Here is a 55,052-nt window from a genome sequence, read left to right on the forward strand (position 1 = left end):
GGCATCAAGCACAGCAGGACTCACCCAATGGGCTCCGACCAAGGGGCGATGCTCAGCAGTCAGCGTGACCGTGAAATCCATGAGTGCAGATTCTTGCCAAGCAGGTGCTCCCTGCGGCCACAGATGGGCGTATTGGCGCACCATGGCATCAAACGTTGGGCGATTGCCCCCCAAGCGGTACAAATCGAGCAAAGCCGCTGCCCAATTGACGGCCGTAGCCGAGGACACACCTGGCTTATCCAGCGCAGCACGCAGCACATTGGCTGCACCTTGATCGTCGCCATTGGCAAAGCGTATAGCGGCTTCTTCCAATTCGGGGTCACTGGCCAAGACTGGCCCATGCAGGGTGAGCAAATCGGTAGACGAAAAGTCCACCTTGAATGCAGAAGCAGCCGCAATCGGTGGGCGGTTCGATGGAGGATTCGCTGAAGGAGATGCGGCCACTTCCACCGATAGCGTGGGCGGCGACAGCACCGTGGGCGCATAGCTGGCGGCATCCTCGTGCGTTTTGGCTATTTGTATCGGCTCGGTCGGGGCAAAGGAAGCCGCCTGTGGATGCATATCCATTTGCCGGGTTGGCTCCAGCGCTGGAGGCAAAGTGGGCGTCAGATTGGTGTCCGGGCTTGGCCGGGTGGGGCCGGCATCGGGCTGTCCGCGCCACCATTGCTTGGACATTTGGGCTTCGATTTCATCGATTTTTTTGATCGTATCGGCCCGATAGCCAGACTCGTGCTGGCTGGCCAAGAAAGACGACACTGGTGGTTGGCGCGAACCACTGGTGACCGATGTGTGGTTGCGCAATTTACGCAAGTAATCGAACTCGCGCTTGCGGATCAGGTCGTTTTGGCGCTTGCGCTCGATCATGGCTTTGAGCATCTGCTTGTCGTAAGCAGAGTCTTCAGGCAAACGCGATGCCCCGTCATCAGAAGGCCAATCCTTGCTCGGATTGCGAACGAACTGCGCGACTTTGCTCAGCAACCCGGGACGTTCGTCTTGATCAGCCATATCGAGCGTTAATCAAAAGTAGTGGCTTAATCGCCAAACATTTTTTGCTTGAGTTCACGGCGCTGCTGCGCTTCCAGCGACAGCGTTGCCGTGGGGCGTGCCAACAAGCGGCCCACACCAATGGGCTCACCGGTTTCGTCGCAGTAGCCATAGTCACCTGCATCGATACGGGCAATGGATTGCTCAATCTTTTTGAGCAATTTGCGCTCACGGTCACGCGTGCGCAATTCCAAAGCGTGCTCCTCCTCAATAGTGGCTCGGTCTGCTGGATCGGGCACCACCACCGTGTCTTCGCGCAAGTGTTCGGTGGTTTCGCCTGCATTGCTCAGGATGCCTTCCTTGAGCACCACCAAACGGTGGCGGAACGCGGCCAATTGCGCCTCATTCATGTATTCGGAATCTGGCATGGACAGCAGCTCAGCATCCGTGAGTTCGTTGGCTGGCTTGGTCTTCCAGTTGTTGGCTAGCTTGGTGTCTTTTTTGATCACGGCGGGTGTCGGTGAAACAGGGGCAATGGGCAAGGTAGAGGTGTAGCTCGCCTTGGGCTTGTTCTCTACAACCGGGGCAGCAGATGCTCCCGGGGCGGCGATTCTAGCGGAGGAGGCAGCAGCGGTTTTTGCTGGTGTTTTGGCAACAGTTTTACTGGCGGCCTTGGCAGGCGCCTTGCTAGAAGGCGCTTTGCTAGCAGCAGTACTGGTTTTGCCTGCGGACGTTTTCACGCGAAGTCTCCCGGCAGCTTAGGCTGCGCACGTTATTTAGGGGGTGGTAAACCACTTGGTACGGAATGCACAAAGCATACCACCCTGCTGTTGCAAATCAGGTCACACAAGACACTGTTCCAAGCCTTGTAGCAAAATGTCCCGTGGTAGGTCAATACCGATGAAGACCATTTTGCTGATCTTCTCCTCCGCATTGGCCCATTCTGGCCCCAAATCGCTGCCCATGAGTTGGTGCACGCCTTGGAAGATGACCTTGCGGTCTGTGCCCTTCATATACAGCACGCCCTTGTAGCGCAGCATGCGGGGGCCGTACACATTGACGATGGCCCCCAAGAAGTCTTCCAACTTGGCGGGATCGAAAGGGCGCGTGGACTTGTACACAAAGCTCTTCACATCGTCGTCCACATGGTGGTGATGGCCGTGACCATGGTCGTGTTCACAATGCCCGTGGTCATGGTCGCAATCGGCGTGATCGTGGTCATGACCGTGCTCCTCGGCTTCCAAGAAGTCGGGATCGATGTCCAATTTGGCGTTGAGATTAAAGCCGCGCAGATCAAAAACCTCGCTCAACGCCACTTCTCCGAAGTGCACTACCTTTTGCTGTGCACGGGGGTTCATGTGCTTGAGGCGGTGTTGCAAATGCGCCAACTCATCGGCCTGCACCAAGTCGGCCTTGCTGATGAACAGGTAGTCGGCAAAGCCCACTTGGCGACGCGCCTCTTGGCGGTCGTTGAGCTGCTGCTCAGCATGCTTGGCATCCACCAAGGTGAGGATGGAGTCCAGCATGTAGCTCTCAGCCACCTCATCGTCCATGAAAAAGGTTTGCACGACAGGGCCGGGGTCGGCCACGCCGGTGGTCTCAATCACCACACGGTCAAATTGCAGCTCGCCTTTGCGGCGCTTGGCCGCTAAATCGCGCAAGGTGGCGCGCAGGTCTTCGCGGATGGTGCAGCACACGCAGCCATTGCTCATCTGGATGATTTGCTCTTGCGTGTCGCTCACCAAAATGTCGCTGTCGATGTTTTCTTCGCCAAACTCGTTCTCGATGACGGCAATTTTTTGCCCATGCGCCTCGGTCAGCACACGTTTGAGCAAGGTGGTTTTGCCCGCGCCCAGAAAGCCGGTGAGGATGGTGGTAGAGATCAGTCCCATGGTGTGTCGTCCTTAAAACTTTTCAGTGTAGAGAAGCTGTCAAGCCCCCCGCCGCATGACCACCAGCCCCTTGAGGTACTCCCCTTCTGGGAAAGTGAGTGTCATGGGGTGATCGGGTGCTGCGCCCATGCGCTCCACGATGTAGCCATCGACGCCCGCATCACACCCGGCGGAGGCCACAATTTTGTGGAACAAGTCTTCGCTGATGCCGCCTGAGCAGCTATAGGTAAAAAGCAATCCACCGGGTTCGAGCAATTGCAGCCCCAAGCGGTTGATGTCTTTGTAAGCACGCGCTGCGCGTTCGGCGTGCGCCACGGTGGGGGCCAGCTTGGGTGGATCGAGCACGATGGCGTCGAAACGGCGGCCCTCCTGCAAGAAACGGCGCAGAGAAGCGTTGACGTCGGCATCCAGAAATTCGGTGTGGCTGGCGTCAAACCCATTGAGCGCCACGTTGGCACGCGCCTTCTCCAGCGCCGGGCCACTCGAATCGATAGACAACACCTGCTGCGCACCACCTGCCAACGCCGCAACGCTGAAGCCCCCCGTGTAGCAGTAGCAGTTGAGCACCCGCTGTAAGCCCAAGCGACGCACCGTCTGGGCAAAACGCTGGCGGTTGTCGCGCTGGTCGAGGTAAAAGCCCGTCTTATGGCCTTCGGCCACGTCCAACGCCAGCTTCCAGTCGTGCTCTTGCAGCACCACCGCCGTTGCACCATCGCCACGCAACCACCCCGTGGCTTCGGGCAAGCCTTCGAGCTTGCGGCTGCTGCTGTCGGAGCGCTCGTACAGGCGCGTCAGACCGGTTTGGGCCAACACCGCATCCACGATGACCGACTTCCAACGCTCGGCACCGGCGCTGGTGAACTGGCCCACCAAGGTGTCGCCGTAACGGTCCACCACCACACCGGGCAAACCATCGGACTCGCCATGGATCAAGCGCACGCCATTGCTTTGAATGGCAAATCGGCTTCTAGCGCTTACTGCACGCGCTACTGCCGCTACAAAAAAAGGAGCATCTATGCGTTGCGTCTCGTCAAAGCTCCACACCCGTGCGCGGATTTTGGACTGTGGACTGAATGAGGCCCAGGCCAGAAAGGCACCTTCTGCAGATTCGATGCGCACGGTCTCGCCCGCGTCGCCACCGCCTTTGGCGATGGCCGATTCAAAAATCCAAGGGTGGTGGCGAAGCAATGAGCGTTCTTTGCCAGGACGTAAACGGATGTTTTTCATGCTGCGAATTGTCGCTCTTCCAGCCACAAGGCATGCGACTGCCATATAACCTAGGTCGACAATCCACGCTTGGAGACAATATGCAAATGAGATTTAGCCAGCTATTGGCAGCATTGGTAGGTTTGGCGATTGTGACGGTCTGCGTCATTGCAGGTTTTTCGGTACACGCTTTATTCAAAACCAGTGCATCACAGCAAAAGCTGTTCGAGACAGAGATCACCCCGATACGCATTACCGGCACTGCATCGTGGCAAGCGGCCAACCACTTTCGCCGCATGTACCCCTACATCCTCAAACCCGATGAAGCCAGCCGCAAAGAAACCCGCGAGTTAGAAGCGAAGGGTGAAAAAGAAGTTCTCAAGGCGGTGGAGTTGCTAGAGAGCAGTGACGATGCCGCCTTGCGCAAAGCCGGGCAAGACCTGCGCGCCCTGTGGGTGAACTACATCGAGTCGGTGAACAAACTGTTTGGCTTGGCAGATGCGGGTGATGCCGAAGGCGCCATGAACGAACTCAAGGCCAATACCGACCCGCGCTACGTGAAGATCCGCAACCAACTGGTCGAAGCAGGAAAACTGCAAGAACAATTGGTGAAGGACAACATCGACGACTTGGCCAACCGCGTGCGCGCCCAAGCGATCACCGTCACGGTACTGCTGGGCATTGGAGCGGTGTTGTTGGCTGGGCTGGGCTACCGCATCATCCGCTCGGTCAAACAACAACTGGGGGCAGACCCCAGCGAAGTACTGCAGTTTTCGCAGCACATTGCCAGTGGCCATTTGTACAGCTCGCCGACCATCCGCAGCAGCATGGGTGAGCATGCCAACAGCGTGTGGGCCCATTTGCAAGAGTTGCAAAGCCAGTTGCAAACCATGATTCGCCAAGTGCAAGGTACAGCCGACTTTGTGGCGGACTCGTCGGCCGAAATCGCCTCTGGCACGCAAGATTTGTCCCAGCGCACCGAGATGCAGGCCGCCGCCATCGAAGAAACCAGTGCCAGCATGCGCGAACTGGGTGAGCAAGTGAACCGCAACGCAGAGAGCGCAGCCCACGCCGACCAACTGGCGCAAAACGCCAGCACAGTGGCCAACCAAGGCCGCACGGTGGTGGGTGAGGTGGTTAGTACGATGAACGACATCAACACCAGCAGCCAGCGCATTGCGGAAATCATCTCGGTGATCGATGGCATCGCCTTCCAAACCAACATCTTGGCGTTGAACGCAGCCGTGGAAGCAGCCCGCGCTGGCGAGCAAGGCCGCGGCTTTGCCGTGGTAGCGGCCGAAGTACGCAGCTTGGCCCAGCGCAGTGCAACGGCAGCCAAAGACATCAGCGCCCTGATCAGCAGCAACGTGGATCGCGTAGGCCAAGGCCACCAACTGGTAGAGCGTGCAGGCGTGACCATGGGGCAAGTGGTGCAAGCCATTGAACAGGTGAAGAACTTGGTGACCGAGATCAGCACCTCCAGCGCCAGCCAAGCCGATGGCGTACGCCAAGTGGTGGAAGCGGTAGGGCAGATGGATGGCATCACCCAACAAAACGCGGCCTTGGTCGAAGAGACCGCCGCCGCTACGGCCAACTTGCGCCAGCGCTCGCGCGAGCTGGTAGATGGCGTATCGAGCTTCAAGCTCAGCGCTTAAGACCCAGGGCAGGCCACACACCGACCTGCTCTGCTTTAGTCCTTCTTGGGTGGTAAGCCTTTGACTTTGGCCCGTGGGTGGGCTTGGTCGTACACACGCGCCAAGTGCTGGAAGTCGAGCCGGGTGTAGACCTGTGTGGTGGTGATGCTGGCGTGCCCCAACAGTTCTTGCACGGCGCGCAAATCCCCACTGCTTTGCAGCACATGGCTGGCAAACGAATGGCGCAGCATGTGCGGGTGGACGGGAACTGGCAAGCCCGCTTGCAAGCTGCGCTGGCGCAAACGCTGCCACACGCTCTGCGGGGTCAGGCGGGTGCCGTAGCGACCTATGAATAAGGGTTGCCCCCCCGCCTGTCCATTCTGCCCCTGCCCGCTCATCCCTGCCGCCGCACTGGCTCGCACACTGGCACGCAAAGCCAACCAACGCTGCAGGGCGGCCAAGGCTTCTTTGCCTACCGGCACGGTGCGCGGCTTGGAGCCTTTGCCCAGCACATGGACTTCGGCCGCCTCCATGTCCACCCAGCCTTTGGCGCTGGTGCTGGCGTGCACGTCCAGCCCCACCAGCTCGCCCACGCGCAAGCCGCTGCTGTAGAGCAGTTCGGTCATAGCCGCATCACGCGCTTCCAGCCACGGGTCATCGTCGGTGCGGGTGAAGTCGGCCAAGGCCACGGCATCGTCCACCGGCAAGGCTTTGGGCAGAGGCTTGGGCGCTTTGGGCGAGCGCACGTCTTGCACCGGGTTTGTTGCCACCAAGCCTTGGCGGCCTAACCAGGTGTAAAACCCGCGCCAACCGGAGAGGATGAGCGCAATGCCCCGCGCACTGCGTCCACCGCTGTGCATGTGCGCCACCCAGCGGCGCATGTGGTGGTTTTGCACCTGCAGCAAACCCACGCCCGCTTGGGTGGCGTAGTCCTGCAGGCGTTGCAAATCGAGGGTGTAGAGGGTGACGGTGCGCTGTGCCAGCCGCTTTTCGGCCCGCACGTAGTCTAGGTAGCGCGCTATCAGGCTGGCATCGTCACCCGCAGTTCCCATGGCTTAACGCAAGCGCAGCAGCGCTGAGCTAGCGATCTCGCCGATGTGGGCCAAAAAGTCGGTGCCCAAACCGGAGTTAAAACGCTGGGCATCGCTGGAAGCCAGCACCAACAAGCCAAAGGTGTTGGAGGCAGGATTGGCATCGGGCACGCACAGCGGCACCATGGCCAAGGAAGCCACGCTGTGTGGCTCGGCCAACCAATCCACCGCTTCGTAACCCGTGTTCAGGCTGCAAAAGGGTTCGGTCAACGAAGCGGCAAACACCTGCACGTCTTCGCTCACGCCTTGGGTGCACGGCAGTTGGTCGTACGCGCTGGAAAGAGTCCATAAGCGCACGCCCACTTGGGGCACGGCAAAGCGGGTTTTCAGGTCGTTGACGATGACATTGGGCATGTCCTCGGGCAACTCCACGCTGAGCAGATGCGCTGCCCAGCTGAGAATTTTGTTGGACAAGATGACGTTCTCATTGCCATGACGAATGAGATCCATGATGCGGTGCTCCAGCATCTTGATCTTCTCGCGCAGCATCTCGGCTTGGCGCTCTTGCAAGCTCACGGCGCGGTGGCTGTGCGGGCTGGTAAAGCGCACGGTGGCCAGCAATTCGGCGTGGCGGGCAAAAAAGTCCGGCGTGTTGACAAGGTAGTTGGCGATGTCGTCTTCGGTAATCGGGTGGTTGACGTCCACGGTTGGCGCTTGGCTCATGGTCTGCTTTGTTGCGTTGAATGGTTGTTAATCGGTGCTAGGGCTGGACACGGGCTCAGGCCAAATCGGCGGGAAACTCCAGCTCCCCCTCAAATACAGAGACTGCAGGGCCCGTCATGTAGACCGGCTGACCTGGGCCTGCCCAAGCGATGGTGAGCACGCCACCACGGGTGTGCACATCCACTTGGCCATCGAGCAGCCCCAAGCGAATGCCCGACACCACAGCAGCGCATGCCCCCGTGCCGCAGGCCAAGGTTTCCCCCACGCCGCGTTCGTACACGCGCAAGCGCACTTGCTGGCGCGACATCACTTGCATGAAACCCACGTTCACCCCTTGAGGAAAGCGCGGGCTGGCCTGTACGGCCGGACCTTGGCTAGCCACTGGGGCGGTATCGACATCGTCCACCAGCAGCACGGCGTGCGGGTTCCCCATGGAGGCAACTGCTACAAAAACTATAGCACTTCCAGTATACCCAGCAAGCTCTAGCGGCCATTTTTCCCCTGAACCTTGGAGCTGCGCTGACAGGTCTTGGGTGATGAATGGCACCTGCGCAGGCTCGAGCACGGGAGCCCCCATGTCCACCGTGACGCGCCCATCAGGTGTCAGGCGCGGTTCGATCACGCCCTTCATCGTCTGCACTCGCAGATGGTCTTTGCTGGTGAGGCCTTTGTCTCGCACATAACGCGCAAAGCAGCGCGAGCCATTGCCGCACTGCTCCACTTGGGCACCATCGGCGTTGTGGATGACGTACTCAAAATCCAAGCCCGGCGCGGGCGCTGGGCGGACGGTGAGAATCTGATCCGCTCCGACCCCGAAGTGGCGGTTGCCCAAATAGCGGTAGTGGGCAGCCGTCAGGCCCAGTGGGCCACGGGTTTCGTCCAGCACCACAAAGTCGTTGCCGGCGCCATGCATTTTGGTGAAGGAAATTCGCATGCCTGCATTATCTGCCTCTATGCTCACGCCATGCTGTTTTCTCCTATCCAAACTGCTGTGCCACAGCAGTTGCACCCCCTTGTCTGGCGCTTGACTGCGCCCAACCCCGGCCTGATGACGGGGCCAGGTACCAACAGCTATGTCGTGGGTGTACCGGGGCAAGACTGTGTGGTGGTGGATCCGGGCCCAGCTGATGTGGGCCATGTGCACCGACTTTGGGACTTGGCAACACAATGGGGGGCTGCACCACAGGCTATCCGGGCCATCGTGTGCACGCATTCACATCCGGACCATGCGCCGGGGGCTTGGCTGCTGCAGCAAAGGTATCAAGAGTTCGCAAACTCGCAGCCCCAGCATGCCACTACGCCCCCTGTGTTGGGGCTTCCCAGTGGCCCCAATGCTCGCGCAGATAGCCAATTCACCCCCAATGTAGTGCTATCCAATAAGGAGCTGGTTCAACTCACCCGATGCACGCTGCAGGCCATTCACACCCCTGGCCATGCCAGCAATCACCTGTGTCTTCACGTGCTGGGAGAGGGGCTATTGCTCACTGGCGATCATGTACTGCACGGCAGCACCACGGTGGTGGCTCCCCCAGATGGAGATATGACGGCTTATCTCCACTCGCTGCGGACAGTACTGGCCTTGTGTGACAGCGAAAACAGGCCTATCGGCCCCGGCACCGTACACACCCTGCTGCCCGCCCATGGCCCCGCCATTGCTGCAGCCGCCGAATATCTGACTACGCTATTGGCCCATAGGCTGGGCCGTGAAGCCAAGGTGGCAGCGGCCATGCGTGCCCTGCCACACGGGGGGCTAGATGATTGGTTGCCCTTGGTCTATGACGATGTTCCCCCAGGACTCTGGCCGATTGCGCGTTTGTCCCTTCACGCCCATGTGCTGCGCCTCCAATCGCAAACTTGATTGGGGGCAATCAGCCAGCGATGTATGTCTGCAAATGCTGAATCGTGTCCTCGCGCTCTTGCAAGATTTCATCCATAAGGTCACGGATGGAAACCATGCCCATAACCCGGGTTCCATCCACTATGGGCAGATGTCGGATTTTGCGCTGGCTCATCAGCGCCATGCATTCGTCCGTGCTGGTGCTAGGAGCGACGCTGATGACCTGGGTCGTCATGATGTCTTGCACCTTGAGCTCACGTGAATTTTTTCCCGCCAATGCCACTTTGCGCGTGTAGTCTCGCTCGGAAAAAACGCCGACCAAGCGTCCTGCATCCATCACCATCAAGGCACCAACATTGTGGTCGGCCAACGTTTTGAGGGCAGCAAACACCGTCTCCTGCGGATGCAGGCTCCAAATGCCATGGTGTTTTTGCAACAAGTCGGATATAGGGCGCATAGTCAGTGTCCTCCTTTTTTGGCAGAGTACATGGGCAGCCTCCCATCAACCACAGGGTTTGCCCTTGCCTTTTTTGCTATAACGGCAACCTCTCGTTGTTTTTGTAATTTTTTGCTGCAAATGTGGATTTACGCTCCACACTTCGCATGCCCCATCTGTCGCCAGTCCTCTTTCATGAAAATTTCTGCTCGTTGGCCCACCGTTGTGCAGCGCATAAACCAAGCTTTGGGCCACCATGCCAGTGTCGTTGGACTGCTTACAGGTATTGCTGCGGGGCTTGTGCTGGCGTCTGCCCTTAGCCTTGTGGCCTTGCTTAGCAAAGTAAAGGACATAGACGCTGGACACAAACAAATTTTGTCCAGTCTGAGCCGAAGGCAAAGTGATGTAGATGCACTGCTCACTGAACTCAATGCCAGCAAACAAGCCACCTGTACACCAGAGAACTTACGCCTGCTGCGTGCTTTGATTTTTCCCCACCCCTATGCACTGGAAGTTGGTTTACTGGACAAAACGGGCATGCTTTATTGCAGCACCAGCGCAGGGGCATTGCGCAAGCCTAGCGCGTTTTCTGAGCGCTATATCGACGGCAAGGTAGGGCGCTACTACCTTAAAGTACCCTTGCACCGCTACAACCCCGATGCGCCAGACACCATTTACACCACAGTCGTCGAGCGGGGGCCTTTTCAGGTAATCATTGCTGGCGAAAAAGACGAGCAGGTAATACCCCAGTATTCGGACGCCGTTTGGGCAGGCGGTGCATCACAGCGTACACGCATATTTGCCAGCCCAAACGCCCACCTCTTAGACACAGTCGCCAACACCGACACCCCGCATGTGCGCATCGTATGGACTGGTTTTTATTTTTTAATTACCAACTCTGTTCCTGGTGTCAGCCCTATCAGCGTGCAGTCGCTCTTGCTTCCAAGCACCCTCTACAGCAGCAGCTCTTTGCTACTTTGGGGCAGCATCATGCTGTGCATTGTTTTAGGCGCACTGACACGCTTGGTAGTCATCTCCCACTGTCACACGCTCCTCTCCATTGACAAGCGCATCGCCTATTTATGTGCCGAGCACAATATCGTCTGCCACTACCAACCGATACTGTCATTGACCACTGGCAAGATCATTGGCTGCGAAGTGCTAGCGCGCTTGCGTGAGGGCGATAAGCTGGTGTATCCCGATGAATTCATTCCCTCCTTGGCACAACGGCAACTCACTTGGGAGTTTGACTCTGCCGTTTGCCGTGTCGCATTGCGTGAATTAGCGACCCTTTTGCCTGTGCAAGCTGATCCATTCACAGTGGCGCTCAATCTCTTTCCACGCAACCTCTCGCATGACCTCTTGCATGCTTGCCTAAAACAATGCCTCAAAGACTATGGACGCAGTGATTTGCGCATCAACTTGGAAGTCACTGAGTACGAATTCTCAGCCGATGCCTTGCCTGAGCTCAAACGCCTGCAAGCCGATGGATACGCGATTTCTATTGATGACTTTGGCACCGGCTATTCCAACCTTGGCATTCTCAAACGCATGGCTCCTGACTGCCTGAAAATTGACAAGTCATTCGTGTTTGAAATGGAAGATGCAACCTTGCGATCCAGCTTGATACCGGAAATATTGGCCATTGCAAACGCCATCGGCTGTGAAGTGGTTGCAGAGGGAATCGAAACAGCCGAGCAATCCAAACGACTGCGGGCTTTGGGTGTTCAGTATGGCCAAGGCTATTTCTTCTCTCGACCAGTACCTCTTTCGCTGTTGCTCTCACTGATGGAGCGCGGTGAGGGCACAATCCCCTTGGCCTAGCGTAGTAGCGACGCAAGAAAAGTGAAGCTTGCCTGTACGCCGGATTCTGTGCGCAAAGTCACCTCTGCGTGATCACCATTACTCTGGGCCACAAGTCACCTTGATGGCTCGATGCTACCTACCCGCCAACTCCGGGGGCCCCGTCAACGTTGGCCTACTTGGTATTGCTGCGCGTAGAGATTGCCCGTTTCACCTCTGAAGTGCGTGCAGCTTGCGCTGGCAAACACTCAGAACTCGTCTCTGTTGCTCTAATCCTCACCTTAGGGTACTGCAGCATGCTGCAGCACTGGTCAGTGGACAGCTGTTAGCTGCTACGCTGCCCTGTGCAGTCCGGACGTTCCTCCAGTGCCTTGTTTCCAAGATTGCACCAGCGGTGATCCAGCAAGCTTCCCCCCCATTATCGTTGCAGTGCAGGCATATCGATATGAAAAATCTGTTGTTTTAGCTTCTCAAAGCTGGCAGCAGAATGCTGACTCCTATTGGAGACTAGTATGCCTTTCAACAACGTTTTGGCCACCATTGGCAATACACCACACATCCGTATCAACCGCTTATTTGGTAACCAGCATACGGTTTACGTGAAGAACGAGCGCACGAATCCCGGTGGCTCTATTAAAGACCGGATCGCACTGGCGATGATCGAAGATGCTGAAAACCGTGGCTTGCTCAAACCCGGAGCAACAATTATTGAACCAACATCTGGGAACACGGGTGTAGGTTTGGCATTGGTTGCCGCCGTCAAAGGCTATAAATTGATTCTGGTCATGCCTGAAAGCATGTCGATTGAACGCCGTCGTCTGATGCTGGCATATGGGGCTAGTTTCGACCTAACACCACGCGAGAAGGGTATGAAAGGCGCGATTGCTCGTGCCCAAGAGCTGGCTGAGCAAACCCCCAACGCATGGATTCCCCAACAGTTTGAAAATGCTGCCAACGTGGATGTTCATGCCAAAACCACTGCACAGGAGATTTTGACTGACTTTCCCAACGGATTAGATTACCTAATTACTGGCGTGGGTACTGGCGGGCACATTTCTGGTGTCGCGAAAGTCCTCAAAGCTGCATGGCCTGCATTGAAGGTATTCGCTGTCGAACCCAGTGCATCGCCTGTCATTTCTGGTGGCCAACCATCGCCGCACCCAATTCAGGGAATAGGAGCCGGATTCATCCCCAAGAATCTCGACACATCCTTGCTTGACGGTGTAATACAAGTCGATGCCGAATCGGCCAAAGAATATGGTCGTCGCTCCGCGCGCGAGGAAGGCTTGTTAGTAGGTATTTCCAGTGGCGCTACATTGGCGGCCATCGCGCAAAAGCTGCCAGAAATCCCTGCACAAAGCACAATTCTCGGCTTCAACTACGATACAGGCGAGCGCTACCTTTCGGTCGACGGATATTTGCCGAACTGATAGCTGATAGCCGGAAGCCATACCTGATCTCATTAAGGTATGGCAATGGATTGGGCAATAAAAAAGCGCTAACCGAAGTTAGCGCTTTAAATATGGTTGCGGGGGCTAGATTTGAACTAACGACCTTTGGGTTATGAGCCCAACGAGCTACCAGGCTGCTCCACCCCGCGTCAATCCATGTATTATAGCAGGTTTATTCTGCTACTGCGGCCTCGCCAGAAGTTTCTTCTGCGCGATCCACCAATTCTACATAGGCCATAGGCGCATTGTCGCCCACACGGAAACCCATCTTGAGAATGCGTGTGTAACCACCTGGACGTGTCTTGAAGCGTGGGCCCAGCTCATTGAAAAGCTTGGTTACGCTGTCACGATCACGCAGTCGATCAAATGCCAAACGGCGGTTTGCCAATGTAGGTTCTTTAGCCAAAGTGATCATAGGCTCAATCACACGGCGCAATTCTTTAGCCTTGGGCACGGTCGTTTTAATAGCTTCGTGCTCGATCAAAGAATTCATCATGTTGCGCAACATCGCCAAACGGTGTGACGAGGTGCGGTTAAGTTTGCGAAGACCATGTCCGTGACGCATTTTTCACTCCTTGTGTTGTATGCGGGAAGCCGTATCAGGTACTCCCCGTTGCGTTCAATTAACGTTTTTCCAAAGAAGCTGGTGGCCAGTTTTCCAACTTCATGCCCAAAGTCAGACCACGTGAAGCCAAGACTTCTTTGATCTCATTGAGGGATTTACGGCCCAAGTTAGGCGTTTTCAACAACTCATTTTCAGTGCGTTGAATCAAATCACCAATGTAGTAAATGTTTTCCGCCTTCAAGCAATTTGCAGAGCGAACAGTCAATTCTAATTCATCGACAGGACGCAACAAAATCGGATCAAACTGGGTTGAACCACGAGGTGCTGGATTTTGGAAAGCATCCAACTCACTACCTTCAAGCTGCGCAAATACAGCCAACTGTTCAACCAAAATTTTGGCAGCAGAGCGTACTGCCTCTTCAGCAGTGATCGCACCATTGGTTTCAATGTCCACCACCAGTTTGTCCAAGTCTGTACGCTGTTCCACGCGTGCGCTTTCAACAGCATAACTCACGCGCTTAATAGGAGAGAACGATGCGTCCAGAACAATACGGCCAATTGCTTTGCTTGGCTCATCGTTGTAGCGGCGCATAGTGCCAGGGACATAGCCACGGCCTTTTTCCACTTTAATCTGGATATCTAACTTGCCGCCTTGTGACAGGTTTGCAATAACATGATCGGGGTTAATAATTTCCACATCATGCGGAGTTTGGATATCCGATGCCTTGACAACGCCCTCGCTGTCTTTGCGCAAACTCAAAGTCACTTCTTCACGGTTGTGCAGTTTGAAAACCACACCCTTGAGATTCAACAAAATGTTGACAACATCTTCTTGAACACCATCGATAGAAGAATACTCGTGCAAAACACCAGCAATTGTGACTTCTGTTGGTGCAAAGCCCGCCATTGAGGACAGCAGCACGCGACGCAGAGCATTGCCAAGGGTATGACCATACCCACGCTCAAACGGTTCAAGCGTGACTTTTGCTTGATTGTGACCAACCTGCTCAACGCTAATAGATTTGGGCTTTAACAAGCTGTTTTGCATTCAAATTTCCTCGTAAGACTCCCAACGCATTGGTCGGTACGGCCTAACAACATCCCCACGTGAATACATGGGGATCCGTTACAGAAACTATTAACGAGAATACAACTCGACAATCAACGATTCGTTGATGTCTGAGCCGAATTGGTCGCGGTCAGGAACGTTCTTGAAAACACCCTCAACCTTGGAAGCATTCACTTCCACCCATGCAGGAATACCTGTTTGCTGTGCCAACTGCAGGGCCTCAACAATACGGGCTTGGGTTTTGGATTTCTCGCGAACTGCAACAACATCACCAGCCTTAACCATGTAAGAAGGAATGTTCACTGCTTGACCATTAACCAGAATCGCTTTGTGGGACACCAATTGGCGCGCTTCCGCACGTGTTGAACCAAAGCCCATGCGATACACCACGTTGTCTAAACGCGATTCAAGCAAAGACATGAGGTTTGCACCAGTATTGCCTTTACGGCGGTCAGCCTCAGCAAAGTAGCGGCGGAACTGACGTTCCAGAATGCCATACATGCGTTTTACTTTTTGCTTTTCACGCAACTGCGCGCCGTAGTCAGAGGTACGGGCACCAGATGTACGGCCATGTTGGCCAGGTTTACTATCAAACTTTGCCTTGTCTCCGATCGAGCGTCGTGCACTCTTCAAAAACAGGTCTGTGCCTTCGCGGCGGGCGAGTTTCGCCTTGGGTCCGAGATAACGTGCCACTTGTATTTCCTTTATTCAACTGCTGCACAAAATGCAGGAGCCATCAGTAGCGCAAAGCTACTGATGGCGGTGGTCTTAAGTTTAATTAGATACGACGACGCTTTTGAGGGCGGCAGCCGTTATGCGGAACAGGTGTAACGTCCGCGATCAAATTGATGCGAATACCCAGCGCAGCCAAGGCACGCACAGAGGACTCACGACCAGGACCAGGGCCTTTGATCTCTACATCAAGATTCTTGATACCTTGCTCAATAGCTGCACGCCCAGCTACTTCCGATGCTACCTGGGCAGCAAAAGGAGTTGACTTGCGCGAACCCTTGAACCCCTGACCACCAGAGGAAGCCCACGAAAGGGCATTACCTTGACGATCAGTAATAGTGATAATGGTGTTGTTGAAAGAGGCATGCACATGTGCAATACCGTCTGCAACGTTCTTACGAACTTTTTTGCGCACACGCTGAGCTGCGCTATTAGATGGTGCTTTTGCCATATTTTTTCAAACAGCTAATTATTTCTTCAACGCAGCGGCACCCTTGCGAGGGCCTTTGCGCGTGCGAGCATTCGTGCGTGTACGTTGACCACGGAGTGGCAAACCACGACGATGACGGAAGCCTCTGTAGCAACCGATGTCCATCAAGCGCTTGATGTTCATAGTTGTTTCACGGCGCAAATCACCTTCAATAGTGAAGGCTGCGATTTGATCGCGAATTTTTTCCAGATCTGCATCCGACAAATCTTTAATTTTCTTGTCGTAAGCAATGCCCGACGCTTCGCAAATCTTGCGTGCGCGTGTGCGGCCGATGCCATAAATAGCAGTCAAACCGATTTCAGCATGCTGATGAGGTGGTATGTTGATACCAGCAATACGTGCCATAACTTCCTCTTAACCTTCTGCGATTAACCCTGACGCTGCTTGTGACGTGGATCTGCGCAGATAACACGCACCACACCCTTGCGACGAATGATCTTGCAGTTGCGGCAAATTTTCTTAACCGAAGCCGAAACTTTCATCTCTCTCTCCTAAAAACCTGCTTATCCAACTGGTACGCTGACTAGCGACCTTTGAAACTTGCTTTTTTCAACAGCGACTCATACTGCTGAGAAATTAGATAGTTTTGTACTTGTGCCATAAAGTCCATTGTCACGACCACAATGATCAGCAACGATGTGCCACCAAAGTAGAAAGGCACGTTGTACTTTAGTATCAAGAACTCTGGCAACAAGCACACGAATGTGATGTAAACCGCACCAGCCAAAGTCAAACGAAGCAAAATTTTGTCGATATACCGAGCAGTATGCTCACCAGGACGAATTCCCGGGACAAATGCACCGCTTTTCTTCAGATTATCCGCTGTTTCTTTGCTGTTAAACACAAGAGCCGTGTAGAAAAAGCAGAAGAAAACAATCGCTGCGGCATACAGCAGCACATAAATTGGCTGCCCGGGACTGAGCAAAGACGATATATCTTTCAACCAACGCAACGATTCACTGGAACCGAACCAATTTGCAACCGTAGCAGGCAACAAAATAATCGAAGATGCAAAGATTGGTGGGATCACACCAGCCATGTTGATTTTAAGCGGCAAATGCGAGGATTGCCCCCCATACACCTTCGAACCAACTTGACGTCGTGCGTAATTCACCAAAATCTTACGCTGCCCGCGTTCTACAAACACAACCAAGTAGGTTACCGCAGCCACGACCACAATCACAACCAGTGCAACAAAAACACTCATTGAGCCTGTACGAACCAATTCCAGCAACCCACCTATCGCGTTTGGCAAACCAGCAGCAATACCAGCAAAGATCAGTATGGAAATGCCATTGCCAAGACCGCGTTCAGTGATTTGTTCACCCAACCACATCAAAAACAATGTTCCGGCCGTCAAACTGACAACCGTTGTCATTCGGAAGACAAAACCAGGCGAAAGAACCAGTCCTGCAGAGCTTTCTAGAGCAATTGCAATACCCAAAGACTGAAACAACGCCAAACCCAAAGTTGCATAGCGCGTGTATTGGGTTATTTTTCGACGACCGGCCTCACCGTCTTTCTTCAACTGTTCAAATGCTGGCAACACATAGGTTAGCAGCTGGAGAACAATAGAAGCAGATATATAGGGCATGATCCCCAGAGCAAACACCGTGAAACGCGATAGCGCACCACCAGAGAACATATTGAACAAATTCAATATGCCACCTTGCTGCCCTTTAAAAAGCTGCTGCAATTGTGTCGGATCAATCCCGGGAACAGGGATATGTGCCCCAACACGATACACAAGCAAAGCCAGCAATAAGAACACCAAGCGACGTGTTAAGTCGCCATATTTGTTCTCACCACCAGTGCTGACAGGAGATCTTGCCACTACTGCACCTTATTAGGCCAACGTACCACCAGCAGCTTCAATAGCCGCTTTGGCACCTGCTGTTGCACCAATACCTACCAGCTTAACTGCCTTGGACAGTTCGCCGGACTTGATAACTTTGACGTTCTTAATTTGATCGCCGATCAAGCCAGCTTGCTTCAAAACGAGCAAGTCAACTTGTTCCAGACCCAAGATGTCCAAGTTGCTCAAAGTAATCTCTGCATTGAATTGCAAAAGATGCGATTTGAAACCACGCTTTGGCAAGCGACGATGCATAGGCATTTGACCGCCTTCAAAGCCAACTTTGTGGTAGCCACCAGAGCGAGACTTTTGCCCTTTGTGACCGCGGCCTGCAGTTTTACCCAAACCAGAACCGATACCACGGCCTACGCGGCGCTTGGCATGCTTGGCACCAGCTGCGGGCTTGATGTCATTCAATTGCATGTTGAATCCTTACAGAACCTTCACCAGATAGGCGATCTTATTGATCATGCCGCGAACTGCAGGAGTGTCTTGCAATTCACTAACGCTACCCAATTTACGCAAACCCAAACCACGCACTGTTGCACGGTGGGATTCCTTGGTACCAATGGGGCTACGCACCAATTGGACTTTCACTGTTTGTTGTGTGCTCATAGATCCACCTTACGCAGCAAAGAGGTCTTCCACAGACTTGCCACGCTTGGCGGCAACTTCTGCAGGAGTTGTAGACTTTGCCAAAGCATCCAAAGTAGCACGTACCATGTTGTAAGGATTAGTAGAACCATGGCTCTTGGCCACGATGTCAGTTACACCAATCACTTCGAACACAGCGCGCATAGGACCACCAGCAATAATGCCGGTACCCTTGGGGGCTGGCGCCATCATGACAGTAGATGCACCATGACGACCTACCACCTTGTGGTGGATAGAGCCATTCTTCAATGCAGCCTTGAACATGTTGCGGCGGGCTTCTTCCATGGCTTTTTGCACGGCCGAGGGAACTTCTTTCGACTTTCCTTTGCCCATGCCGATACGGCCATCACCATCACCTACAACAGTCAGTGCGGCGAAACCGAGAATACGACCACCTTTGACCACTTTGGTCACGCGGTTGATCGCAATCATTTTCTCCCGCAGACCGTCCTCTGGACCGTCAACTTTGCCCGCTGTTTTTGCTTGAACTTTAGACATTTTTACTTCCGATCTGCTTAGAACTGCAGGCCAGCTTCACGCGCTGCCTCTGCCAATGCTTTAACACGGCCATGGTATGCAAAGCCAGAGCGATCAAACGCTACTTTCTCCACACCCGCAGCCTTGGCTTTTTCAGCCACGCGCTTGCCGATCAGCACTGCTGCAGCGACGTTGCCGCCTTTGCCAGTAGTACCCAAAGTGGCACGCACATCTTTTTCTGCAGTCGATGCAGCAGCCAGAACCTTGCTACCGTCACCAGAGATAACGCTTGCATAGATATGCAAGTTGGTGCGTGTAACTGTCAGACGCGCTACGCCTTGGGAGGCGATACGAATGCGAGTTTGGCGTGCACGACGGAGACGTTGCTCTTTTTTAGTCAGCATGATTACGACCCTTATTTCTTCTTGGTTTCTTTGATCGTTACTGTCTCGTCAGAGTAGCGAATACCCTTGCCCTTGTAGGGCTCTGGGGGACGCACTGCACGAATCTCAGCGGCGATCTGACCAACTACTTGGCGATCTGCACCCTTCAGGACGATTTCAGTTGGCGATGGAGTGGCCACTGTCACACCTGTGGGCATGTCGATGTTCACAGGGTGTGAATAACCTACAGCCAAGTTCAATTTATTGCCTGCAGCTTGGGCTTTGTAACCCACGCCAATCAGGTTCAGCTTTTTCTCAAAGCCCTTGGTCACACCAACAACCATGTTGTTGACCAACTGGCGAACTGTGCCTGCCATTGCATCAGCATCACGACTGTCGTTGACAGGCGTGAAAGACAGCTTGCCGCCTTCGTTGCTAATGGTTACGAGGCTGTTTTGGGGCAACTTCAACGTGCCACCTGCACCCTTGACGCTAACTGCTTCAGCTGTCAGAGATACTTCCACGCCAGCAGGGATAGCTACTGGCAATTTTCCTACGCGGGACATTGTCTTAACTCCTCAAGCCAAACTTATGCCACGTAGCACAGAACTTCACCACCGATGCCAGCAGCTCGCGCCTTGCGATCCGTCATGACACCCTTGGGTGTAGTAACGATCGCAACGCCCAAACCATTTTGCACCTGCGGAATAGCATCTGCACCACGGTAAATACGCAAGCCAGGACGGCTCACACGCTCGATTTGCTCAATGACAGGACGTCCAGCGTAGTACTTCAAAGCAATTTCCAATTCAGACTTTCCGTCTGCCGTGGATACTTTGAAGCCATCGATATAGCCTTCATCTTTCAGCACCTGAACAATGGCCACCTTCACTTTGGAAGAGGGCACTTTCACGGTTGCTTTCGCTACCATTTGTGCATTGCGGATTCTGGTCAGCAGATCTGCAATGGGATCACTCATACTCATTTTCGAATCTCCAGACGCTTACCAGCTTGCCTTGGTGATACCAGGGATCTCACCAGCGAATGCCATTTCACGAACTTTCGCACGGGCCAAGCCAAAATGCTTGAAAGTGCCACGTGGACGACCTGTAATCTCGCAACGGTTACGTTGGCGAGTAGGATTGGCGTTGCGAGGCAACTTTTGCAATGCCAAGCGAGCAGCAGCACGCTCTTCATCAGAACGCTTGCCATCAGCGGCAATTTCTTTGAGCTCCGCATGCTTTTTGGCGAATTTTTCCACCAACTTTGCACGCTTGAGTTCACGCTCAATTAAAGCAACTTTAGCCACACTGCACCTCAGTTCTTGAATGGGAAGCGGAAGCCTGCGAGCAATGCCTTGCATTCTTCGTCAGTCTTTGCTGTTGTTGTGATACTGATGTTCAGACCACGCAATGCATCCACCTTGTCGTATTCGATCTCAGGAAAGATGATCTGTTCTTTGACACCAATGTTGTAGTTACCACGGCCATCGAATGCACGACCAGAGATACCACGAAAGTCACGCACACGAGGCAGAGCAACCGTCACAAAGCGATCCAAGAATTCGTACATCTGCACGCCACGCAACGTGACCATGCAGCCAATCGCTTGGCCTTCACGAATTTTGAAACCAGCAATAGCCTTCTTGGCTTTGGTCACAACAGGCTTTTGACCAGCAATTTTGGTCAAATCAGCCACAGCGTTTTCCATAACCTTCTTATCAGCAACCGCTTCGCTTACACCCATGTTCAGAGTGATTTTGGTCAAGCGAGGAACTTCCATGGGGGACTTGTAGCCGAACTTTGCTGTCAGTTCAGGCGCCACTTTGTCACGATAGATATCTTGAAAACGTGCCATTTTTAAGCCACCTTGATTTCTTCGCCGCTGGACTTGTAAACGCGCACGCGCTTGCCATCAGCCAAAACCTTCACGCCAACGCGATCGGCCTTGCCAGTCGTCGCATTGAAAATTGCCACATTGGACTGATGGATAGGCAAAGATTTCTCTTCAATACCACCAGTTGTGCCCTTCATGGGATTGGGCTTGACGTGCTTCTTCACCACATTCACACCCTCAACCACTACGCGAGTTTCATTGGCACGCAGCGTCACAACGCCACGCTTACCCTTATCGCGTCCTGCGATGACGATTACTTCGTCGCCTTTGCGAATCTTGTTCATACCAATCCTTACAGCACTTCAGGAGCCAAAGAAACGATCTTCATGAACTTTTCAGTACGCAATTCGCGTGTTACTGGTCCAAAGATACGTGTGCCAATAGGCTCATGCTTGGCATTGAGCAGCACTGCTGCATTGCCGTCGAACTTCACCAAAGAACCATCTGCACGGCGAATGCCCTTTGCAGTGCGCACTACCACAGCGTTGTAAATCTCGCCCTTCTTGACGCGACCACGTGGAGCTGCTTCTTTGATGCTGACTTTGATAATGTCGCCAACGCTAGCGTAGCGACGCTTGGAGCCACCCAACACCTTGATGCACAAGACAGACTTAGCACCAGTGTTGTCAGCCACTTCCAATCGAGATTCAGTTTGGATCATTTCAATATTCCCAACTTGCACCAACCAATCCACCACGGATCAGCTTGGTCAGTCTTGGGCCTGTAAAGCCCTGCACTACTGCAAAGCCTTGTTAGGCAGAAAACCACTTGCAAAAAAGCAAGTCCACTAATGTAGCAAATGCAAAGTACTACTGTCAACAACTTTCTTGAAAAAAACCATAGCCCTTTGCCAACTCATTGAATTCCTGCAAAAAAGGATCCGCCACCCCCTCCGAGCGAAGGATTGCGGCCACCGATTCCGCCACTTGCATGGCTTTTCGCGCATCAAGGAATAGCAGTCGACTACGCCGCGCCAACACATCCTCCACCGTGCGCGCATATTCGTAGCGCACAGCAAAACGTACCATAGCCTCAGTCAAGCCATCTACCAGATAAGTGTCACCACCTGGCAAAGCGTCTACGCTGATGCGCTCCGAACCATATATATGTAAGCCTTGCTCTTGCGTCAGACGCCCCCCCATTTGCGCACCCACCAACGGCAACTGTGCTGTTCGACCTGCCCCACAATCCGACAGCAAGCCCGCCGATGCGCACTTGGCGAGCACATCTTCAGCCATAGCGCGGTAGGTCGTCCATTTACCGCCCGTCACTGTAACCAGACCTGTTTGGGACACATCAACCGTGTGCTCGCGGCTAATCGATTTTGTCCCCCCATACCCCGAACTTTGCGGCTTGACCAGAGGACGCAAGCCCACCCAGACACTGCGCACATCGCTACGCAGGGGTCGGCGTTGCAAATAGTTGGCCGACTCTCGCAAGATGAAATCAATTTCCTCCTCAAACGCTTGAGGCTCCAACGGCATATTCGAGCGCTGCGTGTCTGTCGTGCCCAAAATCACCTTTCCCAGCCACGGCACAGCAAACAGGACGCGGCCATCGGATGTTTTGGGCACCATCAAGGCCTTATCACCGAGCAGAAACCCTCTATCCACCACCAAATGCACTCCTTGGCTGGGCGTTACCAAGGGCTCCGTCGCCCGGTTACCATGCGCGCCATCGGGCGTGCGCAATGCATCAACCCAGACACCGGTGGCATTGATCACGCAACGCGCACGAATCGCCCCCGATGCGCCCCCTAGGGCATCAACCCAACGTACACCACTGACACGTCCAGCCTCGTATTCCAGCGAATCCACTCGACAGTAATTCAGCGCCAACGCTCCTTCTCGGGCGGCGGTGCGAGCCAGAGCCAATGCCAAACGTGCATCGTCAAACTGACCATCCCAGTACTGAACACCGCCACACAAACCCTGCTGCTTAACCCCCGGTATTGCCAGCAGCGTTTGCGCCTTGGACAGCAACCGCGTACGCCCCAACCCAGCCTTACCCGCCAGCAAGTCATACAGCGCCAAGCCCGCACCGTAAAACAACTGATCCCAGCGCCGGTACACCGGCACCACAAACGGCAATGGCTGCGCCAAGTGAGGCGCATTGCGCAGCAAAGTGCTGCGCTCGTGTAAGGCCTCGTACACCAAGCTGATGTTGCCTTGCGCCAAATAGCGCACGCCGCCATGCACCAGCTTGGTCGCCCTAGACGATGTGCCTTTGGCGAAATCATGCGCTTCCAGCAAAACCACTTTGTGACCGCGACTAGCCGCATCCAGCGCTACACCCAAGCCAGTAGCTCCACCACCCACCACCAACACGTCGCACTCCGTGGTCGATTGCAATTTCTGCAGCAAAGCACCGCGGTCGGTAGGCAAAGGAGAAGCAGGGTTAGTAGTCATAGCGCAAACAGTATTTGTTCCATAGAATTCGAATTGTTCCTTATTTTTCGTTTTTTATCCAGTTAGGAACAATACCGAACATGCAGCACCATCCACGCCACACCCAAATCGTCCAAACTGTAGAGCGACTCGGACATGCCAGCGTTGAAGAGTTGGCAAGCCAATTGGGAGTTACCGTGCAAACGGTGCGGCGCGACATTCAAAAACTGGCCGCAGCAGGTTTGGTGCGGCGCTTTCATGGCGGTGCACGGGCGGCCGTATCCACCACGGAAAACTTGGCCCATACCCAACGCGAAACCCTGCATGCGCACGACAAGCAGCGCATTGCACGGCGCATTGCAGCCGATGTGCCCAACGACTGCTCACTCATCCTGAACGTGGGCACTACCGCAGAAGCTGTGGCCCGCGAACTGCTGCAGCACCAAGGCTTGCGCGTGCTCACCAACAACCTGAACATCGCCACCACCTTGTGCAGCAACCCGTCCTGCGAAGTGATCGTGGCAGGAGGCGTCGTCAGGGCCCGCGATCACGCCATCATTGGCGAAGCCGCTGTGGACTTTGTGCGCCAGTTCAAGGTGGACATTGCCATCATTGGCATTTCTGGCATCGAGGGGGACGGCACTCTGCGCGACTACGACTACCGCGAGGTGAAAGTGGCTCAAACCATCATGCAACACGCTCGCGAAGTATGGCTGGTAGCGGACAGCAGCAAATTCAACCGCCCTGCCATGGTGCAGGTGGGGCAATTGGCACAACTAGACCGTCTGTATACCAATGCCATCCCACCCGAACCCTTTACCCGCCTGCTTGATGAAGCAGGCGTGCAGCTAGTGATCAGCAACTAAGGCCCCCCCTATCAACCCGAAGAGACAACCATGGCACACCAAGCCCCCTATACCTTGGCCCTAGACCAAGGCACATCCAGTTCGCGCAGCATCGTGTTTGATCGCTTAGGCACACCCGTCGCCATGGCACAAAAAGAGCTGACCCAGCACTACCCGCAGCCGGGCTGGGTAGAGCACGATGCCCTAGAAATTTGGCGCATCCAACTGGCTACCGCACGCGAAGCGATTGCTCGAGCAGGGTTGCAACCCCAAGACATACACGCCATTGGCATCACCAACCAGCGCGAGACCACCGTGCTGTGGAATCGCAAAACCGGACTACCCGTGCACCACGCCATCGTGTGGCAAGACCGCCGCGCCGAGCCAGTGTGCGCCCAATTGCGCAGCCAAGGCATGGCCCACACCATCCAGCAAAAAACCGGCCTACTCATAGACGCCTACTTCTCTGCGACCAAACTGCAATGGTTACTGGACAACGTGCCCAACGCCCGTGCACAGGCCGAAGCAGGAGAGCTGGCCTTTGGCACCATAGACACATGGCTGATGTGGAACCTCACCGCAGGCCGAGCGCACGCCACCGACGTGAGCAATGCCGCGCGCACCATGCTCTTCAACGTGCACAGCAACCAATGGGACACTGAACTGCTGCAAGCCCTGCGTATCCCCGCTGCGGTATTGCCAACCGTGCACCCATCGAGCCACCGCTATGGCGACACCGACGCGGCCCTTTTGGGCCACAGCATCACCATTGGCGGCGTTGCAGGCGATCAGCAAAGCGCCCTGTTTGGCCAAGCCTGCTTCGCCCCCGGCATGGCCAAAAACACCTATGGCACCGGGTGCTTCATGCTCATGCACTGCGGCACACAATTCCAAACTTCGCACAACGGCCTACTCACCACCAGCGCAGCGCAAACCACCGCGCAAGCCCAGTTTGCGCTGGAAGGCAGCGTATTCGTGGGCGGAGCCGTCGTGCAGTGGCTGCGCGATGGTCTCAATGCCATCCAAGCCAGTGGAGAAGTACAAGCCTTGGCGCAAAGCGTGCCCGATTCAGGAGGCGTCATCGTGGTTCCGGCCTTCACCGGCTTGGGGGCACCCTACTGGCAGCCCGATGCCCGTGGCTGCATCACAGGCCTGACCCGAGGCAGCACACTGGCGCACATTGCCCGCGCATCGCTGGAGAGCATCGCCTTCCAAAGCGCGGCTTTGCTGCAAGCCATGGCCAAAGACGCGCACAACCACCACACCCAAGCGGTGAGCGAACTGCGCGTGGACGGGGGCGCTTGTGTCAACGACTTGCTGATGCAATTCCAATCCGACCTGCTGGGCATCCCCGTAGTGCGCCCAGCTGTCACCGAAACCACCGCCTTGGGCGCAGCTTACTTGGCAGGGCTCACCACTGGCCTCTACAGCAGCACCGAAGAAATCGCCAGCCTGTGGCGCGCAGAGCGTCGCTTCCTACCGACCATGGCACCAGAACGCGCCCAAAAGCGCATGGCGGCATGGGAGCACGCCGTGCGCCAAGCCACCTTACCCGCCTAAGCACCACGACCGGTCGTCCCACAAGCGCCCCACCCTAACGATGACCACCTTGCGGTAGCGCAAAAATGGCGCACATACAGCGCTTGGCTTCGTACATGGCAAACGAATGAGAATTCATATCATTTAGAATGTTACTCCTCCTCATCGTGAGGAGGCTCACCATTCTGTTTATGCTGATTCCATTTCTCATCATGTACCGCGAGGGCTTGGAAGCTGCCCTCATCGTGGCCATTGTGGCCAGCTACTTGCGCCAAAGCGGCCAAGGTCGGTGGCTTCCCGCTGTGGGCTTTGGGATAGTCAGCGCAGCAGGACTGTGCCTTGCGCTGGGCTTGTATATGAACCATGTGCAAAGCGAATTTCCGCAAAAACAGCAAGAGCTGTTTGAAGCCATCGTGGCATTGATTGCGACCGGCATGCTCACCTCCATGGTGTTTTGGATGCGCTCGCACGCCCAATCCATCAAGGGTGAACTGCACCACGCCATAGACGCAGCGCTGCAGCGCCATCACCGCCAAGCTGTGGGCATCGTCGCCTTGGTGTTCTTGGCCGTGGGGCGCGAAGGACTGGAATCCGTCTTTTTCCTGCTCGCGGCCTTCCAGCAAGATGTCGGCATTTACGCCCCCATCGGTGCCGTGCTGGGCTTGGCCGCAGCGGTGGCCAGTGGCGTACTGATCTACCGCGGTAGCCTGCGCCTGAATCTGCGCGTCTTCTTCCAGTGGAGCAGCATCTTTATCTTGTTCGTGGCGGCAGGACTGCTCAGCAGCGCACTCAAAGCCTTCCACGAAGCAGGCCTGTGGAATCACCTGCAAGACCACGCCTACAACCTCAGCGCAGTGCTGCCTAACGGCAGCGTAGTGGGCGTGTTGCTGGGCGCCTTATTCGGCTACCAAGACAGCCCCGCTATTGGTGAAGTGCTGATCTGGATCGCCTACATCGTGCCAGCACTGTGGTGGTTTATCGCCGGACAAAAACAAGCCCCAAGCGCTGCGCCCGCAGCCCAAGCACAAGCGCGCTGATCGCCAAGGCGCACACCGTATTTTTGGAGAAAGTGCAATATGCAACGCAAACTCGTGAAGACCCTGCCCTCCGTGGCATTGCTGGCAGCTCTGGCCACCCTGAGCGCCTGCCAGAAAAATGAACCCGCAGCCACGCCTGCAGCCCCCGCAGCAGCCGAAAAGCCTGCTGACACCGCCATCACCGTGACCGTGACCGACAAGGGCTGCGACCCCAGCACCCTGAGCGTGCCATCGGGCAAACGCACTTTCAAAATCATCAACAAGAGCCAGCAAGCGCTGGAGTGGGAAATCCTCAAGGGTGTGATGGTGGTCGAAGAGCGTGAAAACATCGCCCCCGGCTTCACCCAAACCCTGACAGCCACTTTGGAGCAAGGCGAATACGACATCACCTGCGGCCTGCTCACCAATCCCAAAGGCAAGCTGACCGTGACTGCGGGTGACGCCGTCCAAAGCAACGGCCCTGCCATTGCCGAACTGCAGCCCGCACTGGAAGCCTACAAACAATACGTGGCCCAAGAGTCCGATGCCTTTGTGACCATGACCGAAAAGTTCGTCAAAGCCATCAAGGCCGGCAAGCTCAAAGAAGCCCAAGCCCTGTACCCACAAGCGCGCGTGCACTACGAGCGCATTGAGCCTATCGCCGAACTGTTCAGCGACTTGGACGGCGCCATCGACGCCCGTGCCGACGACTTCGAGAAGAAAGAACAAGACCCCACTTTCACTGGCTACCACCGCCTCGAGTACGCGCTGTTTGAGCAAAAAACCACCAAAGGCCAAGGCGAAATCGCGGACAAATTATTGGAAGACGTGAAGGCACTCAAAGAGCGCATCAGCCAACTGGCCCTGCCGGCAGGCAAGGTAGTGGGTGGCGCGGCGGCACTGATTGAAGAAGTGGCCTCCGGCAAGATCAGTGGCGAAGAAGACCGCTACAGCCACACCGATCTGTGGGACTTCAACTCCAACGTAGAAGGTGCCAAGAAAGTGGTCGATCTGCTGCGCCCCTTGCTGGACAAGCGTGATGCCGAACTGCTCAAACGCGTCGATGCCAACTTCGCCGAAGTGGACGCCCTCTTGGCCAAATACCGCAGCGGCAAGGGCTTCAAAGACTACGGCTCGTTGACCGAAGCCGACAAGACCGCCATGAAAGGCCCCATCACCGCGCTGGCAGAAGACCTGTCCAAGCTGCGCGGCACTTTGGGCTTGGAATAAGCCCTCAAGTCACCATGACTGCTCGCCGCCGCTTTTTGCAAGGTGTAGGGGTCGGCGCACTGGCCAGCTTGGCCGCAGGCGCCGCCTTCTGGAAATTCACCGACCCCACCCGCCAAACGCAACCCTTTTACGGGCTGCACCAGTCGGGCATCACCAACTTGCAACCGGCAGCAGGCATGGTGGTGGCGTTTGATGTGCTGGCCAAAGACAAGGCCCAGCTCACCGACCTGTTCAAACTGCTCACCGAGCGCATCGCCTTCCTGACCACAGGCGGCAGTGCCCCGTCCGTCGATGCCAAGCTGCCCCCCATGGACAGCGGTATCTTGGGCAACACCGTATACCCCGACAACCTCACCATCACCGTATCGGTAGGCGCTAGCTTGTTTGACCAGCGCTTTGGCTTGGCCGAACGCCGCCCCAAGCACCTGATACGCATGGAAGGTTTTCCCAACGACCAGCTCAACCCCGCTGAATGCCACGGCGACCTGATGCTGCAGTTCTGCGCCAACAGCGCGCAAACCAATTTGCACGCCCTGCGCGACATCATCAAAAACGCGCCCAAACTCCTCGCTCCGCGCTGGAAACTGGAAGGCTTTTTGCCCCCGCACCAAGTCCCTAACCCGTTTGGCTTTCACACGCCGCACAACTTTCTGGGCTTCAAAGACGGCACCGGCAACCTCGACATCTTTGACGAAGCGCTCATGAACCAACTCGTCTGGGTCAACCCCGAGCACCAAGACGTGGGCTGGGCCACTGGCGGCAGCTACCAAGCCGTGCGCATCATCCGCAACCTCGTCGAGCGCTGGGACCGCACCCCCCTAGGCGAGCAAGAGAGTCTGATCGGCCGCAAAAAAGACAGCGGCGCTCTGCTGGGCCACAAGCACGAATTCGAAGAGGCCGACTACGGCCAACACCCCGACACCTCGGCTGTGCCAAGTAACGCCCACATCCGCCTAGCCAACCCGCGCACCATGGCCACACAAAAACACCGCATCCTGCGCCGTGGCTATAACTACTCGCGCGGCATCACGCCAGCCGGACAACTGGATATGGGCCTGCTCTTCATCTGCTACCAAGCCAACCTGACCGACGGCTTTATCCACGTGCAAAACCAACTCAATGGCGAAGAGCTGGAGGAATACATCAAACCCACGGGCGGCGGCTACTACTTTGCCCTGCCCGGCGTGCAGCGTGGCGACTATCTGGGCCACAGCCTCTTGGCCTGAGTGGAGAGTCCTGTGAGCACCCCTGCACCAGCCCACTACGACCTGTTCACGCGCCTGACGCACTGGCTCACGGCCGGGGTCATCATCACCGCCATCACCATTGGCTTGTTCTTCAACGTGATGGGCGAAACCGCCTTCCAGTTCTTTGGCACGCTCAACAAGTCGCTGGGCACCGCCATCCTGCCGCTCATCGTGCTGCGCTACGTGTGGCGCTGGCTGCGCCCGCAGCCCGCTTACCCAGCCAGCATGTCCGCGCTCAACCGCTGGGTGGCGCGCATCCACCACGAACTGTTTTACCTGCTCATCTTCGCTGTGGAGTTGAGTGGCCTGTTCATGATCAAGAGCGGCTTCTTCGTCTTTTGGCTCATCTACGTGCCAGCCCCCATCAAAGACTTGGAGTGGAACTACCGCTTTGCCACGGTGCACACCTGGGGCATCGCCCTGCTGTGCGCCATGCTCGCCCTGCACCTGGCCGCCGTGGCTTGGCACTGGCGCCAAGGGCGGCGTGAGGTGCTGTATCGCATGCTGCCGCAGCGCTAGATCAACAATGCGGTGCTAGCCCAACACCCAATTCTTTAGCGTACGGGCAGGGTATATGTTTGGCTTCAATCGGTAATGCGCTGAACCACAACACATATCAAATAACAATTTCACTTCAACCAGTGTTTCCTTGATTACTGACAACGGAACACCGATGTTTTTGTCCAACAAAGAGCAATCGTTGTGGCACAAAACTTTATGTCGAATAATTAAGGTTTTTTTACAAAGCAATTTTGCCTTTCCCCATTGCTTATTCAAAATTTCCTGATTTTCCGTGGATTCCGGCGCCAATCTCACCAAGTGGCGTAAGCTCACATTTTTATTGCCTTGCCTATCCTCATCAGGATCAAATAATTTCGCAATTTCTATAATTATTTTATCGATCAACAATGCCTGATGCTGAGCAAAGAAGGCACCAGCATTATTATTCAACTGATCCACCAAGACTGAATTGGCATAAATCTCTTCTAGGGTATAAACCAGTGTCTCTATTTCACACAAAAAAGTAAAAACACTGGTTCGCATATCTTCGTAATTTACTTTCATTCTCACAACCCCATTGGCATATCTGGATCAAGCGACCAACTGCGGGAAGATACCCGACACCTTTTAAGCCGCGCATCTGGCGCTAACTTAATGAGCTCTTTCTCAATCTCTGGACAAGTCCTGCAGCCCAAATAGATTTCCGGAACTGATAAATCGGGCACACGCACGATGCATTCATCGTCATTCCTATACTGCGGGCAGTAGTTTGTAAGCCGTTTTCGATGCTTGATAACGCGCACTTCCTCCTCATAAGACCAGTCGGATGATTTGTACAAAAAAAGACGCTGCAAGCGTTCTTGCTCTTCATACGCAAAAAACTCCGGACACTGAAAATCTTCTAGTTCCGTCCCAGGCATCTCATACGCATAAAAAGGCTTTGTCTTGGTATAGACGATACTGCCATGCTGTATCGGCAGAACACATTCTTCGGAACTTGAAAAGAAGGGAGTATTGACCTTTAGCCCCAGGACAACCCCCTTATGCTGCTCAGCATAATGCGCCCACATCACGGGGTTTAAAGGACTTCGGGTAAGACAAAAAACAAATGCTTCCCACTTATACCAGTCGAGCAGCACATTTTCCCTTGACGAGATGTATCGCTCGTTGTCATCCGGATCATATGTTAGAGCCGCCTTCCCCTCGAAAGGGTCATTAAAAGCATCGATACGCGCCATTTGAATGGTCTTATCACGCAGCACTTTCTCTGCGTGCTCTGCCTTCATGTATTTATAAAGAATCATCCTGCAGTCCCTCCACTACATATTGCAGTCACTCAAAACGCCGTCTTCATTCTGTCGATGTCCCAAGCACTGCAAATCATTTCCGAAAATTGAGCTACCCCGGCAAGTGCGCGGGGATTATGGGCCACTACACTTGCCCCCGTTACAACCCTTTTTTCGAGACAGACCATGGCAACACGCATTGCATTCATCGGCGGGGGCAATATGGCCAGCGCCATCATTGGGGGGCTGTTGCGCCAGGGCTTTGGCGTGGCAGACATACTGGTGGTGGAACCCTACGAGCCCACGCGCGCCAAGCTGCTGCAAGACTTTGGCCTGCAAGCCCTGCCCGAGTGCGGCCCCACGCTGCAGGGGGCCGGCATGGTGGTGTGGGCGGTCAAGCCGCAAACCTTTAAGGACGCGGCCGCCGCTGCCGCGCCCTACACCGCAGCAGCCCTGCACCTGAGCGTGGCCGCAGGTATACCGAGCAGCAGCATCGCCCGCTGGGTGGGCACCGAGCGCGTGGTGCGCACCATGCCCAACACGCCAGCGCTCATAGGCAAAGGCATCACCGGCGTGTACGCCCGCCCTGCCGTGACCGAGGCCGACCGCACTTTGGCCGAGCAGGTGGTACGCACCACGGGCGACTGCGTGTGGCTGGACAACGAAGGCCAGCTGGACACCGTGACCGCGCTGTCTGGCTCTGGCCCGGCCTATTTCTTTTACTTCATGGAAGCCATGACGCAAGCGGGCACCGAACTGGGCCTGTCAGCCGAGCAAGCCTACCGCTTGGCCGTGGCCACCTGCGTGGGCGCGGGCGAGCTGGCCAAGGCTTCGCCCGAGCCCGCCAGCGTGTTGCGCGAGCGCGTCACGTCCAAAGGCGGCACCACGTATGCTGCGCTGACCAGCATGCAAACCAGTGGTGTGGCCGATAGTTTTGTCCGCGCCATGCACGCCGCGCACCAGCGTGCTGGGGAACTTGGGCGCGAATTCGGGGTCTAGACCGACACGCCAAGCGCTGCCGTCCGAAAACTGGGCACTGAGCTTGGCACTGGACTTGGTTGGTTCGCGGCCCTGCCTGCAAAGGAGACTCCTATGCACCGTCGGCAATGGTTGATGCGCAGCGCTTCTGTGCCGCTGCTCTCGGGTTTATCGGGCATGACTGGCTTGGCAGGCCTCTCGGCTCTGTCGGGCTGTGCCACCCCCAGCCAGTATGCAGGCCCGGCTGATGGCAACGGCGCGCTATCCACCTTGCAAACACCGGAGCAGCGCTACCGCTGGCTCAACCGCGTGAGCTGGGGTGCCACCAGCAGCAGCGAGCGCGAGCTAGAGCGCGCAGGCCCTGGCGCGTGGCTACGCCAGCAACTGCAGGCCGACCCCAAAGCACCCATGCCTTATGGCGTGCAAGCCAGCATAGACGCCATGACCATCAGCCAACTGGCGCTAGACCCCCTGGCCCTGCGCATGGAAGCGCAGCGCAAAGCCGCCGACGATCTGCGCGACGACGAGGCCAAGAAAACCGCCCAGCGCGCCTACCAAGACGAGCTGACGCGCCTCTCCCGCGAATCAGCCCAGCGCCACCTGCTGCGCGCGCTGTACAGCCCACACCAAGTGCTGGAGCAAATGGCGTGGTTCTGGTTCAACCACTTCAGCGTGCACCTGTACAAGCACAACGTGCGCGCCCTCATCCCCGACTACGAGGCCACGCTGCGCCAGCACGCGCTGGGCCGCTTCAGTGACTTGCTTACCGCGGCCAGCCTGCACCCGGCCATGCTGCGCTACTTGGACAACGAGCAAAACGCGGTGGGCAAGATCAACGAAAACCAAGCCCGCGAGATGCTGGAACTGCACGCGCTGGGCGTGGACGCGGGCTACACCCAGCAAGACGTGCAAGAGCTGGCCCGTGTGCTGACGGGCGTGGGCGTGACCTTCCGGGGCGAAGACGCCAAAGTGCGCCCCGAGCTGCAGCGCTACTACGTGCGCCAGGGCTTGTTCGAGTTCCACCCCGGCCGGCACGACTTCCAACCCAAGACGCTGCTGGGCCAGCGCATCGAAGGCGGTGGACTGGGCGAGGTCACTAGTGCTATCAAATTGATAGCTGGCCAAGCAAGCGCAGCAAGCTTTGTGAGCCAAAAGCTTGCCAAATTCTGGCTGGCCGATGAACCACCAGCCAGCTTGGTGCAGCGCATGGTGGCCATGTGGAAGCAGACCGATGGCGACATTGCCCGCGTGCTGCACACCCTCTTTACCGCGCCCGAGTTTGTGCAGGCCCCGGGCACCAAATTCAAAGACCCGGTGCGCTACGTCGTCAGCGCCGTGCGGCTGGCGTACGACGACAAGCCCGTGCTCAATGTCAACCCCATGATCAACTGGATCAACCGCATGGGCGAGCCGCTGTACGGGCGCGTCACGCCCGATGGCTACCCGCTGGTGGCGTCCGGCTGGGACAGTGCAGGCCAACTGGCCACGCGCTTTGAGATCGCCAAAGCCATCGGCTCGGGCAGCGCGGGGCTGTTCAAGACCGATGGGCCGCAACCCACCGAGCGCGCCGCCTTTCCGCAACTGGCCAACGCGCTGTACTACCGCGTGCTGCAAGGCACGCTCACCACCAGCACCCGCACAGCGCTGGAACAGGCCACTTCGCCCCAAGAATGGAACACGCTGCTGCTGGCATCGCCCGAATTCATGGTGCGCTGAACAACGGCGCACACAAGGCGCTACGGTTTGAAGGAGACATGGCATGACACCGTTCACCGACCGACTCACGATATCCCGCCGCATGTGGCTGACTTGGGCTGCGGGCAGCAGCTCTGCATCGACCATGGCAGCGACCAACGCCCCACACAGCAACGAGCAGCCGCGCTTGCTGTTCGTGTTTTTGCGCGGCGGCATGGATGCCAACAACCTGCTGGTGCCCACCAGCAGCAGTTTTTATTACGAGTCGCGCCCGGGCATTGCCATTGCCAAACCGTCCAGCGACCTGGCCAGCGCGCTGCCGCTGACCAGCGACTGGGGCCTGCACCCGGCGCTGCGCGACACGGTGTACCCGCTGTGGCAGCAGGGTGAGGCGGCGTTCGTGCCCTTTAGCGGCACGCACGATATTTCGCGCAGCCACTTCGAGACGCAAGACAGCATCGAGCTGGGCCAGTGGGGCGCGCCGCGCACGCAGTTTGGCTCGGGCTTTCTGAATCGGCTGGCCAGCGTGCTGGGGCAAGGCAGCGCGCAGCGTTTGGCCTCTAACAACGCAGCCCCGATAGCCTCACCGATTGCCTTTACCGACCAGCTGCCCGTGGCCATGCAGGGCGACTTGCGCGTGCCCAACGTGAGCCTGCGCAACCTGGCCAAACCATCGGTGGATGCGCGGCAAAGCCAACTGATTGCCAGCATGTACCAAGGCACGCCGCTGCAAAACAGCGTGCGCGACGGCTTTGCCGTGCGCGACCAAGTGCTGCAAGCCCTGCGCGAAGAGATGGACGCCGCCAGCCGGGGGGCCATCTCGGCCAAAGGGTTTGAGCTGGAAGCGCGCCGCATCGCCCGCCTGCTGCGCGAGGACTACCGCATCGGCTTTGTGGACATTGGCGGTTGGGACACCCACGTGGCCCAAGGCGGTGCCACCGGCTACCTAGCCAGCCGCTTGGACGAACTGGGCCAAGGCCTGGCCACGCTGGCGCGAGAGCTAGGCCCGGTGTGGCGCAGCACGGTGGTGGTGGTCATGAGCGAGTTTGGCCGCACCTTCCGCGAGAACGGCAACCGGGGCACCGACCACGGCCACGGCAGCGTGATGTGGGTGCTGGGCGGTGGCGTGCGCGGCCAGCAGGTGGTTGGGCAGCAGCAGGCCATCACGGCCAACACCCTGTTCCAAAACCGCGACATGCCCGTGCTCAACGAATACCGCAGCGTGCTGGCTGGCCTGTTCACACGCCAGTGGGGCTTATCTGCCAGCCAGCTGCAAACCGTGTTCCCCGGCTACGCGGGGGCGGTGGATGTGGGCTTGGTCTAAAGCATCTTCATGGCTTGGCTGCTGGGCGGCCATAAGTAGCCGTGAAACGGGCTGTGGCCAAGGTATTGGCATTGATCATGTAACCAGCCAGCGCCGCCGTTGCATTGCTTGGTAAATCAATCTTGTCCACCTTCAGTGCATGCACCTTGAAGATGTAGCGGTGCGGCTTATCCCCCGGTGGAGGACACACACCACCCCAACCGGACACACCATAGTCGTTGCGGACATGGCTTGCACCTGCTGGCAAATGGGCACCGCCTTCAGCACCTGCATTAGCCTCTAGCGCTGACACATCAGCTGGCACATTTATCACCAGCCAATGCCACCAGCCCGAACCGGTGGGGGCATCGGGGTCGTACACCGTCACGGCAAAGCTCTTGGTTCCTGCAGGCACATGGCTCCACTGCAATGTGGGCGATTGGTTATCGCCTGCGCATCCAAAACCGTTGAATTCAAACTTCTTAGCCATCGGACTGGCTGCCTTGATCTCTGGGCTGTGCACTGCAAAGCCTGCGGAATAAGACAGAGCGCTAGCACCAAGGAGTGCGGCTGCCAAAAGGGTGTGCTTCATAGGATAGTTCCATTGCGAGTTAAGGTATCTCGATCATGGAACAAGGCTGCTTATTCGATTAGCCCCAAACCATCAATTGCTGTGCAATACCAAGCAACACCGCCGCCCTCAGCCTCAGGGTCTGAGATGGGAAGGCGCGTAACCAAAGCGCTGTCTGAATGCGGAAGTGAAGCGGCTGTGTGATTCATAGCCGCAGCGCATCGCTATGTCAGACACTTGGAAGTCCGTGCCTTGCAGCAGAGCCATGGCCGTTTCAAGCCGCACTTCTCGCACACAGCGACTGGCCGAGGTTCCCTCCAGCGCCAATCGGCGTTGCAAGGTGCTAGCGCTCAAATGAAACGCCTGTGCCAAATCATCCACCGTCCAACTCGCATGGGGCCTCTGTCTGACCACCCGGCATACCCTATCTTCCCAAGTCAACTCCCGTGGTGGCGCAAACACCAGCCCCCGCTCCGCCAGCAAGAGCAACACCTCCAAAACCCGATGCTCACGCATGGCGTCGGACATATCTGGCTCCAGCAAGGCCGCCATGGCGCGGCTGCACACAGTCAAAAAATCTGCGTCCGCTTCGCTCGATGCACAAGCCTGCACCGGGGGGGCCGCGGTAAATTGCCCAAAACGGTCGTAAAAGCGCTCTATGGTATGTGGAGCGAAACCAATTACCCGTGCTTCGTAATTAGCATCAGCCGCAGGCTCGTTGACGATGTCCCACTGGGTTGCGCGCGCCAAAAGGAGTGCCTGCCCGGCGGTGAACTGCACCTCCCCCGAAGGGGCTCGCAAGCGTTTTCGACCTGACACCACCCAGCCCACTTGGTCATCACGCACCATGGCCGTGCGAACACTGTGAAGTACGGAGGAGCGGATGTGCAAAAAGGCGGCACCGACAAACTGGTTCATGGCAACTGTAACCCCATGGGCGAAACGATAGATGCTACAGGGATTGACTCAATTGCTCATGGAACGCTGCCAGCTTTCTGAGCCAGCGGAACGCTGTGCATCCCGCATTACCCTTACCTTTACCAATACCCCGGCGCGCTGTAGCGCTCCTTCACAAAATCGATCCACAGCCGCAGGCGCAGCGGCATGTGTTTGCGCTGCGCCACCACGGCGTAAATGCCGTTGGGCGGGGCAGCGTAGTCGGCCAGCACGGGCACCAGCGCACCGCTGGCCAGGGCCGCTTGCACCTCCCACGCGCTGCGCCACGCTATGCCCAAACCCGCTAAGCACCAGTCGTGCAGCACTTGGCCATCGCTGCAGTCCAGCGGGCCGGTGGGGCGCAGGTGGATGACCTCACTGGCCTGACCAGTTGCCACGGGGGCGCTGTTGGCGCTGCCGCCCGCAGGCACCCGAAAAGCCCAGCCGCGCGTTTGCGAGGCGTCACTGGAAAGCATGAGGCAATCAAAGCGCGCCAAGTCGGCCGGGGTTTGCGGCGTGCCGTGGCGGCGCAGGTAGTCGGGCGTGGCCACACACAGGCGGCGGTTGTCGGCCAAGCGCACGCTGACCAAAGACGAGTCGGGCAAGTCGCCCACGCGCACGGCGCAGTCATAGCCCTCGGCGGCGATGTCCACCACGCGGTCGCTGAGGTTGAGGGATACCGTGACCTCTGGGTGCGCTTGGCGAAACTGCGGCACCAAGGGCGCGACGTGGCGGCGGCCAAAGCCTGCTGGCGCGGTGATGCGCAAATGCCCACTGGCGCGCACGCCCCCGGCGCTGACGCTGGCCTCGGCCTGCGCCACGTCTTGCAAGATGCGCTGACAGTGCTCCAAGAAAGCCACCCCTTCGTGCGTGAGCGACAAGCGGCGCGTGGTGCGCACCATGAGCTTGACGCCTAGGCGCTCCTCCAGCGCATCGAGCCGGCGGCTCATGATGGCCGGGGCCACGCCCTCGGCGCGGGCGGCAGCGGCCAAGCTGCCCCGCGCAGCCACGGCGACAAAAGTTTCCAGTTGCTTGAGCTTGTCCATGCCCCCGATGCTAGCGGCAGCGCTTGGTGGGAAAACCCTATAACCGCTGCGGGGACTCCGTGCGCAAAATTGGCCTTACCAATTTAACTGCGCGTCCCTGAGCGCGAAAGGCCCCCATGAGTTTGGCTTGCATCCTGACCGGCCCCCTGCACCTGAGCGTGCAAGAGCAAAGCAGCGCAGCGCCTGCAGCGGGCCAAGTGCTGGTGCAACTCGGCGCGGGCGGTATTTGCGGGTCAGACCTGCACTACTACCAGCATGGTCGGGCAGGAGCATTTGCGATCCGTGCGCCCTTTGTACCGGGGCATGAGGCATCGGGCGTGGTGCAAGCTGTGGGCGAGGGGGTGAGCCGTGTGCAGGTGGGGCAGAAAGTGGCCATCAACCCCGCCCATCCTTGTGGCACCTGCGCGGCCTGCCGCCAGGGGCGCAGCAACCTGTGCGAGCGCATGGTGTTCCTAGGCAGCGCAGCGATTTTTCCGCACATACCGGGCTTTTTTCGCGAGGAATTTGTGATGGCCGAAGGCCAACTCACCCCTATAGACGAGGATGTGAGCTTGGGCGAGATCGCCTGTGCCGAGCCGCTGTCGGTGGGGTTGCATGCGGTGCATAGGGCGGGTGATGTGCTGGGTGCCACGGTGCTGGTGACCGGGGCCGGCACCATTGGCTGCATGTGCGTGATTGCCGCACGCTTGGCTGGTGCCGCCCGCGTGATAGCCAGCGACCCGAGCGAGCGCGCCCAGCACATGGCCTTGGCCGTGGGGGCCGACGAAGTGGCGGCCACTGTGGACGACAGCGCCAACTGGTCAGGCCGCGTGGATGTTGCCATAGAGGCTGCGGGCCACCCAGCGGCACTGGCTAGCTGCCTGCGTGCGGTGCGCCGGGGCGGGCGCATCGTGCAGGTGGGCACCTTGCCAGCCGAAATGCCTTTTGCGGCCAACGACATCATGACCCGCGAGTTGAGCTACCTCGGTGCCTTTCGGGCCGACGTGGAGTTCGACTGGGCGGTGCAAGCCCTGCGCACCCGCCGCGCCGATGTGCGCCCGCTCATCAGCGCGCAAATTCCCATTAGCCAGTCGAAAACGGCGTTTGACTTGGCCCTGGACAGAAGCCGTAGTACCAAAGTGCAGCTGATTCCCGGCTAAGCACATACAACCATGAGGAGACACAGCATGACATTCCAACGTATAGCCATTGCAATAGCCGCCTGCGCCGCACTGAGCTGCCCCGCTTGGGCGCAGACCAAGCTCAAGTGGGCGCACGTGTACGAGACATCGGAGCCGTTCCACACCGCATCGGTCTGGGCTGCGCAAGAGATCCAAAAACGCACCAATGGCCGCTACCAAATCGAGGTCTACCCTGCCTCGCAGTTGGGTAAGGAAAACGACATCAACCAGGGCCTCAGTCTGGGCACGGTGGACATCATCATTTCGGGTTCCAGCTTTGCGGCCAAGGCATTTCCCCGCATTGGCGTGACCTACTACCCCTACACCTTCCGCAGCGTAGACCACCTGCTGGCCTACACCAAGAGCGATATTTACAAAGAGTTGACCGCGGGCTACGAACAAAAGAGCGGCAACGAAATCATTGCCACCACCTACTACGGCACCCGCCACACCAGCAGCAATAAACCCATTGCCAAATGCGCCGACATGAAGGGCCTGAAAATGCGCGTGCCTGACGTGCCCGCCTACCTGGCCATGCCGCGTGCCTGCGGTGCCAACACCTCGCCCATTGCCTTTGCAGAGGTGTATTTGGCCTTGCAAAACGGCACCGTAGAAGCGCAAGAAAACCCGCTGACCACGATCGAAGCGAAGAAGTTTTTCGAGGTGCAAAAGCACATCGTGCTGACAGGCCACATCGTGGATCACCTCAACACCGTGGTAGCCGGTGGGGTGTGGAAAAAGCTCTCGGATGCGGACAAGAAAATCTTTACCGAAGTAGCCCAAGAAGCGGCGGCCAAGGCCTCGCAGGAAGTGGCTGCGCGTGAAAAAGAGTTGGCAGCGGTGTTCCGCAGCAAGGGCCTGAGCGTGACCGATGTGAACGTGGGCGAGTTCCGCGACACGGTGCTCAAGTCTGTGCCATTCGAGCAGTTTGGCTACCAAAAGTCTGACTGGGATCGCATCCAAGCCATCAAGTAAGGAGGCCCTGCATGACCACCTTGCACCCGCACTATATGGGCAACACCCCCTCCCCCCACAGCGCTGCCGACACGGATCACAAGACCGAAGGCAGCACACCGCAGACCAGCGATGAGGCCGCCGTGGTGGCCAGCTTTGCACAGGCCGATGAACACCACGTAGACCTCTCGGGCTACACCGCAGAGGACTGGGTATGCCTGGGCTTTTTCTGGCTCATGGCGGGTTTGGTGTTCTTGCAGTTCTTCACACGCTATGCACTCAACGACTCTTTTGCCTGGACCGAAGAGCTGGCCGTGTACTGCCTGATGCCCATTGTCTTTATAGGCTCAGCCATGTGCGTGCGCAGGGTGCGGCATATCCAGGTCAACTTGGTCTACCGCTACTTGCCAGCCCCGTTGGGGCGGGCGTTGTCCACCGCGGTGGATGTGGCGGCCTTGCTGTTTTACGGCTACGCCAGTTGGTTGGTCATGCGCTATGCCATGGCCGTGGGCGATGAGCCCATGACCACCGTGAACTGGAACAAAAGCTATGTGTACTGGCTGGCGTTTGCGGGCTTTGCCCTCATGGCACTGCGCGCGGCCCAAGTGGCGCGGGCCAACTGGCGGCGCGGCTTCTCGGCCTTGCAAAACCCCGGCCATTTTGATGGCAGCGACGACTGATAAGGACGGACAGCATGCTGATTCTGATTGTTTCCTTCCTCGCCCTCATGCTGTGTGGCCTGCCGGTGGCGGTGGCCATGGCAGGCGGCTCGCTCATTTACCTGCTGGTCTCGGGCACAGTGCCCGACATCGTGCTGGCCCAGCGCATGATTGCGGGCATTGAATCCTTTCCGCTGCTGGCGGTGCCGTTTTTCATCTTGGCCGGCAACCTGATGAACATCGCGGGCATCACCGGGCGCATTTACAACTTTGCCGTGGCCTTGGTGGGCTGGATGAAAGGCGGCTTGGGACAGGTCAACATCATCGGCTCGGTCATTTTCTCGGGCATGTCGGGCACGGCCATTGCCGATGCAGCGGGCTTGGGATCGATCGAGATCAAGGCCATGAAAGACCATGGTTACTCGACCGAATTTGCTGTGGGCGTAACCGCGGCATCGGCCACGCTGGGGCCCATCATCCCGCCGTCATTGCCCTTTGTGATTTACGGCATGATGGCCAACGTCTCCATCGGCGCGCTGTTTGTGGCGGGCATCTTGCCGGGCATTTTCATGACCGTGTTGATGATGGCCACCGTGGCCTACTTTGCCTACCGCAACCGCTGGGGCAGTGATGTGCAGTTCCACTGGGGCCGCTTGGGCAGCGCCACGCTGGAGATATTGCTGGTGCTCGCCTTCCCCATGGCCGTGTGGCTGGCCACGCGCGCTGGCGTTCCGGTCAACACTGCGGTGGGCTGCGCCTTTGCCTTGCTGCTGGTGCTGGACTGGCGCTACAACTTCTCGGCCGTGCTGGCCCTGATGGCCCCAGTGATCTTGATTGGCGGCATGACCATGGGCTGGTTCACACCGACCGAGGCTGCCGTAGCCGCCGTGATTTGGGCGCTGTTCTTGGGCTTGGTGCGCTACCGCAGCATGACGCTCAAAACGCTGGCACAAGCCACCTTCGAGACCATTGAGACCACGGCCTCGGTACTGTTCATCGTCACCGCAGCATCCATCTTTGCCTGGCTGCTGACCACCACGCAGGCGGCGCAAATGCTGGCCGATTGGATTTTGAGCGTGACGCACAACAAGTGGGTGTTCTTGCTGCTGGCCAACCTGCTGATTTTGTTTGTGGGCTGCTTCATCGACACCATCGCGGCCATCACCATCTTGGTTCCCATCTTGCTGCCCATCGTGCTCAAACTGGGCATTGACCCGGTGCACTTTGGTTTGATCATGACACTCAACCTCATGGTGGGCTTGCTGCACCCGCCACTGGGTATGGTGCTGTTCGTGCTGGCCCGCATCTCCAAGCTGTCGGTAGAGCGCACCACGGTGGCCATCTTGCCGTGGCTGGTGCCACTGCTGCTGGCACTGGCAGCGATCACCTACATCCCGGCGGTGACGCTGTGGCTGCCCCAGCAAATGGGCTTGCTCAAGTAGCCAAGTATGAAAGCCAGCACCATTCGCGAGTTGCGCTTGTTCGAAGCCAGCTCCCCTTTGTCACGCCCCATTGCCGATGCCACCCACCAGATTGGCCACATTGGCTTTCTGGTACTGGAACTGGTGCTGCACAACGGCGTGCGTGGTCAAAGCTATTTGCTGTCATTTGATTACTCGCACCATGCCATACGCGGGGCGGTGCGCGACATCGCCCCCATGGCAACCGGTTGGGATGCCGCCGCCAGCGGCAGTTTCATCGTCCATGCCGAGCAGGCACACGAGTACTTTGGACAAGAGGGCGTGCAACGCTGGGCTCTGGGCTTGGTCAACATCGCTATGTGGGATGCATGGGCGCGCCACTTGAATGTGCCCATGCACCAACTCTGGGGCAGCACCCGCACACAGGTGCCGGTGTACGGATCGGGCGGTTGGCTGTCTTACAGCGATGCCGAGTTGGTGGATGAAGTGCGCGGCTATGTGGAACGTGGTTTTCGGGCGGTCAAGATCAAAGTCGGATCGCCCAATTGGCAGCGTGACATCGAACGCCTGCGCTTGGTGCGCGAGGCGGTAGGCCCCCATGTGCAGGTGATGATGGACGCCAACCAAGGCTGCGATTTGGCCGGCGCTTTGGCACTGGCCCATGCAGCCAAACCATGGGGTATACGCTGGTTTGAAGAACCTTTGCACCACCACAACGTGGCGGGCTTTGCCAGCCTGCGCGCGCAAGCCGGTATCAGCCTGGCCATGGGTGAGCGCGAGTACGACACCCGTACCCTGCAAGCGCTGATCGCCGCACAGGGCATAGACATGTGGCAGCCCGATTTGCTGCGCTTGGGCAGCGTGCAGGCTTGGCGCGACTCAGCAGCACTGGCCCATGCGCACCACCTGCCAGTGCTACCGCACTATTACCGCGACTATGACGTGCCACTGCTATGCACCATCACCAATGGCTTAGCCGCCGAGAGTTTTGACTGGATTGATGGCCTCATCGACACCCCTTTGCAGGTGCGCGATGGCATGGCTTATCCACGCGAAACCCCTGGCTGGGGTTTCCGCTTCCGTGAACCGCTGTTGAAAGAAATTGCCGTATGAAAATCACCTCCGCCAAAGTCATTGTGTGCAGCCCGGGGCGTAACTTTGTCACCCTCAAGATAGAGACCGATGAAGGCCTGAGTGGCATTGGCGATGCCACCCTCAATGGCCGCGAGTTGGCCGTGGCCAGCTACCTGACTGACCACGTGATCCCCTGTCTGATCGGGCGCGATCCGCAGCAAATTGAAGACATCTGGCAGTACCTCTACAAAGGCGCGTACTGGCGCCGTGGCCCCGTCACCATGAGTGCGATTGCTGCGGTGGACACCGCGCTGTGGGACATCAAAGCCAAAGCCGCCAACATGCCGCTGTACCAACTGCTGGGGGGCAAAAGCCGCAGCCGCGTGATGGTGTACGGCCACGCCAACGGCAAGGACATCGAGCACACGGTGGACGAAGTGCTGCGCTACAAGGAGATGGGCTACCAAGCCATCCGCGCGCAAAGCGGAGTGCCGGGCTTGGAGAAGGTGTACGGCGTGGGCCGGGGCAATATGTTTTATGAACCCGCCGATGCCGACCTGCCCAGCGAGCACGATTGGTCTACCGAAAAATACCTGCGCCACACACCGCAACTGTTTGACAAAGTGCGTGCTGCCGTGGGATCAGACATCCACCTGCTGCACGATGCGCACCACCGCTTAACGCCCATTGAAGCGGCGCGCCTGGGCAAAGACTTGGAGCCGTTTCGCCTGTTCTGGCTGGAAGACACCACCCCGGCCGAAAACCAAGAGGCCTTTCGCCTGATTCGCCAGCACACCACCACCCCGCTGGCCGTGGGGGAAATCTTCAACACCATCTGGGATTGCAAGGATCTGATACAGAACCAGCTCATCGACTTCATCCGCACCACGGTCGTCCACGCTGGGGGCATCACGCACCTGCGCCGCATTGCCGATTTGGCCTCGCTCTACCAAGTGCGCACCGGCTCGCACGGGGCCACCGATTTGTCGCCCGTGTGCATGGGCGCGGCTTTGCACTTTGACATCTGGGTGACCAACTTTGGCATTCAGGAATACATGCGCCACACCGACCTGACCGATGCCGTCTTCCCGCATGCCTACACGTTTGAACGCGGCTATATGTACCCCGGCGATGTGCCTGGGCACGGTGTCACCATCGACGAAGCGTTGGCAGCCCGCTACCCCTACCAACGCGCCTACCTGCCGGTGAACCGCCTGCAGCACGACGGCACCTTGTTCAACTGGTAAGGAGTGCACGCATGCCAAGACTGCATCCTGACCGCTTGAACCAACTGCCCGCTGCTGTGCAGCGCCCGCAGTACGACCGCGCTGCGCTGCGCTGGGGCATTGTGCACATGGGCATTGGTGCCTTCATGCGCGCCCACTTGGCCGTGGCCACCGAAGCGGCACTGGCTGCGGGCGACTTGCGCTGGGGCATCGTGGGCGTCTCGCTGCGCCAAGCCGACACCCGCGATGCGCTGGAGCCGCAAGGTGGCCTCTACACCGTGGCCGTGCGCGATGCCGATGCACAAGGCCAACCACGCCAAACCCTGCAAGTGCTGGGCGCCGTGGGGCGTGTGCTGGTGGCCCCCGAGTCCCCGACTGCCGTGCTAGCGCAAATTGCCGCCCCCGACACCCGCATCGTGAGCCTGACCATCACCGAAAAGGGCTACTGCCACGACCCCGCCAGCGGGCGCTTGCGGCTAGATCACCCCGACATTGCCCACGACCTGCAGCACCCACAAGCACCACGCACAGCCATCGGGTTCATGGTGTGGGCCTTGCAACAGCGTTTTGCCAACGGGTTGCCGGGGCTGACCCTCATGTCACTGGACAACCTGCCCGCCAATGGACAGGTACTGCAGGGCGCGGTGCTGGACTTTGCGCGCCGCATCGACAGCACGCTGGCCGAACGCATCGCCTGCGAGTGCCGCTTTCCGTGCTCCATGGTGGATCGCATCGTCCCGCGCACCAGCGATGCCGACCGCGCCTTGGTGAGCGCTGCACTGGGCTGCGACGACCAATGGCCCGTGATGGCCGAGCCATTTTTCGACTGGGCGGTGGAAGACCAGTTTGCCAATGGCCACCCCGACTGGGGGTATGCCCGGATCGTGCATGAAGCGGCGCCGTGGGAGCGGCTCAAGCTGCGCATGGTCAATGGCACGCACTCGTGCATTGCCTACCTCGGGGCCATGGCCGGCTGGAACACGGTGGATGTGGCCATGCGCCAGCCCGCACTGACGCAGTTTTTGCAAACGCTGATGCAGCACGAGATTGAGCCCACACTGCCTGCCTTGCCGGGCTTGGACTTGGCGGCCTACCGCAGCAGCCTGCTAGAGCGCTTTGCCAACCCGGCATTGGCGCACCGCACGCAGCAAATTGCCATGGATGGTTCGCAAAAGCTGCCGCAGCGCTGGCTGGGCACCGTGCGTGACAGGCTGGCCACGCAGCACAGCATCGACCACCTCGCCTTGGGCTTGGCGGCGTGGGTGCACTACCTGCGTGGAGTGAACGAAAGCGGTGAGGCCTACACCGTGGACGATCCGCACGCGGCGGCATTGCAGGCCTTGTACCGGGAGACAGTGGGACAGCACACCCATGTGGAATCCGTCCAGCGCATGCTGGCGTATGCGCCCGTGTTTGGCGATTTGGCTGGCAACACCACCGTGGCACAAGCAGTCCTGCCACACTTGCAGCGGCTGCAAACACTGGGCGTGCAAGCCAGTTTGTTGGCATAAAAAAAGCACGCCAACTGGCGTGCTTTTGTGGTTTGACGAGTCTGTCAGAGTCTGTTGCTCCTTGAGCAACGTTTTGCTTACCAGCGACGGCGGCTGGCGGACTCTTCCAATTCGATGTCCAAGTTGTAGCTGCGGGCAGCGTCGGCGTCGTACTGGATTTCGTATTCGGCCACATGCTGACCCACTTGGGCGGGCAGTGAGTAAGCACTGATCATGGCAGACACAGCGCCTTCTGTACCGAAGCCTTGTGCGTAGTATTCGATGATGCCGGCCAGTTCAGCCACAGGCACAGACAGTGCGGCTGTAGCCAAAACCAGCAAAATCAGTTGGGCAAACAACACAGACAGGGTGTCTTCGCTGATCAAGGTCTTGAAGTTGTCGATGGCTACCACGGCGATCAGAGCGCAAACGATGAACTTGAGTGCCACAGCGGTGTAGTAGAAACCGCGTTGTTGGGAAGCGTTGGCGCGTTCAGCGCGGGCAACGGTGGCAAAGCTGGTAGTAGTGGTAGACATGTTTAACTCCTTGATTTCAACGACTCGATGGCTGAATCTTAGAGAAAACCCTAATATCAAACTAATTTATTTGATTGATTTGATAAATTTTTTCCGTGAATACATCTACGCACGGTTTTTGCGCACACCCGCCCACAGCATCAGCACTACCCCCAGCAGCACCACGCCCACAGCCGACCACTCCAGAGGAGAAACCTGCTCGTGCAGCACCCCCACACCGAGCAGCATGGCAATAACAGGGTTCACAAAGGTGTAGCTAGAAGCCAATGCAGAACTGCTGCGCTGCAGCAACACCATGTAGGCGCTGAACGCCAACAGCGAACCAAACACCACCAAATAGGCCCACGCCACCCACACCGTTGGCTCGGTAGAAAGCGTGGGCCGCTCGCCCACAAACCACGAGATAGCCCACAGCACCAGCCCCCCAGCCAGCATTTCGCTGGCAAAGCCCATAGCACCGGGGGCCAACTCCAGCCCACGTTGGCTCAGCACACTGCCCAGCGCCCAGCCCAAGCATGCCAGCGTGATGGCCAGCAAACCCTGCGGCGAGGCCTGAAAGCCATTGCCTTGGGTCAACAACAGCACACCGCCCAAACCGACCGCAATTGACGCCCACTCCAGCGCACTGGTGCGCACACCAAAGCACTGGTTGATGAGCGCAATCATCATGGGCACCACGGCAATAAAGGCCACCACCAAACCCGAGCCAACGCTGGTTTGCGCTACCGCCGTCAGCCCCATACCGCCGCCCATCATGAGCGTACCGATAACCACTGCACTGCCCCACTGGCGCAGCGTGGGCCATGCATCACCACGCCAGCGCACCCACACCAAGAGCAAGGAGCCCGCAGCCAAAAAGCGTGTGGCCGAACCAAACAAGGGGGGGAAGCCCTCCAGCATGAATTTGATGGCCGTATAGGTGGAACCCCATACCAGCCAAGTAACCAGCAAACAGGCAACGATAAGGGACGACAGCGCCTTGGCATGCGCTGTAGAAGCAGTAGACATTAAGAATTCTCCAGAGCGTCCCAGGCCAGACACCAGTCGGCCCAAGCCTGCGCCTTGTCGGCGCTATTGCGCAGCAGCATCTTGGGGTGGTAACTCACCACCAGCGGGATGCCGCCGTAACGAAACACTTGGCCGCGCAATTTGCCCGGCGGGGCATGGACCAAGTGCGGGGTTTCTGTAGCCAGCAGGCTTTGTGCCGCAAAGCGCCCCAGCGCCACGATGACGCGGGGCTGTACGTGGGCGATTTCGGCATCCAGATGCAGGCGACACTGGGCCATGTCGGCCGGACTGGGCAACTGGCCCACGGGGGGACGACAACGCACGACATTGACCACGCGCGCACCTGCAGCACCCGCACCGCTGCGGCTAGCGCCCACGGCCTTGAGCATGTTGTCCAGCAGCAAGCCCGCATCGCCCACAAAGGGGCTGCCTGCGGCGTCTTCGGCTTCATCGGGTGGGTCACCCACCACCAACCAATGCTGGGGCTGCACAGGCAGTGCTTGCAGGGTGGAGTTGCGCCGGCCTTTGCACAAAGTGCATGCAGTGCATTGGGCTGCAGACTGCACCAGCGCATCGGCCACGCCCGCAGCAGGCGCAGGCACAGGGGCACTGACAACGGGGCTTGGTGCAGGCGTTTGCGCCACAGGCCGGGGGGCCGGGGGAGCCGGTGGTGCTGGGTTTTCAGTGGGTGCAGGCAGGTTGGCATCTGCATCGCTGGGGTGCCACAGGCGTATGCCCATTTCTTCCAGCATGGCCTGCTGGCGTTCGTCCCAAGGCCACATCAGACGCGCTCCTCGTGCGCAGTGCGCAAGTCCAAGCGCATCACGATAGCGTCTTCCCGCACGCCCTGCTCGGCCGGGTAGTAGCCCTTGCGCTGGCCTACCTCACGATAGCCCAAGCGTTGGTAGAGCTGGCGTGCGCGGCCATTGCCCGCACGCACCTCCAACCAGACGCACTGGGCGGTTTCACTGGTGGCCCACAGGTGCATGGCGGCCATCAAATACGCACCCAAGCCGCGCCCTTGGCACGCAGGCAGCACAGCCACGTTGAGCAAATGCGCTTCGTCCAACACGCGAAAGGCCACGTAGTAACCCAGCAACTGTTTGTGCCCATTGCGCAGCAATTGCAGGTGGTAGCCATGCTCGAGGCTGGCTTCAAAATCTTGTGCGCTCCAAGGGTGGGCATATGCCTGCTGCTCCAGCGCCGCCACGGCGGCAACATCGGCTTGCAGCACGGGGGTTAGAAACAAGTCCAGCCCCGTGGGGGGCAGCAAGGACGTGGTGGTTGGCACAGCCTCCATCACGCCACATCTCCAACAAGGGCTTGCGCCGCTTTAGCAGCAGCACGCTCAGCCGTGGTTTGGGCTACTTTGTCGCGCACATACAGGGGCAAAGCGTCTTCGGGCGGCACGGCCAAACCCTGGGCCCACAAGGCGGGGGCCAAGCGCAGCATGGCGGTGGCCGTTGGCATGGCCTGCACCACCGAGCCCTGTGGCAAGGCCTCCACGGGCAATTGCGCGCTGTAGACGGTCCACACATTGCCCGCCAACAGCAGCGGCACCGTGCTTGCTGCACTGCTTGCCTCGGCCTCCAGCCACTGGGCAGGACGCATCAACCTACTGGGCTGCAACACAGACCACCGCCCCTGCGCATAGCGGTAGCGGGCGGCATACATTTCGTCCATGCGGGCGTCGAGCAAAGACCATACCTCTAGCTCGTGCAAATCCGGGGCGGCTTGCTGGCGCGCGTCTTCGGCCACCGCCAACAACGAGTCCACTGGAAGCACAGACAAGCCAGCCCCCAATGCCAAACCTTGCGCCACCGAACAGGCGGTGCGCAGCCCCGTGAACGAACCCGGCCCCATACCAAAAGCAATGCCCTGCAACTGCGTCCACACCAGGCCCGCATCCCCCATGAGGCGCTGCACAGCGGGAATCAAATCCACGGACGATTGGGCCGCACCTGCCCCTTGGTAGGCGTGCACGGTGCCTGCCGCATTGCACACGGCCACACTGAGTTGCTCGGTACCTGTGTCCAAGGCCAGCCATGCGGCAGAAGGGGCGGAATTACGATGCATCCCCCGATTATCGCGGCAGCTTGCACGCCCATAATGACAGCCATGCGCCCCCCCTTATTTCACGCCCTCTGGATTGCCTGTACCACCTGCTTGTGGTTAGCGCCCTCTACCGTCCAAGCATCTACCAGCGGGCTGCCGCCTGCTGTGCAGCAAGCGCTGGCGCAAGCCCGCATCCCCAGTGAGGCCCTGTCCGTGGTGGTGCAGCCTTTGGACAGCAACGCCACAGCAGGTGCCCCACGCCTGCAGTGGCGTGCAGACGTATCCATGAACCCCGCCTCCACCATGAAGCTACTCACGACTTGGGCGGCTCTGGATCAACTGGGCCCAGCGTTCAACTGGAGCACGCCCGTTTATGTGGATGGCCCGGTGCGCAACGGCACGCTGCAAGGCAACCTCTACATCCAAGGCCAAGGCGACCCCAAGCTGGTGCTAGAACAACTGTGGTTGCTGCTGCGCAAGGTGCAAGGCTTGGGCATACGCCAAATACAAGGCGATGTGGTGCTCGACCACAGTGCGTTTGCCCTGCCCGAGCGGGATCCCGGCAGCTTCGATGGTGAACCACTGCGGCCCTACAACGTGGCACCCAGCGCGCTGCTGGTCAACTTTCACAGCTTGGCCATTACGTTTCGACCCCCAGTAGGAGGCACGGGTAGCGCAGTGGCCAGCGTGCAATACGACCCGCCACTGGCAGGGGTGGACATGCCCGCCAGCGTGCCATTGAACACCAGCGCCCGCGACTGCGGCGACTACCGCAGCAGCCTGCAAGCTGACTGGAGCGACCCGCTGCGCATACGCTGGCGCGGCAGCTACCCCGCAGTCTGTGGTGAGAGAACATGGCCCGTGGCCTACGCCAGCCCTAACGACTACGCGCCGCGCGCGCTGGCTGGGTTGTGGAGCAGCATGGGTGGCAGCGTGACAGGCCAAGTGCGCTGGGGTAGCGTGCCAGCCGCGCTGCTGGCCCAGCCGCCAGCCTTGGTGCACGCATCGCCACCGCTGAGCGAAATCGTGCGCGACATCAACAAGTTCAGCAACAACGTGATGGCGCAGCAGGTGTTCTTGAGTCTGGCTTTGCAGCGCAAAAACAGCAATGCCAGCAACGCAGCCATCGCGCCCAGCCCCGTCACATGGGACAACGCACGCCAAAACCTGTTGGACTGGTGGCACCAGCGGGTAGATCCCCAAGGGCAAACGCAAGACCCCTTGGTGGACAACGGCAGCGGGCTATCGCGCAATGAGCGCATCAGCGCGGCAGCCATGGCCTTGCTGCTGCACAAGGCCTACCGCAGCCCCACCATGCCCGAACTGATGGCATCCCTGCCCGTGCAAGGCCAAGACGGCACCATGCGCCGCACCAGCGCCAGCAGTGTGGGCAGCGCCCACCTGAAAACCGGCAGCTTGAACAATGTATTGGCACGCGCAGGCTACGTGTTGGGGGCCAGTGGCGAGCGCTATGTGGTGGTAGTGCTGGTGAACCACCCACAGGCCGGACAAGCACGGCCTGCGGTGGAGGCTTTGATCGAGTGGGTTATGCGGGAGCGTTGAGTGCGGGAGTGTTGAGCACTTCTTGCACGCCGGGCAAGCGCGGGTCTTGATCCCACTCGCGCAGCCACAGCTCCAGCACCATGTCGTCCATGGGGCGGGCAAAGTAATAGCCCTGCGCGTAATCGCAGCCCGCCTCCATGAGCAGGCGGCACTGCTCGGCCGTCTCCACCCCTTCGGCCACCACTTGCAAACCCAGCGCATGGGCCATGGTGATCATGGCGCGGCACAGCACCATTTGGGTCGAACCAGGCTGCAGGTTGCGCACAAAGCTTTGGTCGATTTTGATGAAGTCGATATCGAACTTCTGCAAGTACGACAGCGAAGAGTAGCCGGTGCCAAAGTCATCGAGCGCCACTTGCACACCGGCTTCGCCCCAAGCCAGCAACTGCTGGTGCACGCCGTCGTGGTTGTCCAACAGCATGCCCTCGGTAATCTCCACCACAATGGCCTGCCCGGGCAAGCCCAATTCGCCCAAGCGCTCCAACCACAAAGCCGTGGTGCCAAAGCGCGAATAGAACTGCACTGGGGAGCAGTTGATACTGATCTGGAAATCCGGCTGGAAGTGGGAGCGCCAGCGCAGCGCTTGGTCTGCCGCTTGCTCAAATACCCAATTGCCAATCTCCACAATGCGCCCAGTGCTCTCGGCCAAGGGCACAAAGTCGGCCGGGCTCACAAAACCCAACTGCGGATGCTGCCAGCGCAGCAAGGCCTCCACCTTGTGCACCACACCACTTCGCAAATCCACGATGGGTTGGTACACCAGCTTGAACTGATCCTCTTGCAAAGCCACACGCAGATCTTGGGTCAGGCGGCTGCGGCGCATGGCTTCTTGGTGCATGTCCGGCGTGAAAAAGCAGTACTGGTTGCGGCCCTTGGATTTGGCCACGTACAAAGCCTCATCGGCATGTTTGTACAGGGTTTCAGCACTCAAACCATCACCGGGGAAAACAGCCACGCCGATACTGGCAGATACGTAGGCCTGCTCACCAGCCAACTCGTACACCGACTCCAAGTGTTTGAGCAAGCTATCGAGCAAGGGCTTGATATCCTCTTGTTCGTACAAATCGGTGAGCAAAATCGTGAACTCATCGCCCCCCATGCGGGCCACGGTATCACTGGCGCGCATATGGTTGCGCAGGCGCTGCGCCGCTTGCACCAACAGGGTGTCGCCGCTGTCATGCCCCAAGGTGTCGTTGACTTCCTTGAAACGGTCCAAGTCGATAAACAGGACGGCAAAACCCTTGTCCACACGCTGGCAGCGATCGATTTCGTATTCGATGCGCTCGCGCAGCATGCGGCGGTTGGGCAAGCCTGTCAGGCTGTCGTAGAGCGCCTGCTGGCGTATCGTTTCTTCGGCTTTTTTTCGTTGTGTGATGTCGGTGTGCGTCCCCAACAAACGCAGTGGTTTGCCTTGCGCATCGCGGCTGACTACTGCGCCACGGGACATGACCCACTTCCAGCTCCCGTCTTTGCAGCGCATGCGGCGCTCGACACTGAAGGTGCTCCCGCCCTCAGACAAGGCACTGTTCACATGGGCATAAACGGTCGGCAAATCGTCGGGGTGGGTGAGCTCGTCGAGCAAGAGGTTGTGCACCTCCAAATCACCCGGTGCATAGCCGTACATGGCCAGCAAACTGTTGCTCAAATAGAGTTTTTTGGCAGGAACATGCAAATCCCAAATGCCATCCCCCACACTGGAGAGCACCAACTGCCAGCGCTCTTCCCCTACTTGCTGGGCGATTTCCAGCAACTTGCGCTCTTGGATGTTGTGCAACAAGCCCTTGGCGTGCGATGGTTTGGCCAAATTCGGGTCGGACTTGGTGAGCATGCCTTGGACATGGAACCAGCAGTACCCCATGCTGGCGTGTTTGATACGCACATCCACACTGAATATCTGGCGCGGTTGCTCCATGGCCGCCTCTAGGGCCATTTGCAAGGGCACCATGTCGGCTGGGTGCAGTAAATCGGCCATATCCATTAACGCCGCAGAGTCACCCACACCACCGTAGCCCAGCACACTGTCCATACCCAGCATATGGGTGAAAGCTTGCTGCGAAAAGTCCCACTCCCACAGAGCGGCTTGTCCGGCTTGCAAATAACCGAGCACATCTGTCTCGGGGGAGGCGTGGTTGGTCATGGTGGCGGGCATATTACCAATGAACGAACCCTTTATAACGAAACTGGGCTTAGGCAGCGGCTCTTTGTAGCCTATCGCGCACCCCATCCCAGTCGCTGCCAGCAGGAGGGGCCTCTACCCAAATCAAGCCTACGCCCGTATCGTCCATCGCGCGCAAGCGTGCAAACAACTCATGGGCTGCGGCTGCAGCACTGCTGGGCATGCGGTAGCTGCTAACCAAGGCGGCAGGAAATTTGAGCGGGCTGCGGTGGTACAGGGCGATGCGCGCAGGCTGGTCTGGGGCGGTTTTGGTGGGTTTGCCGTGCTGCAACATGTCCAGCGCCTGCGCCAGTTGCTGGGCGTCCATCAAGCGCACTGTGGCGCGTGGTGCGTAGTGCGATTCCAACGTGCCCGAGGCCTTGGGTGCAGCCAAACTGGGCTGCAACGCCCGTCCCTGCTGCTGGTCTAGCTCCTGATTGGATAGCAATTTGCGCCCACAGGCTTGCAAGACTTGCTCTGGCGTGATGGCTCCGGGACGCAGCAGCACGGGTTCACCGCGCGTGCAATCGATGATGGTGGACTCAATGCCCACATCGCACGCGCCACCATCGAGCACCAACAGGCGATCGCCCAACTCGCTGGCCACATGCGCCGCTGTGGTGGGGCTGACGCGGCCAAAGCGGTTGGCACTGGGGGCGGCCAGCCCCCACACGATCTGGGTGGCACCGCCTACTTCGGGCGAAGCGGGTTGGCGCAAGCGCTCCAGCAAAGCCATGGCCACGGGGTGCGCCGGACAGCGCACGCCCACACTGGCTTGGCCGCCAGCCGCCGCATCGGCCACGCCAGCGCGGCGCGGCAAAATCAGGGTGAGCGGGCCGGGCCAGAAGGCATCCATAAGGGCTCGGGCAAAGTCGGGCACGCGCTCGCAGTAATGGTCCACCCCGCTGTGGCCGCCATCCAGCGCTGCCACGTGAACAATGAGCGGGTGGTCTGCTGGACGGCCTTTGCTGCTGAATATCTGCGCCACAGCCTGCGGCTGGTCGGCATCGGCCGCCAAGCCATACACCGTCTCGGTGGGCAAGCCCAGCAATGCACCGCTGCGCAGTGCAGCGGCGGCCAAATCCAAACTGGTGGCCAGTTGCGCTGGCGCGGTGGAAACAATCATGCTCAGAACGGCGCAATGCCCAAAATAGCCGCCGCTTGCAAGGCCACGCTGCGCACCTGCTCCACACTGGCCCCGGTGATGTTGAGGTGGCCCATCTTGCGGCCCTTCTTGGCCTGCAACTTGCCGTACAGGTGCAAGTGCGTGCCGGGCAAAGCCAACACTTTGTCCCACGCGGGCACACCACCGTCACGCCCTTCGTTGGGCCAGATATCCCCCAGCAGGTTGAGCATGATGGCCGGGCTGTGCAAGCGCGGCTGCACCAAGGGCAACTGGGCCAGCGTGCGCACCTGCAGGTGGAACTGCGACACATCGCAGGCGTCCATGCTGTAGTGGCCGCTGTTGTGCGGGCGCGGGGCCATTTCGTTCACCACCAAGCCGCCTAAGGCTTGCGCATCGGGATGGGTCGGGTCGAGCACGAAAAACTCGACGCACAACACCCCTACATAACCCAAACCCTCTGCTATGCTTTTTGCAGCATTCACAGCACGTCCAGCAAGCTCTGCGGGCACATTTCCTTCAAAAACCTCGGTCACCGCCAAAATGCCATCACGGTGCAGATTGCGCTGCACAGGCAGATTGACCATGGTGCCGTCCACCCCGCGGGCGACGATGACGGAGCATTCGCTGGCCAAGGGCAGCATTTTTTCCAGCACGCAGGGAACGCGCTGCAGTTGATCCCACGCGGCGGCCAGTTCGGCGGCATTGCGCACGCGCACCTGGCCTTTGCCGTCGTAACCCATGCGGGCGGTTTTCAAAATGCCGGGCAGTAGGTTAGCCCCCACGCTTGTCACTGCGTGTACTGCGCTGCCCCCCAAGGGGGCGCTCGATGCCCCGGCCACTGCGGCTAATTGCTCGGGCGTTTCGATGACGGCGTGCGGCGCGCACGGCACACCGCATTGCACAAAGTGGGCTTTCTCGGCGGCGCGG

Annotated in this window: 60 protein-coding genes, 1 tRNA gene and 1 other RNA gene (2 of these 62 running past the window's edge); 21 read left to right on the plus strand and 41 right to left on the minus strand. The window is 58.2% G+C overall.

Going from position 1 to position 55,052, the window contains the following annotated elements; genetic code table 11:
- The 4 genes from KIK84_RS06535 to KIK84_RS06550 form a co-directional block, all read right to left on the minus strand.
- Positions 1-1,005: the 5' portion of an STAS domain-containing protein gene (locus tag KIK84_RS06535; protein WP_214122220.1), read on the minus strand. Its footprint begins 708 nt before the window's first position; only the first 1,005 of its 1,713 coding nucleotides appear in the window; it begins with the start codon at positions 1,003-1,005; its stop codon lies off the left edge, out of view.
- Positions 1,006-1,031: 26 nt separating this feature from the next.
- Positions 1,032-1,724, minus strand: a complete 693-nt coding sequence (dksA, locus tag KIK84_RS06540) for an RNA polymerase-binding protein DksA (protein WP_214122221.1) — start codon at positions 1,722-1,724, stop codon at positions 1,032-1,034.
- Between the two features lie 102 nt (positions 1,725-1,826).
- Complete coding sequence (locus KIK84_RS06545; RefSeq protein WP_214122222.1) at positions 1,827-2,876, minus strand: CobW family GTP-binding protein; 1,050 nt, start codon at positions 2,874-2,876, stop codon at positions 1,827-1,829.
- 39 nt (positions 2,877-2,915) lie between these two features.
- Entirely contained in the window at positions 2,916-4,103 is a 1,188-nt protein-coding gene (locus KIK84_RS06550) for a class I SAM-dependent rRNA methyltransferase (protein ID WP_214122223.1), read from the minus strand.
- 80 nt (positions 4,104-4,183) lie between these two features.
- Between KIK84_RS06550 and KIK84_RS06555 the strand changes: the two genes are divergently transcribed.
- The gene (locus KIK84_RS06555; RefSeq protein WP_250207781.1) at positions 4,184-5,737 is read left to right on the plus strand and encodes a methyl-accepting chemotaxis protein; all 1,554 of its coding nucleotides are present in this window, start codon (positions 4,184-4,186) and stop codon (positions 5,735-5,737) included.
- Positions 5,738-5,772: 35 nt separating this feature from the next.
- Here the strand turns inward: KIK84_RS06555 and KIK84_RS06560 are convergent, their stop codons facing one another.
- Genes KIK84_RS06560 through dapF form a run of 3 tightly spaced genes read right to left on the minus strand, consistent with a single transcriptional unit; the run spans position 5,773 to position 8,404 of the window.
- Entirely contained in the window at positions 5,773-6,768 is a 996-nt protein-coding gene (locus KIK84_RS06560) for a tyrosine recombinase XerC (RefSeq protein ID WP_214122225.1), read from the minus strand.
- A gap of 3 nt (positions 6,769-6,771) precedes the next feature.
- Positions 6,772-7,470 carry a DUF484 family protein gene (locus KIK84_RS06565; RefSeq protein ID WP_214122226.1) on the minus strand — a complete coding sequence of 233 codons (699 nt, stop codon included), beginning with the start codon at positions 7,468-7,470 and terminating at the stop codon, positions 6,772-6,774.
- 55 nt (positions 7,471-7,525) lie between these two features.
- A complete protein-coding gene (gene dapF, locus KIK84_RS06570) occupies positions 7,526-8,404 on the minus strand; it encodes a diaminopimelate epimerase (protein ID WP_214122227.1) in 879 nt (292 codons plus the stop codon).
- 30 nt (positions 8,405-8,434) lie between these two features.
- On the opposite strand from dapF, the gene KIK84_RS06575 reads away from it, so the two are divergent.
- Positions 8,435-9,328: an MBL fold metallo-hydrolase gene (locus KIK84_RS06575; RefSeq protein WP_250207782.1), complete on the plus strand. Its 894-nt coding sequence runs from the start codon at positions 8,435-8,437 to the stop codon at positions 9,326-9,328.
- A gap of 10 nt (positions 9,329-9,338) precedes the next feature.
- On the opposite strand, the gene KIK84_RS06580 is transcribed toward KIK84_RS06575, so the two are convergent.
- Entirely contained in the window at positions 9,339-9,764 is a 426-nt protein-coding gene (locus KIK84_RS06580) for a CBS domain-containing protein (protein ID WP_214122229.1), read from the minus strand.
- Positions 9,765-9,938: 174 nt separating this feature from the next.
- On the opposite strand from KIK84_RS06580, the gene KIK84_RS06585 reads away from it, so the two are divergent.
- Entirely contained in the window at positions 9,939-11,567 is a 1,629-nt protein-coding gene (locus tag KIK84_RS06585; RefSeq protein WP_214122230.1) for an EAL domain-containing protein, read from the plus strand.
- 19 nt (positions 11,568-11,586) lie between these two features.
- On the opposite strand, the gene rnpB is transcribed toward KIK84_RS06585, so the two are convergent.
- Positions 11,587-11,957, minus strand: an RNA gene (rnpB, locus tag KIK84_RS06590) — RNase P RNA component class A.
- 101 nt (positions 11,958-12,058) lie between these two features.
- Here rnpB and cysK point away from each other — a divergent pair.
- On the plus strand, positions 12,059-12,976 hold the full coding sequence (gene cysK, locus KIK84_RS06595) for a cysteine synthase A (protein ID WP_214122231.1): 918 nt from the start codon (positions 12,059-12,061) through the stop codon (positions 12,974-12,976).
- Positions 12,977-13,069: 93 nt separating this feature from the next.
- Here the strand turns inward: cysK and KIK84_RS06600 are convergent.
- The 19 genes from KIK84_RS06600 to KIK84_RS06690 all read right to left on the minus strand — a co-directional run bounded on the left by KIK84_RS06600 (position 13,070) and on the right by KIK84_RS06690 (position 23,526).
- Positions 13,070-13,146: transfer RNA gene (locus tag KIK84_RS06600), tRNA-Met, on the minus strand.
- Positions 13,147-13,169: 23 nt separating this feature from the next.
- Positions 13,170-13,562 (minus strand): 50S ribosomal protein L17, encoded by a 393-nt coding sequence (gene rplQ / locus KIK84_RS06605; RefSeq protein ID WP_214122232.1) that lies wholly within the window; start codon positions 13,560-13,562, stop codon positions 13,170-13,172.
- A gap of 58 nt (positions 13,563-13,620) precedes the next feature.
- A complete protein-coding gene (locus tag KIK84_RS06610; RefSeq protein ID WP_214122233.1) occupies positions 13,621-14,610 on the minus strand; it encodes a DNA-directed RNA polymerase subunit alpha in 990 nt (329 codons plus the stop codon).
- 90 nt (positions 14,611-14,700) lie between these two features.
- Positions 14,701-15,324 carry a 30S ribosomal protein S4 gene (rpsD, locus tag KIK84_RS06615; protein WP_214122234.1) on the minus strand — a complete coding sequence of 208 codons (624 nt, stop codon included), beginning with the start codon at positions 15,322-15,324 and terminating at the stop codon, positions 14,701-14,703.
- Between the two features lie 85 nt (positions 15,325-15,409).
- A complete protein-coding gene (rpsK, locus tag KIK84_RS06620) occupies positions 15,410-15,814 on the minus strand; it encodes a 30S ribosomal protein S11 (protein ID WP_214122235.1) in 405 nt (134 codons plus the stop codon).
- An 18-nt stretch (positions 15,815-15,832) separates the two neighbouring features.
- Positions 15,833-16,198, minus strand: coding sequence for a 30S ribosomal protein S13 (gene rpsM, locus KIK84_RS06625; RefSeq protein WP_214122236.1), 366 nt, complete (start codon positions 16,196-16,198; stop codon positions 15,833-15,835).
- A 23-nt stretch (positions 16,199-16,221) separates the two neighbouring features.
- On the minus strand, positions 16,222-16,335 hold the full coding sequence (gene rpmJ, locus KIK84_RS06630) for a 50S ribosomal protein L36 (RefSeq protein ID WP_214122237.1): 114 nt from the start codon (positions 16,333-16,335) through the stop codon (positions 16,222-16,224).
- Between the two features lie 41 nt (positions 16,336-16,376).
- A complete protein-coding gene (secY, locus tag KIK84_RS06635; RefSeq protein WP_214122238.1) occupies positions 16,377-17,687 on the minus strand; it encodes a preprotein translocase subunit SecY in 1,311 nt (436 codons plus the stop codon).
- Between the two features lie 12 nt (positions 17,688-17,699).
- Positions 17,700-18,131 carry a 50S ribosomal protein L15 gene (gene rplO, locus KIK84_RS06640; protein WP_214122239.1) on the minus strand — a complete coding sequence of 144 codons (432 nt, stop codon included), beginning with the start codon at positions 18,129-18,131 and terminating at the stop codon, positions 17,700-17,702.
- Between the two features lie 9 nt (positions 18,132-18,140).
- Positions 18,141-18,323: a 50S ribosomal protein L30 gene (rpmD, locus tag KIK84_RS06645; protein WP_214122240.1), complete on the minus strand. Its 183-nt coding sequence runs from the start codon at positions 18,321-18,323 to the stop codon at positions 18,141-18,143.
- 9 nt (positions 18,324-18,332) lie between these two features.
- The gene (gene rpsE / locus KIK84_RS06650; protein ID WP_214122241.1) at positions 18,333-18,860 is read right to left on the minus strand and encodes a 30S ribosomal protein S5; all 528 of its coding nucleotides are present in this window, start codon (positions 18,858-18,860) and stop codon (positions 18,333-18,335) included.
- A gap of 17 nt (positions 18,861-18,877) precedes the next feature.
- Positions 18,878-19,243, minus strand: a complete 366-nt coding sequence (gene rplR / locus KIK84_RS06655) for a 50S ribosomal protein L18 (RefSeq protein WP_214122242.1) — start codon at positions 19,241-19,243, stop codon at positions 18,878-18,880.
- Positions 19,244-19,254: 11 nt separating this feature from the next.
- Positions 19,255-19,788 (minus strand): 50S ribosomal protein L6, encoded by a 534-nt coding sequence (gene rplF / locus KIK84_RS06660; protein WP_214122243.1) that lies wholly within the window; start codon positions 19,786-19,788, stop codon positions 19,255-19,257.
- Positions 19,789-19,811: 23 nt separating this feature from the next.
- Complete coding sequence (rpsH, locus tag KIK84_RS06665) at positions 19,812-20,207, minus strand: 30S ribosomal protein S8 (RefSeq protein WP_214122244.1); 396 nt, start codon at positions 20,205-20,207, stop codon at positions 19,812-19,814.
- 18 nt (positions 20,208-20,225) lie between these two features.
- On the minus strand, positions 20,226-20,531 hold the full coding sequence (gene rpsN, locus KIK84_RS06670; protein WP_214122245.1) for a 30S ribosomal protein S14: 306 nt from the start codon (positions 20,529-20,531) through the stop codon (positions 20,226-20,228).
- Between the two features lie 8 nt (positions 20,532-20,539).
- On the minus strand, positions 20,540-21,079 hold the full coding sequence (rplE, locus tag KIK84_RS06675; RefSeq protein WP_214122246.1) for a 50S ribosomal protein L5: 540 nt from the start codon (positions 21,077-21,079) through the stop codon (positions 20,540-20,542).
- 2 nt (positions 21,080-21,081) lie between these two features.
- On the minus strand, positions 21,082-21,402 hold the full coding sequence (gene rplX, locus KIK84_RS06680) for a 50S ribosomal protein L24 (RefSeq protein ID WP_214122247.1): 321 nt from the start codon (positions 21,400-21,402) through the stop codon (positions 21,082-21,084).
- 8 nt (positions 21,403-21,410) lie between these two features.
- Complete coding sequence (rplN, locus tag KIK84_RS06685; RefSeq protein ID WP_214122248.1) at positions 21,411-21,779, minus strand: 50S ribosomal protein L14; 369 nt, start codon at positions 21,777-21,779, stop codon at positions 21,411-21,413.
- 154 nt (positions 21,780-21,933) lie between these two features.
- Positions 21,934-23,526 (minus strand): glycerol-3-phosphate dehydrogenase/oxidase, encoded by a 1,593-nt coding sequence (locus KIK84_RS06690; protein ID WP_214122249.1) that lies wholly within the window; start codon positions 23,524-23,526, stop codon positions 21,934-21,936.
- Positions 23,527-23,606: 80 nt separating this feature from the next.
- Here KIK84_RS06690 and KIK84_RS06695 point away from each other — a divergent pair, with 80 nt between their 5' ends.
- The 6 genes from KIK84_RS06695 (at position 23,607) to KIK84_RS06720 (ending at position 29,901) form a co-directional block, all read left to right on the plus strand.
- On the plus strand, positions 23,607-24,371 hold the full coding sequence (locus KIK84_RS06695; RefSeq protein ID WP_214122250.1) for a DeoR/GlpR family DNA-binding transcription regulator: 765 nt from the start codon (positions 23,607-23,609) through the stop codon (positions 24,369-24,371).
- Between the two features lie 30 nt (positions 24,372-24,401).
- A complete protein-coding gene (gene glpK / locus KIK84_RS06700; protein WP_214122251.1) occupies positions 24,402-25,910 on the plus strand; it encodes a glycerol kinase GlpK in 1,509 nt (502 codons plus the stop codon).
- Positions 25,911-26,080: 170 nt separating this feature from the next.
- Complete coding sequence (gene efeU / locus KIK84_RS06705; RefSeq protein WP_214122252.1) at positions 26,081-26,926, plus strand: iron uptake transporter permease EfeU; 846 nt, start codon at positions 26,081-26,083, stop codon at positions 26,924-26,926.
- 39 nt (positions 26,927-26,965) lie between these two features.
- Entirely contained in the window at positions 26,966-28,135 is a 1,170-nt protein-coding gene (gene efeO / locus KIK84_RS06710; protein WP_214122253.1) for an iron uptake system protein EfeO, read from the plus strand.
- A 14-nt stretch (positions 28,136-28,149) separates the two neighbouring features.
- Positions 28,150-29,361 carry an iron uptake transporter deferrochelatase/peroxidase subunit gene (efeB, locus tag KIK84_RS06715; RefSeq protein ID WP_214122254.1) on the plus strand — a complete coding sequence of 404 codons (1,212 nt, stop codon included), beginning with the start codon at positions 28,150-28,152 and terminating at the stop codon, positions 29,359-29,361.
- Positions 29,362-29,373: 12 nt separating this feature from the next.
- Positions 29,374-29,901: a cytochrome b gene (locus KIK84_RS06720; protein ID WP_214122255.1), complete on the plus strand. Its 528-nt coding sequence runs from the start codon at positions 29,374-29,376 to the stop codon at positions 29,899-29,901.
- Between the two features lie 15 nt (positions 29,902-29,916).
- Here KIK84_RS06720 and KIK84_RS06725 read toward each other — a convergent pair whose 3' ends face one another.
- Together KIK84_RS06725 and KIK84_RS06730 are read right to left on the minus strand one after the other, a co-directional pair.
- Positions 29,917-30,447 carry an AbiU2 domain-containing protein gene (locus KIK84_RS06725; protein ID WP_214122256.1) on the minus strand — a complete coding sequence of 177 codons (531 nt, stop codon included), beginning with the start codon at positions 30,445-30,447 and terminating at the stop codon, positions 29,917-29,919.
- Between the two features lie 2 nt (positions 30,448-30,449).
- On the minus strand, positions 30,450-31,187 hold the full coding sequence (locus tag KIK84_RS06730) for a DUF2971 domain-containing protein (protein ID WP_214122257.1): 738 nt from the start codon (positions 31,185-31,187) through the stop codon (positions 30,450-30,452).
- A gap of 168 nt (positions 31,188-31,355) precedes the next feature.
- On the opposite strand from KIK84_RS06730, the gene proC reads away from it, so the two are divergent.
- The 3 genes from proC to KIK84_RS06745 all read left to right on the plus strand — a co-directional run bounded on the left by proC (position 31,356) and on the right by KIK84_RS06745 (position 35,166).
- A complete protein-coding gene (gene proC / locus KIK84_RS06735) occupies positions 31,356-32,168 on the plus strand; it encodes a pyrroline-5-carboxylate reductase (protein ID WP_214122258.1) in 813 nt (270 codons plus the stop codon).
- Between the two features lie 93 nt (positions 32,169-32,261).
- Positions 32,262-33,863: a DUF1800 domain-containing protein gene (locus tag KIK84_RS06740; RefSeq protein ID WP_250207783.1), complete on the plus strand. Its 1,602-nt coding sequence runs from the start codon at positions 32,262-32,264 to the stop codon at positions 33,861-33,863.
- A 43-nt stretch (positions 33,864-33,906) separates the two neighbouring features.
- On the plus strand, positions 33,907-35,166 hold the full coding sequence (locus KIK84_RS06745; RefSeq protein ID WP_502757541.1) for a DUF1501 domain-containing protein: 1,260 nt from the start codon (positions 33,907-33,909) through the stop codon (positions 35,164-35,166).
- Positions 35,167-35,173: 7 nt separating this feature from the next.
- Here the strand turns inward: KIK84_RS06745 and KIK84_RS06750 are convergent, their stop codons facing one another.
- The 3 genes from KIK84_RS06750 to KIK84_RS06760 form a co-directional block, all read right to left on the minus strand.
- Positions 35,174-35,737 (minus strand): YbhB/YbcL family Raf kinase inhibitor-like protein, encoded by a 564-nt coding sequence (locus tag KIK84_RS06750; protein WP_214122259.1) that lies wholly within the window; start codon positions 35,735-35,737, stop codon positions 35,174-35,176.
- Positions 35,738-35,851: 114 nt separating this feature from the next.
- Positions 35,852-36,634, minus strand: a complete 783-nt coding sequence (locus KIK84_RS06755; RefSeq protein ID WP_214122260.1) for a helix-turn-helix transcriptional regulator — start codon at positions 36,632-36,634, stop codon at positions 35,852-35,854.
- 119 nt (positions 36,635-36,753) lie between these two features.
- Positions 36,754-37,698: a LysR family transcriptional regulator gene (locus KIK84_RS06760; RefSeq protein ID WP_214122261.1), complete on the minus strand. Its 945-nt coding sequence runs from the start codon at positions 37,696-37,698 to the stop codon at positions 36,754-36,756.
- A gap of 116 nt (positions 37,699-37,814) precedes the next feature.
- Here KIK84_RS06760 and KIK84_RS06765 point away from each other — a divergent pair, with 116 nt between their 5' ends.
- Genes KIK84_RS06765 through KIK84_RS06795 form a run of 7 tightly spaced genes read left to right on the plus strand, consistent with a single transcriptional unit; the run spans position 37,815 to position 45,703 of the window.
- A complete protein-coding gene (locus KIK84_RS06765) occupies positions 37,815-38,837 on the plus strand; it encodes an L-idonate 5-dehydrogenase (RefSeq protein WP_214122262.1) in 1,023 nt (340 codons plus the stop codon).
- 27 nt (positions 38,838-38,864) lie between these two features.
- On the plus strand, positions 38,865-39,833 hold the full coding sequence (locus KIK84_RS06770; RefSeq protein WP_214122263.1) for a sialic acid TRAP transporter substrate-binding protein SiaP: 969 nt from the start codon (positions 38,865-38,867) through the stop codon (positions 39,831-39,833).
- An 11-nt stretch (positions 39,834-39,844) separates the two neighbouring features.
- Positions 39,845-40,492: a TRAP transporter small permease gene (locus tag KIK84_RS06775; protein WP_250207784.1), complete on the plus strand. Its 648-nt coding sequence runs from the start codon at positions 39,845-39,847 to the stop codon at positions 40,490-40,492.
- Between the two features lie 14 nt (positions 40,493-40,506).
- On the plus strand, positions 40,507-41,913 hold the full coding sequence (locus KIK84_RS06780) for a TRAP transporter large permease (protein ID WP_214122264.1): 1,407 nt from the start codon (positions 40,507-40,509) through the stop codon (positions 41,911-41,913).
- Between the two features lie 6 nt (positions 41,914-41,919).
- A complete protein-coding gene (locus tag KIK84_RS06785) occupies positions 41,920-43,005 on the plus strand; it encodes a mandelate racemase/muconate lactonizing enzyme family protein (protein ID WP_214122265.1) in 1,086 nt (361 codons plus the stop codon).
- Positions 43,002-44,213: a D-mannonate dehydratase ManD gene (manD, locus tag KIK84_RS06790; RefSeq protein ID WP_214122266.1), complete on the plus strand. Its 1,212-nt coding sequence runs from the start codon at positions 43,002-43,004 to the stop codon at positions 44,211-44,213. The genes KIK84_RS06785 and manD overlap by 4 nt, the downstream gene beginning before the upstream one ends.
- Before the next feature lie 11 nt (positions 44,214-44,224).
- The gene (locus KIK84_RS06795) at positions 44,225-45,703 is read left to right on the plus strand and encodes a mannitol dehydrogenase family protein (protein WP_214122267.1); all 1,479 of its coding nucleotides are present in this window, start codon (positions 44,225-44,227) and stop codon (positions 45,701-45,703) included.
- A gap of 77 nt (positions 45,704-45,780) precedes the next feature.
- Here KIK84_RS06795 and KIK84_RS06800 read toward each other — a convergent pair whose 3' ends face one another.
- The 5 genes from KIK84_RS06800 to tsaB all read right to left on the minus strand — a co-directional run bounded on the left by KIK84_RS06800 (position 45,781) and on the right by tsaB (position 49,302).
- Positions 45,781-46,218 carry a hypothetical protein gene (locus KIK84_RS06800; RefSeq protein ID WP_214122268.1) on the minus strand — a complete coding sequence of 146 codons (438 nt, stop codon included), beginning with the start codon at positions 46,216-46,218 and terminating at the stop codon, positions 45,781-45,783.
- Between the two features lie 105 nt (positions 46,219-46,323).
- Positions 46,324-47,226 (minus strand): drug/metabolite exporter YedA, encoded by a 903-nt coding sequence (gene yedA, locus KIK84_RS06805; protein ID WP_214122269.1) that lies wholly within the window; start codon positions 47,224-47,226, stop codon positions 46,324-46,326.
- Positions 47,226-48,008, minus strand: a complete 783-nt coding sequence (locus KIK84_RS06810) for a uracil-DNA glycosylase (RefSeq protein WP_214122270.1) — start codon at positions 48,006-48,008, stop codon at positions 47,226-47,228. The genes yedA and KIK84_RS06810 overlap by 1 nt, the downstream gene beginning before the upstream one ends.
- Positions 48,008-48,526, minus strand: coding sequence for a ribosomal protein S18-alanine N-acetyltransferase (gene rimI / locus KIK84_RS06815; protein ID WP_214122271.1), 519 nt, complete (start codon positions 48,524-48,526; stop codon positions 48,008-48,010). Before rimI ends, KIK84_RS06810 begins: the two co-directional genes overlap by 1 nt.
- Entirely contained in the window at positions 48,526-49,302 is a 777-nt protein-coding gene (gene tsaB / locus KIK84_RS06820; RefSeq protein ID WP_214122272.1) for a tRNA (adenosine(37)-N6)-threonylcarbamoyltransferase complex dimerization subunit type 1 TsaB, read from the minus strand. Before tsaB ends, rimI begins: the two co-directional genes overlap by 1 nt.
- A gap of 42 nt (positions 49,303-49,344) precedes the next feature.
- On the opposite strand from tsaB, the gene dacB reads away from it, so the two are divergent.
- Entirely contained in the window at positions 49,345-50,844 is a 1,500-nt protein-coding gene (dacB, locus tag KIK84_RS06825; protein WP_250207785.1) for a D-alanyl-D-alanine carboxypeptidase/D-alanyl-D-alanine endopeptidase, read from the plus strand.
- Here the strand turns inward: dacB and KIK84_RS06830 are convergent.
- The 3 genes in view from KIK84_RS06830 to KIK84_RS06840 are tightly spaced (at most 49 nt apart) and all read right to left on the minus strand, a layout consistent with a single transcriptional unit that may run on beyond the window.
- On the minus strand, positions 50,828-52,981 hold the full coding sequence (locus tag KIK84_RS06830) for a putative bifunctional diguanylate cyclase/phosphodiesterase (RefSeq protein ID WP_214122274.1): 2,154 nt from the start codon (positions 52,979-52,981) through the stop codon (positions 50,828-50,830). The genes dacB and KIK84_RS06830 overlap by 17 nt on opposite strands.
- A gap of 49 nt (positions 52,982-53,030) precedes the next feature.
- Complete coding sequence (locus KIK84_RS06835) at positions 53,031-54,125, minus strand: L-threonylcarbamoyladenylate synthase (RefSeq protein WP_214122275.1); 1,095 nt, start codon at positions 54,123-54,125, stop codon at positions 53,031-53,033.
- A 2-nt stretch (positions 54,126-54,127) separates the two neighbouring features.
- Positions 54,128-55,052, minus strand: partial view of a 5-(carboxyamino)imidazole ribonucleotide synthase gene (locus KIK84_RS06840; RefSeq protein ID WP_214122346.1) — the 3' portion only. It continues 293 nt past the right edge of the window; only the last 925 of its 1,218 coding nucleotides appear in the window; its start codon lies off the right edge, out of view; the stop codon is at positions 54,128-54,130.

Source organism: Curvibacter sp. CHRR-16, assembly GCF_018474005.1.
Classification (GTDB): domain Bacteria; phylum Pseudomonadota; class Gammaproteobacteria; order Burkholderiales; family Burkholderiaceae_C; genus Allorhodoferax.

Excerpts from the sequence above, each read along its gene's own strand:
- KIK84_RS06550 (WP_214122223.1), bottom strand. The coding sequence starts at position 4,103 with ATGAAAAACATCCGTTTACGTCCTGGCAAAGAACGCTCATTGCTTCGC.
- dacB (WP_250207785.1), top strand. The coding sequence starts at position 49,345 with ATGCGCCCCCCCTTATTTCACGCCCTCTGGATTGCCTGTACCACCTGC.
- KIK84_RS06545 (WP_214122222.1), bottom strand. The coding sequence starts at position 2,876 with ATGGGACTGATCTCTACCACCATCCTCACCGGCTTTCTGGGCGCGGGC.
- KIK84_RS06585 (WP_214122230.1), top strand. The coding sequence starts at position 9,939 with ATGAAAATTTCTGCTCGTTGGCCCACCGTTGTGCAGCGCATAAACCAA.
- rpsK (WP_214122235.1), bottom strand. The coding sequence starts at position 15,814 with ATGGCAAAAGCACCATCTAATAGCGCAGCTCAGCGTGTGCGCAAAAAA.
- rpsH (WP_214122244.1), bottom strand. The coding sequence starts at position 20,207 with ATGAGTATGAGTGATCCCATTGCAGATCTGCTGACCAGAATCCGCAAT.
- yedA (WP_214122269.1), bottom strand. The coding sequence starts at position 47,226 with ATGTCTACTGCTTCTACAGCGCATGCCAAGGCGCTGTCGTCCCTTATC.
- tsaB (WP_214122272.1), bottom strand. The coding sequence starts at position 49,302 with ATGCATCGTAATTCCGCCCCTTCTGCCGCATGGCTGGCCTTGGACACA.
- KIK84_RS06800 (WP_214122268.1), bottom strand. The coding sequence starts at position 46,218 with ATGTCTACCACTACTACCAGCTTTGCCACCGTTGCCCGCGCTGAACGC.
- efeO (WP_214122253.1), top strand. The coding sequence starts at position 26,966 with ATGCAACGCAAACTCGTGAAGACCCTGCCCTCCGTGGCATTGCTGGCA.
- KIK84_RS06740 (WP_250207783.1), top strand. The coding sequence starts at position 32,262 with ATGCACCGTCGGCAATGGTTGATGCGCAGCGCTTCTGTGCCGCTGCTC.
- dapF (WP_214122227.1), bottom strand. The coding sequence starts at position 8,404 with ATGCGAATTTCCTTCACCAAAATGCATGGCGCCGGCAACGACTTTGTG.
- KIK84_RS06695 (WP_214122250.1), top strand. The coding sequence starts at position 23,607 with ATGCAGCACCATCCACGCCACACCCAAATCGTCCAAACTGTAGAGCGA.
- rplN (WP_214122248.1), bottom strand. The coding sequence starts at position 21,779 with ATGATCCAAACTGAATCTCGATTGGAAGTGGCTGACAACACTGGTGCT.
- KIK84_RS06760 (WP_214122261.1), bottom strand. The coding sequence starts at position 37,698 with ATGGACAAGCTCAAGCAACTGGAAACTTTTGTCGCCGTGGCTGCGCGG.
- KIK84_RS06555 (WP_250207781.1), top strand. The coding sequence starts at position 4,184 with ATGCAAATGAGATTTAGCCAGCTATTGGCAGCATTGGTAGGTTTGGCG.
- KIK84_RS06575 (WP_250207782.1), top strand. The coding sequence starts at position 8,435 with ATGCTGTTTTCTCCTATCCAAACTGCTGTGCCACAGCAGTTGCACCCC.
- KIK84_RS06750 (WP_214122259.1), bottom strand. The coding sequence starts at position 35,737 with ATGAAGCACACCCTTTTGGCAGCCGCACTCCTTGGTGCTAGCGCTCTG.
- KIK84_RS06565 (WP_214122226.1), bottom strand. The coding sequence starts at position 7,470 with ATGAGCCAAGCGCCAACCGTGGACGTCAACCACCCGATTACCGAAGAC.
- KIK84_RS06730 (WP_214122257.1), bottom strand. The coding sequence starts at position 31,187 with ATGATTCTTTATAAATACATGAAGGCAGAGCACGCAGAGAAAGTGCTG.
- rplO (WP_214122239.1), bottom strand. The coding sequence starts at position 18,131 with ATGCAATTGAATGACATCAAGCCCGCAGCTGGTGCCAAGCATGCCAAG.
- KIK84_RS06610 (WP_214122233.1), bottom strand. The coding sequence starts at position 14,610 with ATGCAAAACAGCTTGTTAAAGCCCAAATCTATTAGCGTTGAGCAGGTT.
- KIK84_RS06830 (WP_214122274.1), bottom strand. The coding sequence starts at position 52,981 with ATGACCAACCACGCCTCCCCCGAGACAGATGTGCTCGGTTATTTGCAA.
- rpmD (WP_214122240.1), bottom strand. The coding sequence starts at position 18,323 with ATGAGCACACAACAAACAGTGAAAGTCCAATTGGTGCGTAGCCCCATT.
- rplE (WP_214122246.1), bottom strand. The coding sequence starts at position 21,079 with ATGGCACGTTTTCAAGATATCTATCGTGACAAAGTGGCGCCTGAACTG.
- KIK84_RS06690 (WP_214122249.1), bottom strand. The coding sequence starts at position 23,526 with ATGACTACTAACCCTGCTTCTCCTTTGCCTACCGACCGCGGTGCTTTG.
- proC (WP_214122258.1), top strand. The coding sequence starts at position 31,356 with ATGGCAACACGCATTGCATTCATCGGCGGGGGCAATATGGCCAGCGCC.
- rplF (WP_214122243.1), bottom strand. The coding sequence starts at position 19,788 with ATGTCCCGCGTAGGAAAATTGCCAGTAGCTATCCCTGCTGGCGTGGAA.
- KIK84_RS06745 (WP_502757541.1), top strand. The coding sequence starts at position 33,907 with ATGACACCGTTCACCGACCGACTCACGATATCCCGCCGCATGTGGCTG.
- rplQ (WP_214122232.1), bottom strand. The coding sequence starts at position 13,562 with ATGCGTCACGGACATGGTCTTCGCAAACTTAACCGCACCTCGTCACAC.
- glpK (WP_214122251.1), top strand. The coding sequence starts at position 24,402 with ATGGCACACCAAGCCCCCTATACCTTGGCCCTAGACCAAGGCACATCC.
- rplX (WP_214122247.1), bottom strand. The coding sequence starts at position 21,402 with ATGAACAAGATTCGCAAAGGCGACGAAGTAATCGTCATCGCAGGACGC.
- KIK84_RS06810 (WP_214122270.1), bottom strand. The coding sequence starts at position 48,008 with ATGTGGCCTTGGGACGAACGCCAGCAGGCCATGCTGGAAGAAATGGGC.
- rplR (WP_214122242.1), bottom strand. The coding sequence starts at position 19,243 with ATGCTGACTAAAAAAGAGCAACGTCTCCGTCGTGCACGCCAAACTCGC.
- KIK84_RS06780 (WP_214122264.1), top strand. The coding sequence starts at position 40,507 with ATGCTGATTCTGATTGTTTCCTTCCTCGCCCTCATGCTGTGTGGCCTG.
- rimI (WP_214122271.1), bottom strand. The coding sequence starts at position 48,526 with ATGGAGGCTGTGCCAACCACCACGTCCTTGCTGCCCCCCACGGGGCTG.
- rpmJ (WP_214122237.1), bottom strand. The coding sequence starts at position 16,335 with ATGAAAGTTTCGGCTTCGGTTAAGAAAATTTGCCGCAACTGCAAGATC.
- KIK84_RS06775 (WP_250207784.1), top strand. The coding sequence starts at position 39,845 with ATGACCACCTTGCACCCGCACTATATGGGCAACACCCCCTCCCCCCAC.
- rpsE (WP_214122241.1), bottom strand. The coding sequence starts at position 18,860 with ATGTCTAAAGTTCAAGCAAAAACAGCGGGCAAAGTTGACGGTCCAGAG.
- KIK84_RS06725 (WP_214122256.1), bottom strand. The coding sequence starts at position 30,447 with ATGAAAGTAAATTACGAAGATATGCGAACCAGTGTTTTTACTTTTTTG.
- efeB (WP_214122254.1), top strand. The coding sequence starts at position 28,150 with ATGACTGCTCGCCGCCGCTTTTTGCAAGGTGTAGGGGTCGGCGCACTG.
- KIK84_RS06560 (WP_214122225.1), bottom strand. The coding sequence starts at position 6,768 with ATGGGAACTGCGGGTGACGATGCCAGCCTGATAGCGCGCTACCTAGAC.
- manD (WP_214122266.1), top strand. The coding sequence starts at position 43,002 with ATGAAAATCACCTCCGCCAAAGTCATTGTGTGCAGCCCGGGGCGTAAC.
- KIK84_RS06785 (WP_214122265.1), top strand. The coding sequence starts at position 41,920 with ATGAAAGCCAGCACCATTCGCGAGTTGCGCTTGTTCGAAGCCAGCTCC.
- cysK (WP_214122231.1), top strand. The coding sequence starts at position 12,059 with ATGCCTTTCAACAACGTTTTGGCCACCATTGGCAATACACCACACATC.
- rpsM (WP_214122236.1), bottom strand. The coding sequence starts at position 16,198 with ATGGCACGTATTGCTGGTATCAACATACCACCTCATCAGCATGCTGAA.
- KIK84_RS06580 (WP_214122229.1), bottom strand. The coding sequence starts at position 9,764 with ATGCGCCCTATATCCGACTTGTTGCAAAAACACCATGGCATTTGGAGC.
- KIK84_RS06755 (WP_214122260.1), bottom strand. The coding sequence starts at position 36,634 with ATGAACCAGTTTGTCGGTGCCGCCTTTTTGCACATCCGCTCCTCCGTA.
- KIK84_RS06770 (WP_214122263.1), top strand. The coding sequence starts at position 38,865 with ATGACATTCCAACGTATAGCCATTGCAATAGCCGCCTGCGCCGCACTG.
- efeU (WP_214122252.1), top strand. The coding sequence starts at position 26,081 with ATGCTGATTCCATTTCTCATCATGTACCGCGAGGGCTTGGAAGCTGCC.
- KIK84_RS06795 (WP_214122267.1), top strand. The coding sequence starts at position 44,225 with ATGCCAAGACTGCATCCTGACCGCTTGAACCAACTGCCCGCTGCTGTG.
- KIK84_RS06765 (WP_214122262.1), top strand. The coding sequence starts at position 37,815 with ATGAGTTTGGCTTGCATCCTGACCGGCCCCCTGCACCTGAGCGTGCAA.
- KIK84_RS06835 (WP_214122275.1), bottom strand. The coding sequence starts at position 54,125 with ATGATTGTTTCCACCGCGCCAGCGCAACTGGCCACCAGTTTGGATTTG.